47 protein-coding genes and 3 pseudogenes (1 of these 50 only partly in view) are annotated in these 57,650 nt (G+C 64.2%); 24 read left to right on the top strand and 26 right to left on the bottom strand.

The features are described 5' to 3' along the window. The 4 genes from DH08_RS29010 to DH08_RS29025 form a co-directional block, all read left to right on the top strand. A protein-coding gene (locus DH08_RS29010) for an ABC transporter substrate-binding protein (RefSeq protein ID WP_246801034.1) crosses the window boundary here: on the top strand, positions 1 to 261 show its end. Its footprint begins 525 nt before the window's first position; the window shows 261 of its 786 coding nt (coding positions 526-786); the start codon falls outside the window, past its left edge; the stop codon is at positions 259 to 261. Positions 262 to 358: 97 nt separating this feature from the next. Beyond that, on the top strand, positions 359 to 1,888 hold the full coding sequence (locus DH08_RS36995) for an amino acid ABC transporter permease/ATP-binding protein (protein ID WP_192182690.1): 1,530 nt from the start codon (positions 359 to 361) through the stop codon (positions 1,886 to 1,888). A gap of 85 nt (positions 1,889 to 1,973) precedes the next feature. After that, positions 1,974 to 3,098: an NAD(P)/FAD-dependent oxidoreductase gene (locus DH08_RS29020; RefSeq protein ID WP_192182691.1), complete on the top strand. Its 1,125-nt coding sequence runs from the start codon at positions 1,974 to 1,976 to the stop codon at positions 3,096 to 3,098. A gap of 95 nt (positions 3,099 to 3,193) precedes the next feature. Continuing rightward, on the top strand, positions 3,194 to 4,879 hold the full coding sequence (locus tag DH08_RS29025; protein WP_192182692.1) for a tetratricopeptide repeat protein: 1,686 nt from the start codon (positions 3,194 to 3,196) through the stop codon (positions 4,877 to 4,879). A gap of 6 nt (positions 4,880 to 4,885) precedes the next feature. On the opposite strand, the gene DH08_RS29030 is transcribed toward DH08_RS29025, so the two are convergent. Next, the gene (locus tag DH08_RS29030) at positions 4,886 to 5,941 is read right to left on the bottom strand and encodes an ornithine cyclodeaminase (RefSeq protein WP_192182693.1); all 1,056 of its coding nucleotides are present in this window, start codon (positions 5,939 to 5,941) and stop codon (positions 4,886 to 4,888) included. Positions 5,942 to 6,145: 204 nt separating this feature from the next. Beyond that, entirely contained in the window at positions 6,146 to 6,928 is a 783-nt protein-coding gene (locus DH08_RS29035; RefSeq protein ID WP_192182694.1) for a hypothetical protein, read from the bottom strand. A 149-nt stretch (positions 6,929 to 7,077) separates the two neighbouring features. Here DH08_RS29035 and DH08_RS29040 point away from each other — a divergent pair, with 149 nt between their 5' ends. The 6 genes from DH08_RS29040 to DH08_RS29065 are packed head-to-tail and all read left to right on the top strand — an operon-like array spanning position 7,078 to position 13,025. After that, the gene (locus tag DH08_RS29040) at positions 7,078 to 7,710 is read left to right on the top strand and encodes a DUF4129 domain-containing protein (protein WP_345892460.1); all 633 of its coding nucleotides are present in this window, start codon (positions 7,078 to 7,080) and stop codon (positions 7,708 to 7,710) included. Continuing rightward, positions 7,707 to 8,912, top strand: a complete 1,206-nt coding sequence (locus DH08_RS29045) for a DUF4350 domain-containing protein (RefSeq protein WP_192182696.1) — start codon at positions 7,707 to 7,709, stop codon at positions 8,910 to 8,912. Before DH08_RS29040 ends, DH08_RS29045 begins: the two co-directional genes overlap by 4 nt. Then, positions 8,899 to 9,855, top strand: a complete 957-nt coding sequence (locus DH08_RS29050; protein WP_192182697.1) for an AAA family ATPase — start codon at positions 8,899 to 8,901, stop codon at positions 9,853 to 9,855. The genes DH08_RS29045 and DH08_RS29050 overlap by 14 nt, the downstream gene beginning before the upstream one ends. Further along, positions 9,852 to 11,162 (top strand): DUF58 domain-containing protein, encoded by a 1,311-nt coding sequence (locus tag DH08_RS29055; RefSeq protein ID WP_192182698.1) that lies wholly within the window; start codon positions 9,852 to 9,854, stop codon positions 11,160 to 11,162. The genes DH08_RS29050 and DH08_RS29055 overlap by 4 nt, the downstream gene beginning before the upstream one ends. Before the next feature lie 2 nt (positions 11,163 to 11,164). Further along, the gene (locus DH08_RS29060; RefSeq protein ID WP_210328929.1) at positions 11,165 to 12,172 is read left to right on the top strand and encodes a stage II sporulation protein M; all 1,008 of its coding nucleotides are present in this window, start codon (positions 11,165 to 11,167) and stop codon (positions 12,170 to 12,172) included. Further along, the gene (locus tag DH08_RS29065) at positions 12,165 to 13,025 is read left to right on the top strand and encodes an RDD family protein (protein ID WP_192182700.1); all 861 of its coding nucleotides are present in this window, start codon (positions 12,165 to 12,167) and stop codon (positions 13,023 to 13,025) included. The genes DH08_RS29060 and DH08_RS29065 overlap by 8 nt, the downstream gene beginning before the upstream one ends. 429 nt (positions 13,026 to 13,454) lie before the next feature. Here the strand turns inward: DH08_RS29065 and DH08_RS29070 are convergent, their stop codons facing one another. Beyond that, complete coding sequence (locus tag DH08_RS29070; protein WP_192182701.1) at positions 13,455 to 14,141, bottom strand: D-lyxose/D-mannose family sugar isomerase; 687 nt, start codon at positions 14,139 to 14,141, stop codon at positions 13,455 to 13,457. 140 nt (positions 14,142 to 14,281) lie between these two features. Here DH08_RS29070 and DH08_RS29075 point away from each other — a divergent pair, with 140 nt between their 5' ends. Further along, a complete protein-coding gene (locus DH08_RS29075) occupies positions 14,282 to 15,340 on the top strand; it encodes a D-TA family PLP-dependent enzyme (RefSeq protein WP_192182702.1) in 1,059 nt (352 codons plus the stop codon). Positions 15,341 to 15,367: 27 nt separating this feature from the next. On the opposite strand, the gene DH08_RS29080 is transcribed toward DH08_RS29075, so the two are convergent. The 8 genes from DH08_RS29080 to hutI all read right to left on the bottom strand — a co-directional run bounded on the left by DH08_RS29080 (position 15,368) and on the right by hutI (position 33,122). Next, positions 15,368 to 16,120 (bottom strand): heme ABC transporter permease, encoded by a 753-nt coding sequence (locus DH08_RS29080; protein ID WP_192182703.1) that lies wholly within the window; start codon positions 16,118 to 16,120, stop codon positions 15,368 to 15,370. 98 nt (positions 16,121 to 16,218) lie between these two features. Next, positions 16,219 to 17,994 carry a glucan ABC transporter ATP-binding protein/ permease gene (locus DH08_RS29085; RefSeq protein ID WP_192182704.1) on the bottom strand — a complete coding sequence of 592 codons (1,776 nt, stop codon included), beginning with the start codon at positions 17,992 to 17,994 and terminating at the stop codon, positions 16,219 to 16,221. 355 nt (positions 17,995 to 18,349) lie between these two features. Continuing rightward, on the bottom strand, positions 18,350 to 26,908 hold the full coding sequence (locus DH08_RS29090) for a glycoside hydrolase family 94 protein (RefSeq protein ID WP_192182705.1): 8,559 nt from the start codon (positions 26,906 to 26,908) through the stop codon (positions 18,350 to 18,352). A gap of 257 nt (positions 26,909 to 27,165) precedes the next feature. Continuing rightward, the gene (locus tag DH08_RS29095; protein ID WP_192182706.1) at positions 27,166 to 27,753 is read right to left on the bottom strand and encodes a HutD/Ves family protein; all 588 of its coding nucleotides are present in this window, start codon (positions 27,751 to 27,753) and stop codon (positions 27,166 to 27,168) included. Between the two features lie 84 nt (positions 27,754 to 27,837). Next, positions 27,838 to 29,511, bottom strand: coding sequence for a urocanate hydratase (gene hutU, locus DH08_RS29100; RefSeq protein ID WP_192182707.1), 1,674 nt, complete (start codon positions 29,509 to 29,511; stop codon positions 27,838 to 27,840). A gap of 25 nt (positions 29,512 to 29,536) precedes the next feature. Further along, positions 29,537 to 30,352: an N-formylglutamate deformylase gene (gene hutG, locus DH08_RS29105; RefSeq protein WP_192182708.1), complete on the bottom strand. Its 816-nt coding sequence runs from the start codon at positions 30,350 to 30,352 to the stop codon at positions 29,537 to 29,539. Further along, positions 30,349 to 31,890 (bottom strand): histidine ammonia-lyase, encoded by a 1,542-nt coding sequence (gene hutH / locus DH08_RS29110; protein ID WP_192182709.1) that lies wholly within the window; start codon positions 31,888 to 31,890, stop codon positions 30,349 to 30,351. The genes hutG and hutH overlap by 4 nt, the downstream gene beginning before the upstream one ends. Continuing rightward, a complete protein-coding gene (gene hutI / locus DH08_RS29115) occupies positions 31,887 to 33,122 on the bottom strand; it encodes an imidazolonepropionase (RefSeq protein ID WP_192182710.1) in 1,236 nt (411 codons plus the stop codon). The genes hutH and hutI overlap by 4 nt, the downstream gene beginning before the upstream one ends. A gap of 97 nt (positions 33,123 to 33,219) precedes the next feature. Between hutI and DH08_RS29120 the strand changes: the two genes are divergently transcribed. From DH08_RS29120 to DH08_RS36660, 4 genes and pseudogenes are all read left to right on the top strand, one after another. Next, entirely contained in the window at positions 33,220 to 34,572 is a 1,353-nt protein-coding gene (locus DH08_RS29120) for a formimidoylglutamate deiminase (RefSeq protein ID WP_192182711.1), read from the top strand. Beyond that, positions 34,569 to 35,309, top strand: coding sequence for a histidine utilization transcriptional repressor HutC (gene hutC / locus DH08_RS29125; RefSeq protein WP_192182712.1), 741 nt, complete (start codon positions 34,569 to 34,571; stop codon positions 35,307 to 35,309). The genes DH08_RS29120 and hutC overlap by 4 nt, the downstream gene beginning before the upstream one ends. A gap of 174 nt (positions 35,310 to 35,483) precedes the next feature. Further along, positions 35,484 to 36,047, top strand: coding sequence for a hypothetical protein (locus DH08_RS29130; protein ID WP_192182713.1), 564 nt, complete (start codon positions 35,484 to 35,486; stop codon positions 36,045 to 36,047). Positions 36,048 to 36,084: 37 nt separating this feature from the next. Next, positions 36,085 to 36,186: pseudogene (locus DH08_RS36660) on the top strand (histidine utilization repressor); the annotation flags it as partial. A gap of 124 nt (positions 36,187 to 36,310) precedes the next feature. On the opposite strand, the gene DH08_RS29135 reads toward DH08_RS36660, so the two are convergent. After that, a complete protein-coding gene (locus DH08_RS29135; protein WP_192182714.1) occupies positions 36,311 to 36,655 on the bottom strand; it encodes a RidA family protein in 345 nt (114 codons plus the stop codon). Positions 36,656 to 36,890: 235 nt separating this feature from the next. Here DH08_RS29135 and aztA point away from each other — a divergent pair, with 235 nt between their 5' ends. From aztA to DH08_RS29155, 4 genes are all read left to right on the top strand, one after another. Next, positions 36,891 to 37,700: a zinc ABC transporter ATP-binding protein AztA gene (gene aztA, locus DH08_RS29140; RefSeq protein WP_192182715.1), complete on the top strand. Its 810-nt coding sequence runs from the start codon at positions 36,891 to 36,893 to the stop codon at positions 37,698 to 37,700. Continuing rightward, positions 37,700 to 38,575, top strand: coding sequence for a zinc ABC transporter permease AztB (aztB, locus tag DH08_RS29145; RefSeq protein ID WP_192182716.1), 876 nt, complete (start codon positions 37,700 to 37,702; stop codon positions 38,573 to 38,575). The genes aztA and aztB overlap by 1 nt, the downstream gene beginning before the upstream one ends. Positions 38,576 to 38,609: 34 nt before the next feature. Beyond that, positions 38,610 to 39,551, top strand: coding sequence for a zinc ABC transporter substrate-binding protein AztC (gene aztC, locus DH08_RS29150; protein ID WP_192182717.1), 942 nt, complete (start codon positions 38,610 to 38,612; stop codon positions 39,549 to 39,551). Positions 39,552 to 39,674: 123 nt separating this feature from the next. Further along, complete coding sequence (locus DH08_RS29155; RefSeq protein ID WP_192182718.1) at positions 39,675 to 40,013, top strand: protein tyrosine phosphatase family protein; 339 nt, start codon at positions 39,675 to 39,677, stop codon at positions 40,011 to 40,013. Here the strand turns inward: DH08_RS29155 and DH08_RS29160 are convergent. Then, positions 40,010 to 40,477: an Lrp/AsnC ligand binding domain-containing protein gene (locus tag DH08_RS29160; protein ID WP_192182719.1), complete on the bottom strand. Its 468-nt coding sequence runs from the start codon at positions 40,475 to 40,477 to the stop codon at positions 40,010 to 40,012. The genes DH08_RS29155 and DH08_RS29160 overlap by 4 nt on opposite strands. A 137-nt stretch (positions 40,478 to 40,614) precedes the next feature. Between DH08_RS29160 and hppD the strand changes: the two genes are divergently transcribed. Continuing rightward, positions 40,615 to 41,730, top strand: coding sequence for a 4-hydroxyphenylpyruvate dioxygenase (gene hppD, locus DH08_RS29165; RefSeq protein ID WP_192182720.1), 1,116 nt, complete (start codon positions 40,615 to 40,617; stop codon positions 41,728 to 41,730). A gap of 212 nt (positions 41,731 to 41,942) precedes the next feature. Here the strand turns inward: hppD and DH08_RS29170 are convergent, their stop codons facing one another. From DH08_RS29170 to hmgA, 5 genes are read right to left on the bottom strand one after another with little or no spacing between them, the layout of a single operon-like run. Then, a complete protein-coding gene (locus DH08_RS29170; protein ID WP_192182721.1) occupies positions 41,943 to 42,479 on the bottom strand; it encodes a DinB family protein in 537 nt (178 codons plus the stop codon). Next, positions 42,476 to 42,772: a hypothetical protein gene (locus DH08_RS29175; RefSeq protein WP_192182722.1), complete on the bottom strand. Its 297-nt coding sequence runs from the start codon at positions 42,770 to 42,772 to the stop codon at positions 42,476 to 42,478. Before DH08_RS29175 ends, DH08_RS29170 begins: the two co-directional genes overlap by 4 nt. Positions 42,773 to 42,776: 4 nt before the next feature. Then, on the bottom strand, positions 42,777 to 43,790 hold the full coding sequence (locus tag DH08_RS29180) for a fumarylacetoacetate hydrolase family protein (protein ID WP_192182723.1): 1,014 nt from the start codon (positions 43,788 to 43,790) through the stop codon (positions 42,777 to 42,779). Continuing rightward, the gene (locus DH08_RS29185) at positions 43,787 to 44,689 is read right to left on the bottom strand and encodes an MBL fold metallo-hydrolase (RefSeq protein ID WP_192182724.1); all 903 of its coding nucleotides are present in this window, start codon (positions 44,687 to 44,689) and stop codon (positions 43,787 to 43,789) included. The genes DH08_RS29180 and DH08_RS29185 overlap by 4 nt, the downstream gene beginning before the upstream one ends. Next, complete coding sequence (gene hmgA, locus DH08_RS29190; RefSeq protein ID WP_192182725.1) at positions 44,686 to 45,999, bottom strand: homogentisate 1,2-dioxygenase; 1,314 nt, start codon at positions 45,997 to 45,999, stop codon at positions 44,686 to 44,688. The genes DH08_RS29185 and hmgA overlap by 4 nt, the downstream gene beginning before the upstream one ends. A gap of 148 nt (positions 46,000 to 46,147) precedes the next feature. On the opposite strand from hmgA, the gene DH08_RS29195 reads away from it, so the two are divergent. Continuing rightward, positions 46,148 to 46,585 (top strand): MarR family winged helix-turn-helix transcriptional regulator, encoded by a 438-nt coding sequence (locus DH08_RS29195; protein WP_192182726.1) that lies wholly within the window; start codon positions 46,148 to 46,150, stop codon positions 46,583 to 46,585. Between the two features lie 54 nt (positions 46,586 to 46,639). On the opposite strand, the gene tdh is transcribed toward DH08_RS29195, so the two are convergent. Together tdh and DH08_RS29205 are read right to left on the bottom strand one after the other, a co-directional pair. Then, positions 46,640 to 47,674, bottom strand: a complete 1,035-nt coding sequence (gene tdh, locus DH08_RS29200; RefSeq protein ID WP_096456834.1) for an L-threonine 3-dehydrogenase — start codon at positions 47,672 to 47,674, stop codon at positions 46,640 to 46,642. A 45-nt stretch (positions 47,675 to 47,719) separates the two neighbouring features. Next, positions 47,720 to 48,907 (bottom strand): glycine C-acetyltransferase, encoded by a 1,188-nt coding sequence (locus DH08_RS29205; RefSeq protein ID WP_192182727.1) that lies wholly within the window; start codon positions 48,905 to 48,907, stop codon positions 47,720 to 47,722. Positions 48,908 to 49,212: 305 nt separating this feature from the next. Between DH08_RS29205 and DH08_RS29210 the strand changes: the two genes are divergently transcribed. Beyond that, a complete protein-coding gene (locus DH08_RS29210; RefSeq protein ID WP_192182728.1) occupies positions 49,213 to 51,282 on the top strand; it encodes a putative bifunctional diguanylate cyclase/phosphodiesterase in 2,070 nt (689 codons plus the stop codon). Positions 51,283 to 51,327: 45 nt separating this feature from the next. On the opposite strand, the gene DH08_RS29215 is transcribed toward DH08_RS29210, so the two are convergent. Then, positions 51,328 to 51,846, bottom strand: coding sequence for a MarR family winged helix-turn-helix transcriptional regulator (locus DH08_RS29215; protein WP_192182729.1), 519 nt, complete (start codon positions 51,844 to 51,846; stop codon positions 51,328 to 51,330). Between the two features lie 114 nt (positions 51,847 to 51,960). Between DH08_RS29215 and DH08_RS29220 the strand changes: the two genes are divergently transcribed. Then, positions 51,961 to 52,368, top strand: a complete 408-nt coding sequence (locus DH08_RS29220; RefSeq protein ID WP_192182730.1) for a hypothetical protein — start codon at positions 51,961 to 51,963, stop codon at positions 52,366 to 52,368. A 140-nt stretch (positions 52,369 to 52,508) separates the two neighbouring features. Here DH08_RS29220 and DH08_RS29225 read toward each other — a convergent pair whose 3' ends face one another. After that, positions 52,509 to 54,554: an oxidoreductase gene (locus tag DH08_RS29225; protein WP_192182731.1), complete on the bottom strand. Its 2,046-nt coding sequence runs from the start codon at positions 54,552 to 54,554 to the stop codon at positions 52,509 to 52,511. Positions 54,555 to 54,614: 60 nt separating this feature from the next. On the opposite strand from DH08_RS29225, the gene queF reads away from it, so the two are divergent. Further along, positions 54,615 to 55,076, top strand: coding sequence for a preQ(1) synthase (gene queF, locus DH08_RS29230; protein WP_192182732.1), 462 nt, complete (start codon positions 54,615 to 54,617; stop codon positions 55,074 to 55,076). Positions 55,077 to 55,096: 20 nt separating this feature from the next. Here queF and DH08_RS29235 read toward each other — a convergent pair whose 3' ends face one another. The 4 genes and pseudogenes from DH08_RS29235 to DH08_RS36665 form a co-directional block, all read right to left on the bottom strand. Beyond that, positions 55,097 to 55,690 (bottom strand): YqhG/Tai3 family protein, encoded by a 594-nt coding sequence (locus tag DH08_RS29235; protein WP_192182738.1) that lies wholly within the window; start codon positions 55,688 to 55,690, stop codon positions 55,097 to 55,099. 24 nt (positions 55,691 to 55,714) lie between these two features. Continuing rightward, a pseudogene (locus DH08_RS29240) lies at positions 55,715 to 56,170 on the bottom strand (DUF3828 domain-containing protein); the annotation flags it as partial. Between the two features lie 201 nt (positions 56,171 to 56,371). Next, positions 56,372 to 57,481: a mandelate racemase/muconate lactonizing enzyme family protein gene (locus tag DH08_RS29245; RefSeq protein WP_192182733.1), complete on the bottom strand. Its 1,110-nt coding sequence runs from the start codon at positions 57,479 to 57,481 to the stop codon at positions 56,372 to 56,374. Positions 57,482 to 57,578: 97 nt separating this feature from the next. Continuing rightward, positions 57,579 to 57,650, bottom strand: a pseudogene (locus DH08_RS36665) (cobalamin-binding protein); the annotation flags it as partial.

The raw sequence follows: 57,650 nt of genomic DNA on the forward strand, positions 1-57,650 counted from the left end.
GGCACGGTCGATGCGCACTTCCTCGACTATGAGGCGGCGAAACAATATGGCGAGCGCTATCCGGCGTTGAAGGTCGCGATCAACATCCCCTCCTTCGATGCACCGGCCGGCTTTGTTGTCCGCAAGGGCAACGACGCCTTCCGTGAAGCGCTCAACAAGGGCATTCACGAAGCGATGCAGGACGGCACCTGGAGGGATCTCTACCAGAAATGGTTCCCCGGATCGCCGATGCCGGAGCAATATCTTCCCAAGAAGAACTGAGCCGCGTGAGGCCGCCGGCGCGAATGCCGGCGGCCTCAAATAGACATGAGCGATCACACGACCGGTGGCTTTGCCGCCGCGCAAGGCAGGTTGGCAGATGAACTGGCTCGAGAACCTTCAGCGCAGCTTTTTCGACTGGGACGCGATGGCGTCGGTGCTGCCAGCGCTGCTTGCGGTCGGGCTGAAAAACACCCTGATCCTCGCGGCGGCTTCCACCGTGCTCGGCATCCTGCTGGGCATGGTCCTTGCTGTGATGGGCATTTCGCGCTCCGCCTGGCTGCGCATCCCGGCGCGCGTCTACACCGACATCTTTCGCGGGCTGCCCGCCATCCTCACCATCCTGCTGATCGGGCAGGGATTCGCGCGCATCGGCCGGGACATCTTTGGCCCCTCCCCCTACCCGCTCGGCATCCTCGCGCTCAGCCTGATTGCCGGCGCCTATATTGGCGAGATCTTCCGCTCTGGCATACAGAGCGTCGAAACCGGCCAGATGGAAGCGTGCCGCGCGCTCAGCATGAGCTACGGCCAGGGCATGCGGCTGATCGTGATCCCACAGGGCGTGCGCCGCGTGCTCCCCGCTTTGGTCAACCAGTTCATCGGCAACGTCAAGGATTCCAGCCTCGTCTACTTTCTCGGCCTGCTTGCCTCCGAACGCGAGATTTTCCGCATCGGCCAGGACCAGGCAGTGGTCACCGGGAACCTCTCGCCTCTGCTTCTGGCCGGCCTGTTTTATCTTATCATCACCGTGCCGCTGACCCATGTGGTCAACACCATCGACAATCGCCTGCGGCTCGGCAAGCAGAAGCCCGGCGGCGGCGTCAGCGGCCTAGTCGAGGTCGGCGAGTTGGAGAACACGGCAGGCAAAGCCTCGGCGACGACCGGCGCCACGCCTTCGGCCGTCAAGGCCGGCAGCCTGGAGGTTCACGATCTCGACATGGCCTATGGCGAGCTTCAGGTGCTCAAGCAGATCCGGCTCAAGGTCGAGCCGGGGACGGTCACCTGCGTCATCGGTCCGTCGGGCTCCGGAAAATCGACGCTGCTGCGCTGCCTCAACCGGCTGGTCGAGCCGAAGGCGGGCGACGTGCTGCTCGACGGTGAAAGCATCCTGGCGATGAGACCGGAGACGCTGCGCCGGCGCGTCGGCATGGTTTTTCAGCATTTCAATCTGTTCCCGAACCATACGGCACTCGAGAACGTCATGCTCGCCCTGACCAAGATCAAGGGCATGGCGACAGACCAGGCCAGGCGCCAGGCGGAAGCGCGCCTTGCCGAAGTGGGCCTCGCGGCGCGAAAGGACTACCGGCCGAGCCGCCTGTCAGGCGGTCAGCAGCAGCGCGTGGCGATCGCCCGCGCGCTGGCAATGGATCCCGAAGTCATCCTCTTCGACGAGGTGACGAGCGCGCTCGACCCCGAACTCGTCAAGGGCGTTCTCAACCTGATGGCCGATCTCGGCCGCCGCGGCATGACGATGATCGTCGTCACCCATGAGATGGGCTTTGCCCGCAAGGTGGCGGACCAGGTCGCCTTCATGGACGAAGGCCGCATCGTCGAGGTCGGCCCACCGGCGGAGCTATTCGACAGGCCGAAGAGCCCGCGGCTCAGGCAGTTCCTCGCCGAGGTCCTATGAACGATGCCGCCGCGCACGGGCCGGCCGGGCCAAGCGCAGGGCATGACCCCGAAATCCAATCGTCCGACCATCGAAAGCTCCATTCATGACCCACAATCCTGCCCTCAAGATCGCCGTCATCGGCGGCGGCATCTTCGGCATCTCCACGGCCGTCCATCTCGCCCGCCTCGGCATAGAAACGACGATCGTCAATGACGGCCCGGTCGCCAATGGCGCATCGTCGCGCTCGCTCGCCTGGCTCAATTCGGCGCGAAAGCGTTCGGCCACCTACCACAGGCTCCGTATGCAGGGCCTCGACCGCTACAGGACGCTTGCGGCCGGGAATGATTGCGGTGCCTGGCTGCGCTTCGATGGCGGCCTCACCTGGGATGCCGACAACGCTTCCAACCAGATCCCGGAAATCTTCCGTCATGAGCAGGCGATCGGCTATGAGACGCGCCTGCTCGCGCCAGGCGATATCGCCGCCGTCACCCCGGGTGTCGATGCAAAGGCGGTTTCGCGTCAGGGTGCGATCTTCAATGCCGACGAAGGATGGGTCGACCTGCCGTCGCTCATCGGCCTGCTGCTGAAGGAGTTTCGCGAACGAGGCGGCCGTCTCATCACCGATGCCGGCCGTGCGGATGTTACTCTTGCGAACGGTCGCGTCACCGGCGTGAAGACTGCCTCCGGCCAAGTGGTCGAGGCCGATGCTGTCGTTGTTGCGACAGGTGCGGGGGTGCCGGCTATGGCGGCGAAGGTGGGCAAACGCATAGGTGACGGCACGACACGCGCGCTGCTTGTCCTCACCAAGCCGCTGCAGCACCCGCTCAGGGCCGTGCTGAACACGCCGCGCGTCGCCATCCGGCCGACGCCCAACGGCGCCTTCGCGCTCGACTCGGCCTGGTCCGAAGATGAAGTAATCGTGGGCGACGACGGCATGTACGAGGCGAAGCCGTCGACCATTGCAGGATTGCTCGATGAAGCCTCCAAGGTGCTGGAGGGAAACCCGACGCTCGCGCTGGCAAGCTATCACACCGGGCCAAAACCAATCCCCTCCGATGGCGAGCCGGTGATCGGCCAATTGACCGGCATTCCGGGCTATCACGTCGTCTTCAGCCATAGCGGCGCGACGCTTGGCCTCGTCGCGGGAGAATTGCTGGCCGGAGAAATCGTCAGCGGGACGCCAAATTCGCTGCTTGAACCGTTTCGCCCTGGACGGTTTGAAAGCTGAGCGGGAGCAAGCGCTCGCCGAATGCCATTTGCCATGCGCGTGAATTTTGGCACAGATTGCGCCTGACTGACCATCGGCGCGAGAAGCAATCAGGCATGGATCATTTCGACCTCGGCTCTTACCGGCGTCCCATCTCCACCCATTCGGCGGAGACGCAGCGCTGGTTCGATATCGGGCTGAACTGGTGCTACGGCTTCAATCACGAAGAAGGGATAAGATGTTTCGAGAAGGCGCTGGAAACGGACCCTGACTGCGCCTTCGTGCACTGGGGCATCGCTTATGCCGCCGGACCTTTCTACAATCTGACCTGGAAGGAGCATGGCGAGGCCGAGGCGAACAGGGCGACGAAACTGTGCTTCGAGCATGTCCAGCTTGCGCGCGCCAATACCGATCAGGCGAGCACGGTCGAAAGGCGGCTGATCGAGGCGCTGGCCTGCCGGTTCCAGAAGCCGCAGCGTGTTACGCCGGCGGAATTCGAGCAATGGGACGATGCCTATGCCGCGGAGATGCGCCGCGTCTATGCAGACTTCCCTAACGACCATGACGTGATGGCGCTCACCGTCGAGGCGCTGATGATGCGCACCGTGCGGCGGCTGTGGAACCTCAAGACCGGCCAGCCGGCGCCGAATTCGGATGTGCTGGAGGCGTTGGAGGTTTGCGAGCGCTCGATCCGGTTATCGGACGAGGCCGGTGTCGCGCAGCATCCGGCGATCATCCATCTGCACATCCATCTCCTGGAGATGTCGACCCAGCCGGAACGCGGCATGCGTTCCGCCGACCGGCTCGGCACGATGTGTCCGGATGCCGGGCACATGAACCACATGCCGGGCCATATCTATGTACTCTGCGGCGAATACGAGAAGGCAAAGCTCGCCAGCGAAAAGGCGGTACGCGCCAACGACCTCTATCTCGCCTATGCGCAGGAGACTTCCTACTACCTGCTCGGCTGCTGCCACGACCTGCATCTGATGATGTTCACCTGCATGTTCCTCGGCCAGTACCAGCCGGCGCTGTGGGCGGCCGACAAGGTGCGCAGCCTGGTGACGCGCGATGTCGTCAGCATCCCCGACCGGCCGAAGCTGACGCAGACGGTGGAGGGCTACCATGCCATGCGATCGCATGTGCAGGTGCGCTTCGGCCGCTGGCAGGAGATCATCGACGAGGCGATGGTTGGAGAGCCCGAACTCTATGTGCTGACCACGGCCATGCAGCACTACGCCAAGGGCGTCGCGTTTGCGACGCTGCGGGACTTCTCCGCAGCGGAACGGGAGCGCGAGCGCTTCCACCTTCATCTGAGCCGCATACCGCCGGAGCGGCGCTTCCTCAGTAACCCGACCCGCGCCTCGCTCGCCGTCGGCGCTGCCTTGCTCGACGGCGAGCTCGCCTACCATCAGGGCCGTCATGAGGAGGCCTACGTTCACCTTCGGCAAGCGGTCGAGCTCGACGACAATCTCTCCTACACCGAACCCTGGGCATGGATGCACCCGCCGCGCCATGCGCTGGCCGCCCTGCTTCTCGACCAGGGTCACGTTGAAGAGGCCGAGCAGGTTTATCGCGACGATCTCGGCCTCAGCGGCACGGTGCAGCGCTGTGCGCAGCATCCGGACAATGTCTGGGCGCTGCACGGGCTGGTGGAATGCCTGAAGCGCCGCGGCGAGACTGACGAGCTTCCGCTGCTGCAGGCGAGGCTCGCCGCCGCGCTGGCCAGAACGGACGTACCGATCACCTCGTCCTGCCTCTGTCGGACAAGCGTCCAGTCAGGGCACAGTTGCTGCCATTGAGGCACCTCAAGTCACCTTCACCGGTGCCGCCGCTCTCAGCAGCATGCCGAACAGGTCGCGCGGTTCGTCGGGATCGGCCAGCATGTCGAGCTCCTGGTAGAGGCCGGTCGATGCCAGTTGGTCGCGGACATAGCGCAGCGCCGAAAAATCCTCGATGGCGAAGCCGACGGAATCGAACAGGGTGATCTGGCCGGGCTCGCGCCGGCCCTTTGCCACGCCGGTGATGACCTGCCACAGCTCGGTTACCGGATGGTTGGTGGGAAGCTGCTGGATCTCGCCCTCGATGCGGGTCTGCGGCGGGTATTCGACGAAAATGTCTGAGCGCAGCAGGATGTCGCGGTGCAGCTCGGTCTTGCCGGGACAATCGCCACCGACCGCGTTGATGTGGACACCGGAGCCGACCATGTTGTCGGTGAGAATGGTGGCGTACTGCTTGTCGGCGGTGACGGTGGTGATGATCTGAGCGCCCTCGACTGCCTCCTGCGCGGTGGCGCAAGCGACCATATCGAAGCCGAGGCCGGCGAGATTGCGGATGCATTTTTCCGTCGCCGCGCGATCAATGTCGAAGAAGCGCAATCTGCGCACGCCGAGCAGCGCCTTGAAAGCCAGCGCCTGGAATTCGGCCTGGGCGCCATTGCCGATCAGCGCCATGCAATCGGCGCCGGCAGGCGCCAGGTGCTTTGCCGCCAGCGCCGACATCGCCGCCGTGCGCAGCGCCGTCAGTATGGTCATTTCCGACAGCAGCACCGGATAGCCATTGTGGACGTCGGCCAGCATGCCGAAAGCGGTTACCGTCTGGCGGCCTTCGCGCATGTTCTTGGGATGGCCGTTGACATATTTGAAGCCATAGACCTCGCCATCGCTGGTCGGCATCAGTTCGATGACGCCCTCGGCGCTGTGCGAGGCGACGCGCGGCGTCTTGTCGAAGGCCTCCCAGCGGCGGAAGTCGTCCTCGATGTAGGCAGCAAGCTCGGTAAGAAAACGCTCGACGCCGATCTTCAGCACCAGCTTCATCATGTGATCGACGCTGACGAAGGGAACGATGTTGAGATTAGGGATCATGGTCTCGCGTGCTCCCGCCTTTGCCGACGGCAATCAGTCATTGCGCTGAGCATTATACGCCTTCATCACGCAAGCGAGTGCGGGATCGCGCGGCTCAAGCGCCCAATCGCAGCGCTGGTGGCCACGAGCAGGCGCAGCCTTCAGCCACGTTCGGGCTGAAGGCCAATGTGCAGGAGCTTCATGATATGGTGAGAACGCTCCCCGTCAGGAGAAGATCTCCGCCAGTTCATCGACGCTGGTGCCTTCCTTGACCTGGCGCAGCTCGACATAGCTGACCGCGGCGGCGACCGACAGCACCATCGACACCACGCTCTGCACCAGCCCCTCCAGGATGGAAGCGACAGTGCCGTGAAACAGGTAGACAACCACGCCAACCGCCCCCTGGATGACCATGGCGATGATGATCAAAACCAGGAACAGGCCGAACAGCGACCAGCGGCTGCCCTTGGTCAGAGCACGGCTGCGCGACATGGAACCGAACACTCCGAGCCGCTCCTGGATCAGAACCGGCACCGACACCGACCAGCCGAGCCACAGGATGACGCCGGGCACGATCAAGGCGATCATGGCCAGGCCCGACCCCAGAGCAACGAGGAAACCTATCGCCAGGGTCGGCAGCAAAAAGCGGGTGGCGATCTGGAGGCTGTCGCCAAGGGTCGGCCGCTTGCCGTTCAAATCCTCGATGGTGGCCCGCACAAGCGCCGACTGCAGCAGCAGCGCCAGCATGGAGCTTATGAGAACGGCAACAACCGTGATCCAGGGATTGCCAAACGCGAAGGTGGGGTCTGCCGCGGCGCCAGGATCGGTCTGCAAGATCGCTTGCATGCGCGATTCGGTCCAAAGTCGAAAAACAACCGTCGGCACACCTGAAAACAGCAAAGCCAAACCAATGCAAAGACCGATGTTGCGACCGATTACGGCAAATGTGTTGTTGAACACCCTGCCGAACTGAAATTTCTCCGGCCGTTCCATTGTCGTCGAAGTCATGATGCACCCCCCGTGCTCACCGCCGCGTGTAGGTTGGCGGACTCGACAGTAAATTTGCCAAGATTGAACGTCGCCGTCCAGCCCACTTGCAATTCTTATTCTGCATTGCCACTGTCGGTGCGGAACCGCAGGTTGCAGGGGGCGAGCGGGTGGCAAATGCAGGGCTGGGCACAGCGGACGCCGAATGGCTGGCCAAGATGCACAAGCAGCTGCTCTCGGATGATTCGATCCAGTTCGGTCTGCCGGCCCTTGTTCAGCCTGAACCGCCCGAATGGCTGAAGCCGTTGCTGGAGATGCTGGAGCGGCTCGGTCCCTATATGATCTATCTGTTCTGGGCCGCGGTGATATCGGGTGCGGCCATCATCCTTTTGTTGATCGTGCTTGAAGTGAAAGGCATCGCCTGGCGCCTGCCGTGGCGGCGCGCGCGCAAGGAGACCGAGGCGGAAGAGGCATGGCGCCCCGACGCAGGCGCGGCCCAGATCCTGCTGTCGGAAGCGGACGCGCTTGCCGCGCGTGGCGACTATGACGAAGCGGTCCATCTCCTGCTTCGCCGCAGCGTCGCCGACATTGCCGGACGGCTGCCCGACTTCCTGCGGCCGTCGCTGACGTCGCGCGACATTGCCAATGCGCCTTCCCTGCCGGCACGCGCCCGCGGCGCGTTCAGCGAGATCGCGCGGATCGTCGAGGCCGCCCTGTTCGCCCGTCGGCCGGTCGGCGCCGAAGGCTGGCAACAGGCGCGCGGCGCTTATGAGCGATTCGCCTTCCGGGATGCCTGGGCATGAGTGCTTCGGCAGCCGAAGTTCCGTCGCAGGAACCGTTCAGCCGCAGAACGCTGTTCTGGGGTATTTTCGCCAGCCTGCTTGCGGCGGCCGGCTTCTTCCTGCTCTCCACCTATGCCCCCGATTTCCGTACGCCTGGCAATGGCGGGCCAACGCCATTGTCCAAGGGCGGCTCCGGCTATGCCGGCCTGGTGGAATGGCTGAAATTAACCGGCGAGCCACCTTCGATGGCGCGCAACGAGGACGACCTTGCCAGCGACAAATTGCTGATCGTCACCATCTCGCCCGCGAGCGACCCGGAGGCGCTCACCCGGATACTCGATCTGCGCAAAGACCTCAGCACGCTCTTCGTGCTGCCGAAATGGCAGACGTTCCCGCTGCCGGAGCACGAAGGCTGGGAGACGAAAGTCGGGCGGCTGCCCGACACGGTCGTGAATGAATGGCTCGGCCGCATCACCAAGGCAAAGCTCGGCGTCGGCCAAAGCACGGTCGAGAAACTCGACATCGAAGACAGGCTGGTAGCCGCGCCCGAGGATATGCAGTGGGTGGCCGAGGAGCATCCGCTGATCGCGGCGGGCAACGGCAAGGCTGTTCTCACCGAACTCGCCGACAAGCCTTTCTACATCCTGACCGACCCCGACCTGATCAACAACGCTGCGCTCAAGGACCCCGACAAGGCAGCGGCGGCGCGCGACATGATCGCCTTTCTGACACCCGATGAGGGCGAGGTCATGTTCGACCTCACCCTTCACGGCGCGGGGCGCAAATACGATCTCGCCAAGCTCCTAGTCGAGCCGCCGTTCCTGGCGCTGACGCTGACCATCCTCGCCGCTTCGGCGCTGGCCTTCCTGCACGGCCTTGGCCGTTTCGGGCCACCGCGTGCCGAGGAGCGCGCTATCGCCTTCGGCAAGCGGGCGCTGGTCGACACCACGGCGATGCTGCTCAGGCGCGCCGGTCGGCTGGAGGAGCTGGGCGACCGCTATGGCGCCCTGGCGCGGGCGCGCGCCGCGGCACTGCTCGGCGCGCCGCACGGCCTGCAGGGCGAAGCGCTCGACCACTGGCTGGATTCCCGCGACAAGGATGAAGCCGGCGGCTTTACTGTGCGCCTGCAGGCCGCAAACAATGCCAGGACCCTGGCGCAAATGCATGAGGCGGCCGAGCGGCTGCACGACTGGACGGCAAGGAGGCTCAGTGAACGTCGATGATGTGAAGACCCTGGCGAATGCGATCAGGGAAGAGGTGGCGAAGGCGATTACGGGCCAGCATGACACGGTCGACCTGATGCTGACCGCCTTGTTCGCCGGCGGGCATATCCTGCTCGAAGGCCCGCCGGGCACCGCCAAGACGATGACGGCGCGCTGCTTCGCGCAGGCGCTCGGCGTCGCCTATGGGCGCATCCAGTTCACACCCGACCTGATGCCCGGCGATATCGTCGGATCGAACATCTACAATTTCCAGACCGGGCAATTCACGCTGACGCGCGGCCCGATCTTCTGCGACCTGCTGCTTGCCGACGAGATCAACCGCACGCCGCCGAAGACGCAGGCAGCGCTGCTGGAAGCCATGCAGGAACACGCCGTGACCTTCGACGGCACCACGCATTCGCTCGGCCAGAACTTCATGGTGGTGGCGACGCAAAACCCGATCGAGCATCAGGGCGTCTATCCGCTACCCGAAGCCCAGCTCGACCGCTTCCTGTTCAAGCACCGGCTGAGCTACCCCGACGCGCAGGAGGAACGCGCCATCATCATCCACCATGGCGGCGGTTCCGCCTCGCATGACATCAAGCAATACGGCATCGAGGCGCAGACCGACCGCAAGACGCTGGAGAAGGCGCTTGCCACCGTCGGCGATGTCACGCTCGTCGACGACGTCGTCGGCTACATTGCCTCGCTGGTGCGCGCCACACGCCAAAGCCCGGAACTGGAAGTCGGCGCCAGCCCACGCGCCGGCGCAATGCTCGCCCGCGCGGCGCGCGCCAGGGCGGCGCTCGACGGCCGCGCCTATGTCATCCCCGACGACGTCAAGGCGCTCGCCGTGCCGGCTCTGCGCCACCGCGTCATTCTCTCGCCGGCGGCGCAGATCGACGGGCGGCTGGTGGAGCAGATCGTCTCCGACCTCGTCGACCAAACGGAAGCGCCGCGTTGATCTATCCCAGCGGCAGAGCGATCTGGGCAGCGGCGGCAGGGGCCATCCCTGCCTTTCTGGTGGCGCTGGCATTGCCGTCGCTCTGGTATCTCGGCTTGCTGTGGATCTGCCTGCTGCTTGCCTTCCTGGCGGTGGATGCGGCCGCCGGGCGCGGACGGGCATCGCTCAGCGCCAGTCTCGACGCGCCGCCGCAGATCGGCGTCGGAGGTCGCTTCAACCTGCAGATCGCCGCTCGCTTTGCCGGCCGGCCGCGACCACTGCAGGCGCGGGTCGGGCACGATACACGGCTGGCGCCGGTCGCCGGCAGTGGCGGCGCGCTGGCTCCGACCAGGGACGGCGGAACGCTCGACCTGCAGTTCGAGGCATTGCGGCGCGGCATTGCCAGCTTCGACCGCCTGTGGCTGCGCTGGCGTGGACCGTTCGGGCTGGTCTGGAACCAGGTCGTGCTGCCGATGGACAAGAAGGTGGCGGTGCTGCCCGACGTCAGCAGTGCCCGCGACGAGGCGATCACGCTTCTGCAGCGATCGGCACTGGCCGACGGCCATGCGCAAAGGCGAGCCGGCCAGGGTCGCGAGTTCGAGTCGCTGAAGGATTATCAGCCCGGCATGGGCCGGCGGATGATCGACTGGAAGCGCAGCGCTCGCCATGGCAAGCTTTTGGCGCGCGAATTCCGGGTCGAGGAGAACAACAACATCGTGCTCGCCATCGACAGCGGGCGCCTGATGTGCGAGCCGGTCGACGGCGTGCCGAAGGTCGACCGTGCGGTGACGGCCGCACTTTTGTCGGCCTTCATCGCGCTGAAGGGCGGCGACATGGTCAGCCTGTTCTCGTTCGATGCGCGGCCGCGTGTCACCAGCGGTTCGGTGCGCGGCTCTGCCAGCTTCGCGATGATCCAGAAGCGGGCAGCCGAGATCGACTATTCCAGCGAGGAGACCAATTTCACGCTGGCGCTGACCACGCTGTCGGCCAAGCTCGACCGGCGCTCGCTGGTCATCGTCTTCACTGATTTCGTCGACCCGATCAGCGCCGAACTGATGCTGCGCACCGTCGGCCGGCTGACCGAACGGCATCTGGTGCTGTTCATGATGATGAAGGATGTCGAGTTGGAGACGCTGGCCGACATGTCGCCCGCCTCCCCCGAAGACGTCGCGCGCGCCGTCACCGCCGGCAACCTGCTCAGGGAGCGGCAAGTGGTGATCGGCCGTCTCAGGTTGCTCGGCGCGCATGTCATCGAGGCCAGCCATCAGCGGCTGGGCCCGGCGCTGGTCGAGCGCTACCTGCAGCTGAAGCAGGAGGATCTGTTGTGACGATGCAAGCCGGCACGAACGCGGTACGCCAGTCGCTGGCCAGCTTCCGCCAGGAGCGCGAGGCCGACTGGAAGGCTTTCGAGGCGCTGCTGGCCCGCGTCGAAAAACGGGCGCCCCGCGCGCTGTCGGAAGAAGAATTGCTGTCGCTGCCCCTGCTCTACCGGTCGGCGCTGTCTTCGCTGTCGGTGGCGCGCGCGACATCGCTCGACAATGCCCTGGTCTCCTATCTCGAATCGCTCTGCCTGCGCGGCTATTTCTACCTCTATGGCGCGCGCCGCGGCCTGCGGCAGCGCATCGGCGATTTCTTCCTGCATGACTGGCCGCATGCCATACGCGACCTGTGGCGCGAGACGCTGGTGTCCGTCGGGCTGACTGCGGTAGGCGCCGGCGCCGGCTATTGGCTGGTGGCGTCCGACAAGGGCTGGTACGACGCCATCATCGCGCCTGGCCTTGCCGGCGGGCGCAATCCGGATTCGTCGGCAGAGATGCTGCGCAGCGTGCTTTATGACGGCGCCAGCAGCGAATTCCTGTCGAGCTTCGCCGCCTATCTTTTCACCCACAATACCCAGGTGGCGATCCTGGCCTTCGCGCTTGGCTTCGCCTTTGCCGTGCCCAGCGTGCTGCTCATCCTGATGAACGGCTGCATGCTCGGCGCGCTGTTCCAGGTCTATGCAGCCAAAGGGCTGGGCTTCGAACTCGGCGGCTGGCTCTCCATCCATGGCACCACCGAGATGTTCGCTATCGCGCTGGCGGGTGCCGCCGGCATGCGGATCGGCACGCGCATCGCCTTTCCCGGCGAACTGCCCCGCATGGCGGCCGCCGCCCAGGCCGGGCGGGTGGCCGCGACGGCCATGGTCGGCGTCGTGGTTATGCTTTTGTTTGCCGGCCTGCTCGAAGGCATCGGCCGGCAGACGATCACCAGCGATGGCGTGCGCTATGCCATAGGCGGCGGCATGCTGGCGCTTTGGAGCGCCTATTTCTACCTATTCCGGCTGGTGCGGCATGGCTAGGCGCGCTGCCTTTGTAGCGGCACGACCGTTGATCACGCCGGAGGGTGTCGATCTCAGGATCAGGCTTGCCGACGCCGGCACGCGAGCTTCCGCCTTCCTGCTCGATGTCGTGATCATCTCGACCGCGGCGGTGGTCATCACCATCGTCGCGCTGTTCGGGTTGAGAGGCCTTGGCGCCCACGAACTGCAGCCGCTCTTCATCGTCTGGATCATCCTGATCTTCCTGCTGCGCAATGCCTATTTCATCGCCTTCGAGGCCGGCCGGCGCGCCGCGACGCCCGGCAAGCGTATCGTCGGCATACGGGTCGCCTCGCGCAGCGGCGCGGGTCTCACGATCGATCAGGTGATAGCGCGCAATCTGATGCGCGAGATCGAGATCTTCCTGCCGCTGTCCATCCTCGCCGGGCGCGGCGGCACGGGCGTCGCCGACACGCTGACGACGATCTTCGGGCTGGTGTGGGCGCTGATGTTCGCGCTCTTCCCGCTTTTCAACCGCGACCGCCTGCGCATCGGCGACCTGTTGGCCGGCACCTGGGTGGTCGAGGCGCCGAAGCTCGCGTTGGTCGAGGATCTGTCCGCCAGACAGGATCCGGTCGCCAAAGCGTTCCATTTCAGCCAAGCCCAGCTCGACGCCTATGGCATCGCCGAACTGCACAAGCTGGAAGAGGTGCTGCGCCGCGACGATTATTTCGCACTCAGGGCCGTGGCCGAGACGATCGGGCGCAAGATCGGCGCCGCACCACAGGCGCCGGATTCAAGGGCCTTCCTCACCGCCTACTACGGCGAGCTCAGGGCGCATCTGGAACGCAAGCTGCTGCTTGGCAACCGCAAGGCGGACAAGCATGCACGGTAGACGCATTTTTGCTACAGTTACGACGTTAAAAACAAAAACAAGCAGATTAAGGCAATGCCCATTGTTTGCATGAATCGAACTATCAGCGCCTGTCTTTCAATTAACTTTTCCCTAAAACCTCTCTCGTGGTCGTCGTACTTCAAATAACCATAAAACACAACCAAAGACAATACGAATAAACAAATACCCCTCATAGAATAACTTTTACGAAAGTATCCTTCTCCGTATACGACTATCCATCCACCAATTCCGTTGATAACTAGAATTGAAATAACAAACACAGATATCATCAAAAAGATATATAACGCCTTTAGGCTAATTTGCGGACCGCTCCTTACATTCATCATTACCGGTTCACCATATGCTCGCCATCTCTCGAAAACTCACATGCTGACAGAAGCTCGGTTCCAGTCAGTGCAGCCCTCTCGCCTACCCCACCCACTTCTCGTAGTCGGACACCAGCAGATGCACCGGCGCGACATCCTCGTCGATGTTGGAAAAACGGCCGATCGGCTCGCGGAAGACGTTGTCGGTGAGGTCGTCGTTGACGGTCGAGACCTCGCCGATCAGCACGTCCTTGCCTTCGGCCCAGAAGGCGTGCCAGACGCCCGGCATTAGTGTAACGCTCTGGCCCGGATCGAGCTTCAGCAGCCCGCCGGCCGGCAATCTGTGGATGGTTCCGTCGACAGGCACCGACACTTCGGCCTTCGGATCGATGCCGCCGTCGCGATCGTGCATGAACAGTTCCAGCACCAGCTTGCCACCGCCGCGGTTGATGATGTCCTCGGCCTTGATGTTGTGGCGATGCATCGGCGACAGCTGGTCCTTGCGCGAGATCATGATCTTCTCGGCATAGAGCATGCCCATGCCCTTTTTCATGTCCGCGTAGACGCCGTTACGCACGGTGAACAGGAACAGGCCGAGTTCGTCGAACTTCTCCTGGCCGTAGTCGGTGATGTCCCAACCGAGGCGCGAGGTGAAAATGGCCGCGGAATCAGCCTTGCGCGCCTTCATCTCTTCTGGGCTCCAGTAGGCGAAGGGCGGCATGATGTAACCGAACGAGCGGATGAAGGCGTCGGCGTCGCGGATGATGTCGTTGATGGTGGAGCGTTTCATGGTCGTGATCCCTTCTTCAGGCGGCGCCTACAGCGCATAGCCGAACACCGATCCGGTGTCGACGCAAACTCTATACTGGCCTCATGACATCCGGACCGATCAGGGTCATAAGTCCAGGCAAATCCCAAGGTGACAATCCCATGCGCAGCATAGACGACCTCGATACGCCGGCGATCCTGATCGATGCCGCCCGCGCCGAAGCCAACATCGCAAGGGCGCAGGCGCATGCCGACCGCCATGGGCTGAAGCTCAGGCCGCACGTCAAGACCCACAAGCTGCCCTACTGGGCGAAGAAGCAGGTTGCGGCCGGCGCGGTCGGCATCACCTGCCAGAAGATCGGCGAGGCCGAGGTCATGGCCGATGCTGGGCTGACCGATATTTTTCTCCCTTACAATATCCTTGGCCGGGCGAAGCTGGAACGGCTGAAGGCACTGCACGGCCGCGTAACCCTATCGGTGACGGCGGATAGCATGGACACGCTGATGGGACTTGCCGACACTTTCACCGATGCCGGCCATCCCCTGCCGGTGCTGGTCGAATGCGACACCGGCATGGGCCGCTGCGGTGTGCAATCGGCCGACGAAGCGGTGGCGCTGGCGCGCGAGATCGACAAGGCCAGAGGCCTTCGCTTCGGCGGGCTGATGACCTATCCGGCGGCAGGCCGCGCGGCGCAGGCCGAGGCGTGGCTCGTGGATGCCAAACAAGCGCTGGCGGCAGCGGGCCTCGAATGCCAGCGCATCTCCAGCGGCGGCACGCCCGATATGTGGCGCTCGGGCGAGGACAGCGTCGTCACCGAGTACCGTCCCGGCACCTACATCTACCTCGACCGCTACCAGGTCGCCAAAGGCGTCGGCAGCCTCGACGGTTGTGCGCTGACGGTGCTGTCGACGGTGGTCAGCCACCCGACGCCGGCGCGGGCCATCCTCGATGCCGGCAGCAAGGCGCTGTCCAGCGACACGCTGGGGCTGGTGGATTTCGGCGAGCTGCTGGGCATTCCGGGCGCCAGGGTCACCGGCTTGAGCGAAGAGCATGGCAATGTCACGCTTTCGGATGGCGCCAAGCTTCGCATCGGCGAGCGCGTGCGCGTCGTGCCCGACCATTGCTGCGTCGTCACCAATCTGTTCGACCAGGTGCATCTGATCGACGGCGACAAAGTGCTGGAAACGCTGCCGGTGGCTGCGCGCGGCCGGATGGGGTGAGGAGCGGTAGCTGATCTTCGACTGAGGTCAGTTAGCCTGCCGCGCCGCCACACGCCGCATCGAAATCACGCGGCGCCGGCGGATTTCCGTGCGCATGGCCATCAGATGCAGGGCGAAGAACAGCACGGTGAAGCCGAGCGCCATCGCCAGCAGCGGCCGCAACATCGAGGGATCGATGGCCGAGCCGCCCATGCGGAACACCGAAGCCGGCTGGTGCAGCGTGTTCCACCAGTCGACCGAGAATTTGATGATCGGGATGTTGATAAAGCCGACCAGCGTGATGATGGCAGCGGCCCAGGCGGCGCGGCTTGCGTCATCGAGTGCCCGGGTCAGTGCGATGATGCCGAGATACATCAGGAACAGCACGAAGACCGAGGTTAGTCGCGCGTCCCACACCCACCAGGTGCCCCACATCGGCTTGCCCCAGATCGAACCGGTGATCAGCGCAAGTGCCGTAAAGACGGCGCCGATCGGTGCCGCCGATTTCAGCGCCACGTCGGCCAGCGGATGGCGCCAGACCAGCGTGCCCAACGCCGAGATCGCCATCAGCGTGTAGCACATCATGGCGAGCCAGGCGAAAGGCACGTGGATGTACATGATCCGCACGGTGATGCCCTGCTGGAAATCCTCAGGTGCTGCGAAGCTCATATAGAGGCCGGCAGCGAGCAGGATGGCGGCGACCGAAGCCAGCCACGGCACGAGCCTGTCGGCCAACCCGACGAAGCGTGTCGGATTGGCAATATCCATCCAGCCGGTGCGGCGTGAGGTGGTGTCGCTCATGCGGCCCTACATAGACCGGCGGGGTGATCGCAGCAATCGATCATCGATGTCGCAGGTCGAAGATTGCGGGCCCCGGGCAAAACCCGGGACCAGGCAATTCAGGCGGCCTCGCCCTGCTGCACGGTGCGGCTGAGGCGGCGGACCTCTTCGTCGTTGAGCAGGCCGCCGGCGCGCAGCAGGCTGGCGAAGCGGCCGTTGCGCAGCGACAGTTCGGCAAAGCCGCCGAACTCGACCACCCTGCCCTTGTCCATGAACACGACCAGGTCAGCGTCGCGGACCGTGGTCAGGCGGTGGGCGATGATGAAGGTGGTGCGATCGCGGCGCAACTCGTCGATCGCTTCCTTGACACGGTCCTCGGTCTCGACGTCGAGCGCGCTGGTGGCCTCGTCGAGGACCAGGATCGGCGCATCCTTGAGCACGGCGCGGGCGATGGCGATGCGCTGGCGCTCGCCGCCCGAAAGCTGGCCGCCGCGCTCGCCGACGACGGTGTCATAGCCGGAGCTCTTCGACAGGATGAAATCCTGCGCGGCGGCGGCATTGGCGGCGGCGTGGACCTCGTCATAGGTCGCCTCGGCGCGGCCGACGCGGATGTTGTCCTCGATCGAGCGGTTGAGCAGGCCGGCGTCCTGGAACACGGTGGCTATCGAATGGCGCAGCGACTTGCGGGTCACCGAGCGGGTATCGATGCCGTCGATCAGGATGCGGCCGCTGGACGGCGTGAAGACGCGCTGCAGCAGGTTGATGAGCGTCGTCTTGCCGGCGCCCGTCGGGCCGACGATGGCGACCGTCTGGCCTGCCTGGACTTCGAACGACACGTCGTCGACACCCTGGCCGGAATTGGCGAACTCAAAGCCGACATGTTCGAAACGGACGTGACCGGTGACGTTGACGAGGTCGCGCAGACCGTCGGGCTCGGCGGTTTCGGCGGCCGAGTCCTCGAGGCGGTAGAAGTCCTCGAGCTTGGCGCGGGCCTCGGAGATCTGGTTGGCGAAGGCCGACATCTGGTCGAGACGGGCGATCAGCAGCGTGGCGAAGCCGGTAAAGGCGATGACGTCACCGATGCGCAGCTGGCCATGGGTGACCAGATAGGCGCCGATCAGCAGCACGATCATCATCGAGATGGTCGACGACAGGCGATGCAGCGCGTTGGCGATCGCCCACCAATCGAGCACCGGGTTCTGCGCATCGAGCAGGTTCTTGACGTAACGCTTCAGCGCCTCGGTCTCATGGCCGATGCGGTTGTAGCTCTGCAGCACGGCGACGTTGCTGACGGAGTCGGTCACATGCGCGAACACGGTGTGGTAGTGCCGCTCGACCGCTGCCTGGCCTGCCTTGGTGCGGCGCATGACCAGCCGGCCGATGCCGACATAGAGGGCGCCGAGCGCAAGCAACACCATCGACATGCGAACGTCCATGCTGAGCGCGGTCGGGATCAGCAGCGCCAGGGCGACGACCGTCGACAGATGCTGGCGCATGAATTCGAGCCACAGGCTGAACAGGGTCTCTACCGCGCGCAGCAGCGTGTGGAGCGAATTGGAGGTGCCGCGCTGGTGATGCCAGGCGAGCGGCATCGTGATCACGCGCTCGAACGACTGGCACAGAACTTCGCTGCGCCGCTTATGAGCGAAACGGTCGGCGCCGCGCGCCACCAGCACGAAGGCGACGATGTTGAACGCACCGAGGCCGGCCCACAGTCCCAGCGTCGAGAACACCGAGCCATGCTCGGAGATGGCATCGATCACTCGTCCGAACATGATCGGCTCGAGGATGGCGATAACGGCGAGCGCAACGTTCGCGCCGCAGATCAGCGCAACGCGCTTTCTGTCGGCCGCGAGATAACCCAGCGCTCTCCAGTAGATTTGCAGAAGGGACACTTCAGCTACTCCGCCAAAAACATTATTGTGCACCGCACCATTTCTTGACACGTACCGGTTAACGTGTCGCAAAACAATGCCCGTCTACCTCTTCCGTTCCCAATTCGCGAACAAAAGATGACGACGCTGCGAAATCTGTCGTGATCACCTAACGGTTTGAGATAAAAGGTGAAATGTCAGCCTTGCGGCAAAATCATGGCAGCGCCGAAGCGCTGCCACATTTTTAATCACCGGAAGCTTGCGTAGCTGAACCTAATAGGCCGAACCGCCCATTCGCCAAGGTCATGCGCAAATAAAGACTTCAGAGTACTGCCCGCCCCGAAGGACGTGCAGATAGTGCTTCAAGCCTTTGATTTCACGCAGGTATCCTGACAACCACATCGACCTTGTCGCCGGCTTTCGGCTCAAAGGACGAGGATTTTGTCTTGGTTCCATTGACCTCGAGCGAGATGGATTTGGCCTTTTTGTCGCGGATGACACGAACCTTGACCTCGGCCTCCAGCATCTTGAGCGTCGCCGCATAGCCGTCCCAATGGCCGGGGAGTTTCGGCCGGAACGTGATCTGCTTGCCGCGCCGCTCGATGCCCAGAATGCCTTCGACCGCAGCCCGGTAAAGCCAGCCGGCCGACCCGGTGTACCAGGTCCAGCCGCCACGACCGCCCTTGCCTTCCCCGGCATAGATGTCGGCCGCCACGACATAGGGCTCGACCCGATAATGCTCGGCGGCAGCCTCGTCGGCGGAATGGTTGACCGGGTTCAGCATCGAGAAGCATCGGTAGGCGTCGTCGGTGCGGCCCATCTCGGCCAGCGCGATGACGAACCATGTCGCCGCGTGGGTGTACTGGCCGCCGTTCTCGCGTACGCCCGGCGGGTAGCTCTTGATGTAGCCCGGGTCCTTGTCGGTCCTGGAGAAGGGCGGCGTGAACAGCTTGACGATCTTGAGTTCGTCGTCGACGAGCATCTTTGTCGCCTGCTGCATGGCGGTGGTCGAGCGTGCCGGATCGCCCTCACCCGACAGCACGCTCCACGACTGAGCGATGGAGTCGATCTTGCACTCTGCGGAGTTGTGCGAGCCGAGCGGGCTGCCGTCGTCGAAGCTGCCGCGGCGATACCATTGGCCGTCCCAGGCCGTGCTTTCCAGCGCCCGCTTCAGCGCGTCGGCGTGCTTTGTCCAGGTTTGCGCGCGCTTGGTGTCGCCCTGCATCTTGGCGACGGGGGCGAAGTCGCCCAGCGTCTTCAAGAGGAACCAGCCCAGCCAGACGCTCTCACCCTTGCCGCCTTCGCCGACGCGGTTCATGCCGTCGTTCCAGTCGCCGCCGAGGATCAGCGGCAAGCCGGCGGGGCTGCTGCGCTTGATGGCAAGATCGAGCGCCCGCGCGCAATGGTCGTAGAGCGAGGCATGCGTCTTGGAAATCTCCGGCGTGAAGAAGGCATCGTGCTCGCCTTCGCCGAGCTCCTGCCCGTCGATGAACGGCAACTGCTCCTTCAGGATGCCGGCATCGCCGGTCACATCGATGTAGCGGCTGGTGGCGTGGGCGAGCCAGACCACGTCGTCCGAGATCATGGTGCGCACACCGGCGTCGGTGCGCGGCAGCCACCAATGCTGCACGTCACCCTCGGGGAACTGCCGGCGCGCCGCGTTGAGGATCTGGTCGCGCGCCAGTTTCGGGTCATGAACCAAGAGCGCCATCGTGTCCTGCAGCTGGTCGCGGAAGCCGAAGGCGCCGCTCGCCTGGTAGAAGGCGGAGCGGGCACGGATGCGGCAGGCGAGGCTCTGGTAGGGCAGCCAGTGGTTGACCATGGCGTCGAGCGCCTTGTCGGGCGTTTCGACCTGGATGGTATCGAGGAAGCCGCGCCAGACGCGCTCATTGTCGGCCAGACGCTGGTCGAAATCCTTGCCGCGATGGGTCTGCACCAGCGCGCTCGCCTCTTCGACAGAGGCCGCGTCGCCGAGCAGCCAGAAAAGCGTCACGTCGCCGCCGGCGGGGATGTCTACGTCACTGGCGATCGCGGCACAGGGATCATCACCGGCTTCGACGCGGTCGGACAGGTTAGCGCCGGCCAGCACCGCCTGCGGATACTCGCTGCTGCCGTGCCGGCCGATGAACTCGCCACGGTCCGCCGTCACCGAATGCACCGGGCCGCCGGCGGCCAGGAAGGCCACCCGCTCGCTGAAATCGAGCCCATAGGGATTTTTCGCCAGCAGCGCGCCGGTCGCGGCATCCCGCGACGGGACGATGGTCGCCGCTGTGCGCGAGCGATGGCTGCCAAGCACCCATTCGGCATAGGCATAGATGCGCAGCCGCGCCGACACCGAGCCGGAATTCTGGATGCGCAGCCGGGTGATCTTCACCGGATCGTCCGGGTCCACCACATGCGTCAGGTCCATCGACAGCGGCCCGCGCTTAGAGCGGAAGGTCGAAAAACCCTGCCCGTGCCATGTTTCGTAGGTCAAGGCGGGATCGCGCAGCACGGCGGCCGTCGGCGAGAATGCCTTGCCGCTGGCGTGGTCGTAAATGTAGATGCCCTCGCTCGGCCGGTTCGAGACAGGATCGTTCGACCATGGCGTCAGCTGGTAGTCGCGGCTGTTGCGGCTCCAGGTGAAGGCCGCGCCCTCGGCCGAGACATGGAAGCCAAACGAAGGGTTGGAGATGACGTTGATCCAGGGCTGCGGCGTCGTGCGGTGGCCGGTCAAACGGGTGACGTAGTGGCGGCCGTCGCCGTCGAAGCCGCCAAAACCGTTCCAGAGGCTCAAGCCGCTGCCGTCGGCGCTGCTTTCTGCCGAGGAGCGCGTCATGAAGGCCGGTGCCGGCAGCGATGGCTCGCGAGGGCCCGCCGCGCCCGGCGCCGGCTGCAGGGCGTCACGCGCCTGCAGCGCCGCCGCCTCGGCGCGCTCGATCTGGTCGAAGATGGTGCCGTTGCGCGTGTGCAGCACGACGCGGGCAACCGCGAGCAAGGTCTTATAGGTGGCCTCGTCCATCAGGTCGCGGCGCACGGCGAAGATGTGCTGGCGCGGTCCGAGCTCCTTGCCGCGCAGGCGGGCGTTTTCGCACAGCGTCTCGACCGCCCTTTGCAGGTCCTGCACGTAGGAGGACGCCTGCTCGTTGACGACGACGAAGTCGATCATCATGCCGCGGGCGCGCATGTATTCCTGGAAGCGCAGCGCCTGGGCGACGATCTCGAGGTCGGCGACGTCGCCGATGCGGACCAGGAAGATCGGGAAGTCGCCGGAGATGCTGGTCGGCCACAGGCTCGACTGCTTGCCGAGACCCGACGCGATGGATTCGGCCGGCAGGCGCAGGAACGGATCGGGATAGACCAGATAGCGCGCCAGCTTCTGCACATTGGCGGCGTCGGTCAGGCTGAGGCCGAGATGGCGGGTCTGCACCTGGCTGCGGGTCCAGGCGAGCATCGCCTGGCGGGCGAAGCTTTCCGGATGGTCGAGCCGGGCGATGGCTTCGTCGAGCTCGGCGCGGTTGGCGCCGACGACGGTCCAGAAGGTCAGCGATATCTTCTTGTTGGCGGGTACGCGCACCTGCCGGCGAAGGGCTGCGACCGGATCCAGCGTGAAGCCGGAATGGCCGCCGAGCTTGGCGCCGGGATCGAAGGCAGCCGCATCGACGATGGTGCGGCCGCGGCCGATGAAGGCACGCCGGTCGGTCTCGGCCTCGGCATCGCGCGCCGGCCCCGAAGGATCGGTGACGAAATGCGCCATGGTGAGGTCGGGTTCGTTCTTCTCGCGCTTGCGCCTGGTGGCGAAGATGGCGCCCTTGTTGGGCGCGATCTCGGTCTCGAGGAACATTTTCGAGAAGGCCGGATGCGCGTAATCCGAGGCTTCGTTGCCCAGCACCAGTTCGGCGAACGAGGTCACCTCGATATGCCGGTCGACGGCGCCGTCATTGTAGAGCGTGACGCGACGGCCTTCGCCATTGCCTTCCGAGATGACGATGCATTCGACCTCCGAACGCAGCGATCCCACGGATTTGATGAAGCTCGCCTTGTCGTCGGAAAACAGCGTCTGAACGCGCTCGCTCTCCGCCCGCCTCGGCTCTGACGTCGCCGACCACCAGTCGCCGGTGCCGGCATCGCGCAGGAAAACGTAGGATCCGAGCCGGTCCTCGGTCGGGTCCGGCTGCCAGCGGGTGACGGCAAGCTCGCCGAAGCGGCTGTAGCCCGAGCCGGTGGCGGTGACCATCACCGAATAGCGGCCGTTGGACATGACGTTGGTCGAGCGCAGCGCCCGCGCCGGATCGAGGATGATACGCGTGTCCGGGCTTTCGGTCTCGGTCTCGTCCTTCGAGCGCTCGTCGGCCTCGGTCCTGACGGTGGCGGTCGGGATGTCGCGCGGCGCCCTCTCCTGCAGCAGGAGCTCGGCCGACTCGATCACCGGGTCGCTGTGGAAACGGTCGCGCAGACGGCCTTCGAAGATGGCGTCGGCGACGGCGGCGATCGACATGCCCGAATGGTGGGCCATGTAGTTCAGCACGACGGCGTGGTCGGCGCCTTCGGGCACGCGCTGCGGCGTGAAATCGACGGCGTCGTAAAAGCCGTGCCGGCCAAGCGCGCCGATGGCCTTCAGCCTGGCCAGGTTCTGCACGGATTCGCGCGGCGTGAACTGCGCCGCCAGGATCGTCGCGTAAGGCGCGATCACCGTGTTCTGGCCGAGGCCGCGCTTCAGGCCGAGCCCCGGCACGCCGAAATTCGTGTACTGGTAGGTCAGCTCGCGGTCGCGGGCGTTGTAGGCGGCTTCCGAGATGCCCCACGGCACGTTCTTCGAGCGGGCATACTGGATCTGGCGTTTGATGATCAGCTTGCTGGTCTGGTTGAGGATACTGCCCTGCGGCTCCTTCATCACCAGCGGCGGCATCAGATACTCGAACATCGAGCCCGACCAGGACATCAGCGAGCCCTGGAAACCGATCTCGACGATCGGCCGGCCAAGGCGGAACCAGTGCTCGGTCGGCAGGTCACCCTTGGCGATGGCGAACAGGCTGGTCAGCCGCGCCTCGGAGGCGAGAAGGTCATAGCAGCTTTCGTCGAGCTGGTGTTCCTCGACCCGGTAGCCGATCGACAGGAGCTTGCGCTCCTGCCGCATCAGGAAGGAAAAATCCATCTCGAAGGCGTAGCGGCGCGTACGCTCGCGCAACGCCAGGAGCCTGGCGCGCAAGGTTTCGACGGCGTTCTCGTCATTATGCGAGTCGTGGACATGCGCCTCGCAGGTGGCCTCCAGCCGTGCCGCCCAATCGGCGATGACATCGCTGCGCGGCGACGCGGCTTCTGTGTGGATGGCGACAGCAAGCTTGCGGATCTCGCCGGCGAGCACGGCAAGGTTGATGGTGCGGATCGACGCCATCTCGGGCTGTGCCTTGATGGTCATCACCGCGCGCCGCATGCCGTCGAGGCGGTCGGCGAGCCGCTGGCGCAGCGGCCTGAGCTGGCGGCGGTCGTCGGGCAATTCCTCGAGGCTCTCGTCGAGGATGGTCACGGTGTCGAGGATGCCCTCGAAATCGCCCTGCAGATGTACCGAAGGCGCTTCCGCCCATTCGGCGCAGGCCGCCGCCACCGCCACCAGATGGCCGGCGAGGTTGCCGCTGTCGACGGCCGAGATGTAGAGCGGATAGAGCGGCTTCAGCGTGGTGGTGTCGTACCAGTTGTAGAGATGGCCGCGATCCCGCGGCATGCTCTCGATGGTGGCCATCGTCGCATCGATGCGGGTGATGGCGTCGGACAGGCTGATCCAGCCGAAATCGCGCGCCGAGACTACCGACAAGAGGTAGACGCCGATATTGGTCGGCGAGGTGCGCGGCGCCACCACCGGCGCCGGGCTCTCCTGGAAATTGTCCGGCGGCAGATTGTGGTGCTCGGCGGTGACGAAAGTCTCGAAGTAGTGCCAGGTGCGTCGCGCCACGGTGCGCAGCGCATGGATGTCGGCGGCCGAGATGCGCAGCCGGTCCTCGGTCTCGGCCGAGCGGCTGATCCAGCAGGCGACCGCCGGCGAGCCGATCCAGAAAATCGCGAAGAAGAAGGCGACGAAGGCGCCGGTGGAATCGGCGAGTACTGGAATGGCGAGGCCGACGACGCCGATGATCACAGCGCCATACATCATGCCGTAATAGGCGCCGAGATCACTGCCGCCGCTTTTGTGCGCCTGCGAGGCGGTGCGCCATTCGAGCAGGTTCTGCCGGCTGACGAACAGACGGTAGACCGTACGCACGATCGCATCGCCCATCATCCAGGCGTTATGGGCCATCAACAGGATCTTGAGCGCCACGAGGGCCGTGCCGAAGACGGTATCGCGCGCCAGCGCCGAGAAGTGGCCGCGCGGCGTCTGGTCGCCGCTCTTCGGCAGGATGCCGTTGACGATGTCGAAGGTCGGCGCCATGAACAGGCTGAGGATCAAAAGCGCCTGCCATTGCGCGGCCTGCGTGAAGGGCAGCAGCGCCCAGCCGGCGATCGCCGCCATCACCCAGAAGATCGGCGTCAGCGAGCGGCGCAGATTGTCGACCATCTTCCAGCGCGACAGCGCCGGCACGCCTGAGCGCGGATTGAAGATGAAGCTGAGCAGCTGCCAGTCGCCACGCGCCCAGCGGTGATGGCGGGAAGCATCGACCGAATAGCGCGTCGGATAATCCTCGACCAACTCGACATCGGTAACCAGCGCCGAGCGCGCCAGAGCGCCTTCGAGCAGATCGTGGCTGAGGATGGTGTTCTCCTCGATGCGGCCCTTCAGCGCCGCCTCGAAGGCATCGACATGATAGAGGCCCTTGCCGGTGAAGGAGCCATCGCCGAAGACGTCCTGGTAGACGTCCGAAACGGCAAAGACGTAAGGGTCGAGGCCGCGATTGGCGGAGAAAATCCGCTGGAAGAACGAGGCGTCGTCGCCGCTGGTCAAGGAGGCAGTGATGCGCGGCTGCAGGATGGTGTAGCCGGCGGTGACACGACGCTTGGCCGCATCGAAATGCGGCCGGTTGAGCGGATGGCTGAGTTTGCCGGCCAAGGTGGCGACGGCATCGCGCGTGGTGCGCGTATCGGCGTCCAGCGTCATCACATGGACGACGTTTTCCGGCAACGACACATCGAGCGGCAGGAAGGTGGTGTCACTGTCGCCGCGCAGCAAAAGGTTCAGCTCGTGCAGCTTGCCGCGCTTGCGCTCCCAGCCCATCCAGCAGCCTTGCGCGGCGTTGTAAAGCCGGCGCCGGTGCAGCACATAAAAACGCGGCGCCCCTTCCGACGGATAGCGGGCGTTGAGCCGGGCGATCTCGTCGCGGGCATATTGCAGGATCTCGATATCGGCGGCGTCGATCTCGGTCTTGCTATCCGGCCAGTCCGAAAGCAGCGCGAAGCGGATCTCGTCGGCCGTGTTGGCGAGGTGATGCACCTCGATGTTGCGGATGTTTTCCTCGACATCGTCGCGCGAGCCGATCAGCGAGGGCACCACGACCAGGGTGCGCGCCTCGGCCGGCACGCCGCCGTGCTTGTAGTCGTAACCGACGAGCCGCGTCGGCTTCAGGAACAGCGACACGACGGTGTTGAAGAAGGCGAGCGCGCCCTCGCTGGCGGGCACGGCGAACAGCGCCAGCATCAGCACGATGGACGGCACCGAAAGGCCGAGATGGGCGAGCGCGTTGCCCGCGAGCGCCAGAAGCAGGACGGTCAGCGCAAACACCGGCACGACGACACCCAGCCAGCCGGTGCTGGCGAAGGTCCGCTTGACCGTGACGCTGACGGTCGGCCGGTAGCCGATCGCCTTTTCCAGCTCCAGCCGGCGCGGACCGACGAGGAAGAAGCCGACATCCGTATGCGCTACACTCTCGATGGCGTCAGCGCCGGATACATGACCGGCAAGCTCGATCGCCTTCTCGGCGACGCGGTATTCAGAAAGCTCGGAGCGGCGCGCCAGCTCCTCGATCGCGGTGCGGTACTGGTCGCGCGAGAAGAAGTCGAGCGCGGCGAAATCGGTGCGCTCGCGCAGCAGCGTGTCGATGCGGCTAACGCCCTCGAACCACACCGTCCAGTCGACGTCGTTGATCAGACGCAGGCCGCGGATGATGTTGCCGGTGGTGACATTGCCGCTGGACAGCGTGTGGTGCTCCGAGATGATGATTTCCTCGGCGTCGGAGCCGGTCTTCTCGAGCTCGCCCTCCAGCCATTCCAGCGCCCGGCCGGCATTCTGCGAACCGTCGCGCAGACGATAGAGCAACTGGGTGGCGAAGGTGGTGTCCTGCGCATGGGTGACGTAATGCGACAGGATCGCCTGGCGGTCGGCATTGTCGTCGGTCGCCAGCACGCGGTCGGCGACTTCGTTGGCGATCTGGCGCATCTGCCGCGTGCGGTTGACGCGCACGGCGATACGGCGAAGGTTTTCGATCAGGACAAAGCGCAGCAGCGACGGCAGCGCCCAGAGCTCGCCGATCTTCAGCGGCTCTACCGACTGGAAGCCCTCGACGATCGACTTGAACAGGGTCGCGGAGACCGAGCTGTCGGAATGCGCGACATAGGTCCAGGCCACCGCCAAAGCGCGCGGCACGCTGGTACCGTCGGACAGTTTCAGGGTCGGCAACTGGCGATAGAAGCGGCGCGGCAGATCGCGCTTGACCTGGAAGATCGTCTCCTCGACCAGATAGTTGTTGTCGAGCAGCCATTGCGCCGCCGGCGTGATGGTTTCGCCCTTGGCCTGCGCGGCATTGGTCGAGCGGTAGACTTCGAGAATCCGTTTCGCGCTGTCGCGGATACGGGCCTGGAATTCGAACGGCGTCAGCCCGAACAGATCTCCGACTTCACCCTCGGCGAGGCCGCTGCCCAACGCACGCAGGCGGTCCTCGGGGAGGAAATTGGAGCGGATCGGCTCTTCCGTGATGGCCGGAAAGGCGGCGCTCGTCTTTTCGATCTTGGCGGGGTTCGTCTGTATGTTCATTGAAAATTCCGTATAGCGGGCGCGATGCGGCGTCCCCGCCACGGCAATGTCCCTAAAACCGATTCAAATGCAATTGGTTGCATGGCGACATTGCCGAAATGTTGTTTCCGCGCACGACAGGGCGCCGTCTCTCGACAACTTCCGGATGAGCGCCCCTCGCACCCATTCGGATTTGATCGGATTCAGGCTTTTTCGTGGTACGGGCAACAGCTTACGCGATATTTCGCCGGCAGCGCGATCATGTTTGGAGACAGGCGTTAACCGTTTCCGGGAACACGGCCGATGCGGGCGACGAACATAGCCACGGTCCCGGCGGGCTCCAGGCGAAGCCTTGAGGCACCCTGCCCCAGCAGAACCGCATCCAGCGGACCCAGGCGCGCCGGCGTGGCGCCGTGCACCGCGAGTTCGCCATCGAGGCAGAGGACGAGCGTCGCATCATCAGCCGGCGGAACGTCAGTCGGGGCCGAAATCAGCAGCCGCTCGACAGCGTGGGTCATGCGGGCGCGGCGGGTCATGACATTTAGATCGGTGATCGGCCCGGCGATCAGCTCGGCTCCGGTTGCCACATCTGCCGGGAAGGAAAACGGGGCGGAGGCGCTGGTCAGTTTCTGCGGAGCCCAGCCGGCGATATCGAGGGTGATGCCCTCGCCTCCCAGCACGGCCAAGGTGCGGTCGACGCCGGCAAAGCTTGAAAACGTCCCGCCGGCCTCGACGCGTGCCATGGAGACGCGCCAGTCGAAATCATCGAGCCCGGCGCCCTCAGGCGAGACGGCGATTTCGGTCGTCGTGCCGCCGCCGTTCTTCCACGGCATGACGCGGTAGTCGGCGGCACGGAGGATGCGCATGCTTAGCCCTCCGCTAGGCTACGGGCGTTCGAAACTCGAAAAGCCGATTCCGCGGCCTTTCGCCTGCCTGCGGCCGGACGTTTCTCACCCCAAAATGCCCGGCAGGTTGAGCTGGTGCTGCTTGGCGCAGTCAACAGCGATGTCGTAGCCGGCATCGGCGTGGCGCATGACACCGGTCGCCGGGTCGTTCCACAACACCCGCTCCAGCCGTTTGGCCGCTTCACGCGTGCCGTCGGCGACGATGACCATGCCTGAATGCTGCGAGAAGCCCATGCCGACGCCGCCGCCATGGTGCAGCGACACCCAGGTGGCGCCCGACGCGGTGTTGAGCAGCGCGTTGAGCAGCGGCCAGTCGGAGACGGCGTCGGAGCCGTCCTTCATCGCTTCGGTCTCGCGGTTGGGCGAAGCGACCGAGCCGGAATCGAGATGGTCGCGGCCGATGACGACAGGCGCCTTGAGCTCGCCCTTGGCGACCATCTCGTTGAAGGCAAGGCCGAGCCGGTGACGGTCACCTAAGCCGACCCAGCAGATGCGCGCCGGCAGCCCTTGAAAGGCGATGCGCTCGCGCGCCATGTCCAGCCAGTTGTGCAGATGGTTGTTGCCGGGAGTGAGTTCGCGCACCTTGGCGTCGGTCTTGTATATGTCCTCGGGATCGCCCGACAGCGCCGCCCAGCGGAACGGGCCGATGCCGCGGCAAAACAACGGGCGGATATAGGCCGGCACGAAACCGGGGAAGGCAAAGGCGTTCTCAAAGCCTTCATCCTTGGCGACCTGGCGGATGTTGTTGCCATAGTCGAGCGTCGGCACGCCGGCGTTCCAGAAGGCAACCATCGCTTCGACATGCTCGCGCATCGACGCGCGGGCGGCCTTCTCGACCGCCTTCGGATCGGACGTGCGCTTCTCGCGCCATTCGGCCAGCGTCCAGCCCTTGGGCAAATAGCCGTTCAGCGGGTCATGCGCCGAGGTCTGGTCGGTGACCATGTCGGGGCGCACGCCGCGCCGCACCAGTTCCGGCACAATTTCGGCGGTGTTGCCGACGAGGCCGACCGACTTCGCCTCTCCGGCCTTGGTCCAGCGCTCGATCTTTTCCAGCGCCTCGTCCAGCGTGTCGGCGCGCTCGTCGACGTAGCGGGTGCGCAGCCGGAAATCGATACGGTCGGGATCGCATTCGACGGCCAGGCAGCAGGCGCCGGCCATGACGGCCGCCAGCGGCTGGGCGCCGCCCATGCCGCCAAGGCCGCCGGTCAGGATCCACTTGCCCTTGAGATTGCCGCCATAGTGCTGGCGGCCGGCCTCGACGAAGGTCTCGTAGGTGCCCTGCACGATGCCTTGCGTGCCGATATAGATCCACGAGCCGGCCGTCATCTGGCCGTACATCATCAGGCCCTTCTTATCGAGCTCGTTGAATTTCTCCCAGGTCGCCCAATGCGGCACCAGATTGGAGTTGGCGATCAGCACGCGCGGCGCATCCGGATGGGTGCGAAACACCCCGACCGGCTTGCCGGACTGGACCAGCAGCGTCTCGTCCTCCCCGAGCGTCTTCAGCGACGCGACGATGCGGTCGAAATCGTTCCAGGTGCGCGCGGCGCGGCCGATGCCGCCATAGACGACCAGTTCGTTGGGGTTTTCGGCAACGTCGGGATCGAGATTGTTCATCAGCATGCGCAGCGGCGCCTCGGTCAGCCAGGTGCGGGCGTTGAGCTCGGCGCCGCGCGGGCTGCGGACTTCGCGGATGTTGTGGTGAGGATCGGTCATCATTGTCCCTTTCGAGTAAGGCGGCGCGTCAGCGCCCGGCCCAGTCAATCGCGGTTTCGAGGATTTTTTTCAGCGTGGCGCGGATCGGCGCTGCGAATTCGGCGTCGTAGGGCACCGGCCAATTGTCCGGCGCGCCCTTGCCCTCAGGCTCGCGCATGTAGCCACGGTTGGAGAGTTCCATCTGCAGCGCATGCACGTTGTCTTGCGGCTGGCCAAAATGGCGCGTGATCCAGCCGCCCTTGAAGCGGCCGTTGACGACAAAGGTCTCGCCGGTCTCGGCCATGATCTGGCCGACCATCGCCTGCAACGCAGGATCGGCGCTCTTGCCATCGTTGGTGCCGAGGTTGAACACCGGCAGCGTGCCCTCGAACAGGCGCGGCAGCACCGAGCGGATCGAATGGCAGTCATAGAGCACGATCTTGCCGTGCAGGCCGCGCAGCCGGTCGATCTCGGCCCGCAAGGCGGCATGATAGGGCATGAAGTATTTTTCGCGGCGCTCATCGATCTCCGACGGTCCCGGCTCTTCGCCTTCGCGGTAGAGCGGATCACCATCGAAACTCTCGGTCGGGCAAAGGCCAGTCGTCGCCTGGCCCGGGTAGAGCGATGCGCCGGACGGGTCGCGGTTGACGTCGATGACGGTGCGCGAGATCGCCGTATGGACGATCGTCGCGCCGAGGCCGGCAGCAAAATCATAGAGATTGTCGATCCACCAGTCGCAGTCGCGGCGGCCGAGCCAAGGCGAGACCAAACGGTTCTCGAGGCCGGCGAGATCGATGCCGGTGTGCGGGATCGATACCAGCAGCGGGGCGGTGCCGCGCGTTACGGTGAGCCAGTCGGCCATCATGCCGCTCCCGAAATCGCAGGCAGCGCCACCGCACCCGCCGCCTTCACCGCAGCACCACTGCGCACCATGGCGATGGCCTTTTCCATGTCGGGGTGGAAGTGGCGGTCATTGTCGAGATGCGGCACTTCCGCCCTGACCAGCTTGCGGACAGCTTCGAGCGCTGTGCTCGACGGCAGCGGTGCGTGGAAGTCGCAGCCTTGCGCGGCTGCCAGCAACTCGATGCCGATGACGGCAGTCGCGTTCTCGACCATGCCGATCAGCCGGCGCGCGCCGTGTGCTGCCATCGAGACATGGTCTTCCTGGTTGGCCGAGGTCGGGATGGAATCGACGCTGGCCGGATAGGCCTTCTGCTTGTTCTCGGAAACGAGCGCCGCGGCGGTCACCTGCGGGATCATGAAGCCGGAGTTCAGTCCGGGCTTCGGCGTGAGAAAAGCCGGCATGCCGGACAGCGCCGGGTCGACCAGCATGGCGATGCGCCGCTCCGACAGCGAGCCGATCTCGCAGACGGCGAGCGCGATCATGTCGGCGGCGAAGGCCACCGGCTCGGCGTGGAAGTTGCCGCCGGAAAGCGCGGTATCGTCCTCGGCGAAGATCAGCGGATTGTCGGTGACGCCATTGGCCTCGGTGCCGAGCGTATCGGCGGCCTGACGCAGCACGGCGAGTGCGGCACCCATCACCTGTGGCTGGCAGCGCAGGCAGTACGGGTCCTGCACGCGCTCGTCGCCGACGCGGTGCGATTCCCGGATGGCGCTGCCGGCCATCAGATTGCGCAACGCGTCCGCCGTCTCGATCTGGCCGCGATGCTTTCTCAAGAGATGGATGCGCGGATCGAAGGGCGCGTCGGAGCCCTTGGCGGCATCGGTCGACAGCGCGCCGGCGACCAGCGCCGACTGGTAGAGGACCTCGGCCTCGAACAGGGCGGCCAGCGCATAGGCGGTCGAGAACTGCGTGCCGTTGAGCAGCGCCAGCCCTTCCTTGGCGCCCAATGTCACCGGCTCCAGCCCGTGCGAGACGAAGGCGACCTTGGCAGGGAAGCGGCCATGCGGGGTAAAGCATTCGCCGACGCCGATCATCACCGCGGTCATGTGCGACAGCGGCGCGAGATCGCCGGAAGCGCCGACCGAGCCTTGCGCCGGCACCACCGGGATGACGTCGTTGGCAAGCATCGCTTCCAGCAGTTCGATGGTCTGCGGCCGTACGCCGGAAGCGCCCTGCGCCAGGCTGGCGAGCTTCAGCGCCATCATCAGCCTGGTGACAGCGACCGGCATCGGCTCGCCGACACCCGCGGCATGCGACAGCACGATGTTGCGCTGGAGGGTCTCGAGGTCGGCGGCGGGAATGCGGACGCTCGCCAATTTGCCGAAGCCGGTGTTGATGCCATAGACCGGCTCACCCTTGGCGACGATCCTGGCCACCGCCTCGGCGCTGGCCTTGATCTTTGGCCGGCAGGCATCGTCCAGCCTCAGTGCGGCGCCGCGATAGATGGCGCGCCAGTCGGCAAGCGTCGCATTGCCGGGCTTCAAAACGAGTTCGGTCATTGTCCTCTCCAGATGCGGGCATGCAGCGGGTTGAAGCCCATACGGTAGACGAGTTCGGCCGGGCGCTCGATGTCCCAGATCGCGAGATCGGCGGATTTGCCGGCCTCCAAGGTGCCGGTCTTTTCCAGCAGCCCGAGCGCGCGAGCCGCTTCGCGGGTGACTCCCGCAAGGCATTCCTCGACCGTCAGGCCGAACAAGGTCGCCGCCATGTTCATGGTCAAGAGCAGCGAGGTCAGCGGCGAGGTGCCGGGATTGCAGTCGGTCGCGACCGCCATTTTGACGCCGTGCTGGCGGAACAGGGCGACCGGCGGCTTCTTGGTCTCACGGATGAAATAGTAGGCGCCGGGCAGGATCGTCGCCACGGTCCCGGCCTTGGCCATTGCGGCCGCGCCGGCCTCGTCGGTGTATTCAAGATGGTCGGCCGACAGCGCGCCATAGCGGGCGGCGAGTTCGGCGCCATGCAGGTTGGACAGCTGGTCGGCGTGGAGTTTTACGGGCAAGCCGAGCGCCCTGGCCTTGTCGAACACGCGAGACATCTGCTCCGGCGAGAAGGCGATGCCTTCACAGAATCCGTCGACCGCGTCGGCGAGACCTTCGGCGGCAACGGCCGGCAGGATCTCCTTGGCGACCACATCGATGAAAGCGTCCTTGTCGCCCTTGGCTTCGGGCGGCAATGCGTGGGCGGCGAGGCATGTGGTGCGGACCGTCACCGGGCGTTCGCTGCCCAACTGTCGCGCGGCGCGCAGCGACTTTGTCTCATTGTCGAGATCGAGACCATAGCCAGACTTGATTTCCACGGTGGTGACGCCTTCCGCCATCAGTGCATCGAGGCGCGGCAGCGTCTGGGCGACCAGTTCGTCCTCGCTGGCGGCACGCAGGGATTTGACCGAGGAGACAATGCCGCCGCCGGCTTTGGCGACTTCTTCATAGGTGGCGCCGGCCAGACGCATCTCGAATTCGTTGGCGCGGTTGCCGGCATAGACAAGATGCGTGTGGCAGTCGATCAGGCCGGGCGTGATCCAGCGGCCCTCACAGTCGACGCTCTCGGCGCCTTGAACGAGGCCCGACGGCATCTCAGCTTCCGGGCCGGCATAGGCGATCAGGCCATCGCGCGCGGCGATCGCGCCCTTTTCGACGATGCCAAGTCCGGACGTGTTTTCGGACAAGGTCGCCAGGCGCGCATTGCGCCAAAGGTGAAGGCCCCCTGCCCGGCTTTTCATTTGTGCCGCCATCATCTTTTCCGTTTTCAATGGATGGCTATTATGTATATACATATTGAAACGCACTGCAAGTGCTATCGTGAATGGAAAGCGGGATTCGGAGAAAAACGTGACGGCGATCTTTGCGGAACAGGCGCTGCTGCCCGACGGCTGGCATGGCAATGTCAGGATATTACTGGCTGACGGCCGCATCGTGACAGTCGATCCAGGTGCATCGCCGCAAGCCGGCGACGAGCGCCATGCCATCGTGGTTCCCGGCATGCCGAACCTGCACAGCCACGCTTTCCAGCGCGGCATGGCGGGTCTCGCCGAATTGCGCGGCCCTTCCGCCGACAGTTTCTGGAGTTGGCGCGAGGTGATGTATCGCTTCGCGCTGTCAATGACGCCCGACCAGGTCGAGGCGGTCGCGGCGCAGCTCTATGTCGAGATGCTGGAGGCCGGCTTTTCGCGCGTCGGCGAATTTCATTATCTGCACCACGACTGCGACGGAAAACCCTATGCCAACATCGCCGAGATGGCGGAGCGGATCGCGGCGGCGGCCGGCGAGACAGGGATCGGGTTGACGCTGCTGCCAGTGTTTTACGCGCATTCCTCCTTCGGCGGCGCGGCGCCCAATGAAGGCCAGCGGCGATTCATCAATGATGTGGAGAAGTTCTCACGCTTGCTTGAGAAAAGCCGGGAGTGTGTTCGCGCTTTGAATCAAGCCGTCGTCGGCGTCGCCCCGCACAGTCTGCGCGCCGCGACGCCGGATGAACTCGCCTCGGTCGCCGCGATGGCGCCGGACGGGCCAGTTCACATCCACGTTGCCGAGCAGGTGAAAGAGATTGAGGACTGCATCGCCTGGTCCGGCGCGCGCCCGGTCGAATGGCTGCTCGCCAATGCCGGGGTGGACCAGCGCTGGTGCCTGATCCATGCCACCCACATGACCGAGGCCGAGACAGTCGGCATGGCAAAAAGCGGCGCTGTCGCTGGGCTATGCCCGATCACCGAGGCCAATCTCGGCGACGGCACCTTTGCCGCGCCGCTGTTCAGAGAACATGGCGGACGCTTCGGCGTCGGCTCCGATTCCAATGTGCTGATCGGCCTGCCGGACGAACTCAGGCAGCTCGAATATTCGCAGCGCCTCGCCCACCGCGCCCGCAATGTGCTGGCGGTCGCCGGCGGCTCGACCGGGCGCGCCTTGTTCGATGCAGCGCTCGACGGCGGCAGCGCCGCACTCGGCGCCGGGCCGTCGCAGATCGCCGCCGGGGCCGCCGCCGATTTCGTCTCGCTCGATGCGGATCATCCATCGCTGGCCGGAAAGGCCGGGGACGCGATCCTGGACGCCTGGATCTTTGCCAACGGCACCAAGGTCGACTGCGTGTGGGTGCATGGCGCAAAACTGGTTAGCGACGGCAGGCATGCAAAACGCGAGGCGATTGCCGCGCGGTTTCGCAATGTGATGACGGCGCTTTCGGCATGAGCCTGATCGAGACGGCAGCGGCGGAAAGCGGCGGCTCGCTGCACCAGCGCATCCTGTCCGACATCAGCGAAAAAATCCTCTCAGGTGCCTGGGCGCCCGGCCACCGCATCCCGTTCGAGCACGAATTGACGGCGGAATATAATTGCTCGCGCATGACGGTGAACAAGGCGCTGTCACAGCTGGCCAAGGCCGGACTGATCGAGCGCCGCCGCCGCTCGGGCAGCTTCGTGCGCCGGCCGCAATCGCAAGCTGCGGTGCTGGAAATCCACGACATCCGAATCGAGGTCGAAGCGCTCGGCCTGCTTTATCGTTATGAAAGGCTGGCGCGGCTGAAGCGGCGCAGCAGCGCCGAGGACCGCGCCCTGCTTGAGCTAACCGCCGCAGGGCCTGTGCTGGCGCTGGAGTGCCTGCATTTCGCCGGACAGCGGCCGTTCGCACACGAACAACGGCTGATCAATCTGACCGCCGTCGCGGAGGCTGGCGAGGAAGAATTTCTTGAAATCGCACCCGGCCCCTGGCTGATCGGCCGCGTGCCGTGGAGCGAAGCCGAGCATCGCATCCGCGCCATTGCCGCCGACCAGCACATTGCCGATGCCCTCGACATCGAGCCCGGCGCGCCGTGCCTGGTGGTCGAACGGCGGACATGGAGCGCCGAGCATCCAGTGACCCATGTCCGCTTCACCTATGCGGCCGAGAGCCACACGCTGGTGGCAAGGTTTAAGCCGTCGCAGGGGTAGGGTTCTTCAGCGTCGAAAATTGGCGAAAGCCGAGGCGACATCCGATCTCCCGCTTGTAGGAGATGTCCGCCAGGACAGGGAGGGCTGCATCGCCAGTTATTTGTCCGTCGGCAGGCGACCTGGCGCATGCGCTCGTCCTCGTGCAGAATGTCGGTAAGTGTAGGGTATTGCGGCATGACACGGAACGCATTCATCTCCAATTGCCTGCCTGCGGCAATCCTGCTGACGCTCCTCGCTGTACCGGCGGAAGCGGCGCAGATCGTAGAGCCCAAACATGGTGTTGGGCTCGCCTACGATGAGGCCCAATGGTCTGCCAAGCTTGATGACGATCAGAACATCAATTTGACCTGCAAGACTGCGGCGTGCGGCGGAGCAGGCGCTCAGTGCATCGCAACGCCGCAACTCGCTAAGCAGGGGTCAACGCCGCAGGCCCTCCTTGGCTATTTTGGAACTGACATCACACGTCTCGTACTTGGGGAATTCACGAAGCAAGGCTTCGACCCGAAGCTGGTTGAAGAGCTGGCAATTCATAGAGTGGGCGAAAGGACAGCCGGGCTATCTTCGTTCCGTACGGAAGACGCCGGTAAGTTGATGCGCATCTGGATCGCCCAGGTAATCGTGCCATTCGGCGCGGAGGTGCTGGTGTGCGTATGTCCCGAGGATCGATATGCAGCCGCCAACGCACAATGGCTTTCTTTGATCGGAGCGATGGCCGTCCCCGAGGACCAATCCAAGTGATGGGTAATCGTTACCTTTAAGAGCCATTTGGCGATAACTCGAGCGCCGCACCAGGAGCGCCGAGCATCCTGTCACCCTTGACCGCTATCCGGCCGAGAGCCACACGCTGGTGGCGCGGTTCAGGCCGTCGCAGGGGTAGCGCCTCTTTACCCTCCCCCTTGTGGGGAGGGTCGCTGCGGAGCAGCGGGGCGGGGGGTGCGGCGCCTCCCCCACTCGGACCTTCGGTCCGACCTCCGCACAAGGGGGAGGTAGAGCGCCGCGCTTCAAATCGCAGCGGTAATAATCATCTCGACCAGATATTCCGGGCCGGCGAGCTTGGCCTCGCCGGTGGCGCGGGCCGGCGTGTGGCCTTTCGGCACCCACTTGTCCCATTCCGCATTCATCTCAGCGAAGGTGCCCATGTCGTCCAGCCAGATGATCGCCTGCAGGATCTTGGTCTTGTCGGTGCCGGCCTTGGCCAGCAATTCGTCGACGGTCGCCAGAATGTCGCGGGTCTGCGAGGCAACGTTGCCGCCGGGCTCGCCGACCTGGCCGGCCAGATAGACGGTGTTGCCGTGGATGACGATCTGGGTCATGCGCGGGCCTACATCGATGCGACGAATGCTCATGGGATGTTTCCTTCCTTTTGTGGGTCGCGCCTCTTTAGAGTTGCGGCTTGCTTCGGGCAAGGCCGCCGGGGCGAATCCTTCTTGAGCCAAGGCGGTGGGCGCGCGGCCAGCCGTACACGGCGAGTTGACCTGGGCGCCGCAATTCCGCCGGATTGGCTTGTTGACTAATGTAATAACATCACATATCGACTTGACCGCCTGCAGCAGCGCGGATTTCCGCGCCACGGATCGTTTGATGACAAATGCCTGCCTGACCTTCCGCGACCTGACGCTCGGCTATGGCAGCCACCCGGCGATCCACCATCTCGACGGTACCATCCGCAAGGGCTCGCTGACCGCCGTCGTCGGCGCCAATGGTTCGGGCAAGTCGACGTTGATGAAGGGCATTGTCGGAGTTCTCAAGCCGATGGCCGGCAGCGTGATCCGCGCGCCCGGCGTGCGTGCCGCCTATCTGCCGCAGCAATCGGAGCTCGACCGCTCCTTTCCGGCGCGGGTCGTCGATCTGGTTTCACTGGGCCTCTGGCCAAAGCGCGGCATGCTTGGCCGCTATACAAAAGAGGATCGCGAATCCGTCAGCCAGGCGCTGATGGCTGTCGGCCTCGGCGGGTTCGAAAAGCGTCCGATCGACACGCTGTCGGGCGGTCAGTTGCAGCGCACGCTGTTTGCCCGGGTGCTGCTGCAGGACGCCGACCTCATCCTGCTCGACGAGCCGTTCAACGCCGTCGATGCCAAGACGGTGGGCGACCTGGTCCAGCTTATCAAACGCTGGCATGGCGAGGAACGCACCATCATGGTCGTCGTCCACGACCTCGATCTGGTGCGGCAGAATTTCCCCGAAACGCTGCTGCTTGCTCGCCAGCCGGTGGCCTGGGGCGAGACCAAGGAAACGCTGCAGCCGGAGAACCTGTTGCGCGCCCGCCGCTTCCACGAAGCCTGGGAAGAGAATGCGCCGTGGTGCGAGCCGGAAGGCCATGATCACGGGCATGTCCACGGGCACGATCACGCCCATGACCACCATCATGGCGCCGGGCCGAGGGCGGCCTGATGGACGCGCTCTACGGCTTCTTCATCGCGCCCTTTGCCGATTTCGGCTTCATGCAGCGGGCCCTGATCGGTTCGCTGATGCTGTCGCTTGGCGCCTGCCCGGTCGGCGTCTTCCTGATGCTCAGGCGCATGAGCCTGTCAGGTGACGCCATGGCGCATGCCATCCTGCCCGGTGCCGCCGCCGGCTTCCTGTTCTATGGGCTGGAAATCCTGCCGATGACCATTGGCGGGCTGATCGCCGGCATCATCGTGGCGCTCGGCGCCGGTGCCGTCTCGCGCTTCACGATCCAGCGCGAGGACGCCTCGATGGCGGCCTTCTATCTCATCTCGCTCGCCATCGGCGTGCTGATGGTGTCGATCCGCGGCTCCAGCGTCGACCTCATGCATGTGCTGTTTGGCACCGTGCTGGCGCTCAACAATGAGGCGCTGGCGCTGATCGGCGGCATCGTCGCGGTGACGTTGGTCAGCCTCGCCATCTTCTGGCGGGCGCTGGTCGCGGAATGCCTCGATCCGCTGTTCCTGCGCTCGGTCAGCCGTCTCGGCAGCCCTGTGCATTTCATCTTTCTCGGCCTCGTCGTGCTCAACCTCGTCGGCGGCTTCCAGGCGCTGGGCACGCTGCTGTCGGTCGGGCTGATGATGCTGCCGGCGGCCGCCGCCCGCTTCTGGACCGTGCGCGTCGAGCCGATGTGCGTGTTGGCGGTGCTGATCGGCTTCGCCTCCTGCATTGCCGGGCTGCTGCTCTCCTATCACGCGTCGCTGCCGTCAGGTCCGGCCATCATCCTGTCCGCCGGCGTCGTCTACTTCGCCTCGATCCTGTTCGGCACGCGCGGCGTGTTGCGCGCCCGCATCGTGCATCACCGCCACCGAACCGCCTGATCCTCACCCCCCGCCCTACAAGGAGATCTTCCCAATGCTGAAATCGATCCGCGCCGCCCTGACGATGAGCGTTATAACATTAACCGCCTTTGGAGCCTCCTCGGCCTTCGCGGCGCCGCTCAAGGTGGTCGCCAGCTTCACGGTCATTGCCGATTTCGCGAAAAATGTCGGCGGCGACCGGGTCAACATCACTACCATCGTCGGCCCGGATGGCGATGCGCATGTCTACGAGCCGAGCCCGGCCGATGCAGTGGCGATGGCCGGCGCCGATGTGGTGCTGGTCAACGGGCTGCATTTCGAAGGCTTTTTGCAGCGCCTGGTCGACGCCAGCGCCACCAAGGCGACGATCGCTGTGCTGACCAAGGGTGTGACGCCGATCGATTTCAAGCCTGAGTTCGCCGATGCCGACGCTGCCGAAGGCGCCGGCACGGGTGGCGGCAAGACGGTCACCGACCCGCATGCCTTCCAGTCGATCGCCAACGCAAAGATCTATGTGAAGAACATCGCCGATGCCTTCTGCGCCGCCGATTCGGCGGGCTGCGTCAGCTACCAGAGCAACGCCGCCGCCTACACCAAGAAACTCGAAGCGGTCGAAGGCGAAGTGAAGACCGCGATCCAGTCCATCCCGGAAGAAAAACGCGTCGTCATCACCTCGCATGACGCCTTCGGCTATTTCGAACACGAATACGGCCTGACCTTCCTGGCGCCGCAGGGCGTGTCGACCGACTCCGAGCCTTCGGCCGCCGACGTCGCCAAGCTGGTCAATCAGGTCAAGCAGGATAAGGCGGCGGCGATCTTCGTCGAGAACATCACCAATCCGCGCCTGATCGAGCAGATCGCCAGCGAGACCGGCATCAAGGTGGGCGGCACGCTCTACTCCGACGCGCTGTCGCAGCCCGACGGCCCGGCCTCGACCTATATCGACATGATGCACAACAACATCGCCCAGATCAAAGGCGCCATCCTCGGCAGTTGAGCAAGGCCGGTTGGATTCCTCGCCGGAAATGTCTATGTGCGCAGGGAGATTTCTTCCCTGCGCGGATTGCCGGTCCGACCGGGGAGTGGCAAGACTGCCGCCAAATCGGATTGCGAGGTCACCATGGAATACCGCCAGATCAGCGAAGACTATTCGGTCGCGGGGCAGATCCAGCCCGAAGACGTCGCCGCCATCAAGGAAGCCGGCTTCAAGAGCGTCATTTGCAACCGGCCCGACAATGAGCAGCCCGGCCAGCCCTCGGCCGACAGCGTCAAGGCAGCCGCCGAAGCGGCAGGACTCGCTTTCCGCTTCGTCCCGGTCATCAGCGGCCAGATCACCATGGAGAATGTCGAGGACCAGGCCAAAGCGCTCGACGAGCTCGAAGGCCCGGTGTTCGCCTATTGCCGCTCCGGCGCGCGCTGCACCAATCTTTATGGGCTGATCCAGCAGCAGAAGGTTTAGATCGGCAGCGCGCCGGTTTCCTTCAGTGTCTCCAGCACGATCGCCGTCTTCACGTGCTGCACGGATTCGTGCGGCAAGAGCACGTCGTTGACGAATTCCGACAGCGACTTCAGATCCGGCGTCACCACCTTCAAGATGTAGTCCATCTCGCCGGTCAGCGCGTGCGCCTCCTGCACTTCCGGCAGCCGCGCCAGCAATTCGCCGAAGCGCCTGGCATTGTCGCGGTTGTGGGTGGCCAAGGTCACCGAGATGACGTTGACCAGCGAAAAGCCGAGCCGGTCGCGATCGAGCACGGCGCGGTAGCCCCTGATGTAGCCGTCCTCTTCCAGCCGCTGACGGCGGCGCGAGCATTGCGACGGCGACAGGTTCACCCGGTCCGACAAGTCGCTGTTGGTCAGCCGCGCGTCGGCCTGCAACAGCGCCAGTATCTTGCGGTCAAATTGATCAATGCGCACATCATCCACGGACGTTCTCCTCTCTGTGCACGTTTCACGCATCAGATGAACATTTCAAGCGTTTAAATGCAAGCTCTGTGCGGTTGGTTGGCGCTATAATGGGCAAGGATGGCCAAGAGCGGCCAGAACAGCTTTCGGAGACTGCCATGGGCCCCTTCCCGCACGACGCACCGCCCGCCAAGATCAGCAAGACCAATCCCGCCGGCACCGACGGCTTCGAGTTCGTCGAATTCGCGCATCCTGAGCCGGAGAAGCTCGCCGAGCTTTTCACCCGCATGGGCTATGTCGCGGTTGCCAAACACCGCAGCAAGGACATCACCGTCTGGCGCCAGGGCGACATCAACTACATCGTCAATGCCGAGCCCGGTTCGCATGCGATGAAATTCGTCGACAAGCACGGCCCCTGCGCCGCCTCGATGGCGTGGCGGGTGGTCGATGCCAGGCACGCTTTCGACCATGCCGTGGCCAAGGGCGCCACGCCCTACGAAGGCAAGGACAAGGCGCTGGACGTGCCGGCCATCGTCGGCATCGGCGGCTCGCTGCTCTATTTCATCGACAGCTATGGCAAGAGGGGCTCGGCCTATGACGCCGAGTTCGAATGGTTGGGCGAGCGCGACCCGCGGCCGCAAGGCGTCGGCTTCTATTATCTCGACCACCTCACCCACAATGTCTATCGCGGCCAGATGGACAAATGGTGGGATTTCTACCGCGAGTTGTTCGGCTTCAAGCAGATCCATTTCTTCGACATTGACGGCAAGATCACCGGCCTTGTCAGCCGGGCCATCACCTCGCCCTGCGGCAAGATCCGCATCCCGCTGAACGAGTCCAAGGACGAGACCAGCCAGATCGCCGAATATCTGAAGAAATACAATGGCGAAGGCATCCAGCACATCGCGGTGGGCACCGACGAGATCTACGGCGCCACCGACAGACTGGCGGCAAACGGGCTGAAGTTCATGCCGGGACCGCCGGAAACCTATTACGACATGTCGCAGACCCGTGTGAACGGTCATGACGAGCCGATCGAGCGGATGAAGAAGCACGGCATCCTGATCGACGGCGAAGGTGTGGTCGACGGCGGCATGACCAAGATCCTGCTGCAGATCTTTTCGAAGACCGTGATCGGCCCGATCTTCTTCGAGTTCATCCAAAGGAAGGGCGACGAAGGCTTTGGCGAGGGCAATTTCCGTGCGCTGTTCGAATCGATCGAGCAGGATCAGATCAAGCGCGGCGTGATCAAGGTGGACGGCAAGGCGGCGTAACGGTCAAATTGCCGACGTCCAGCTGCCCCTCACCTGCCTGCCGGCATCCTCTCCCCGTAAACGGGGCGAGGGACGCTATCGCCGATGCTTTCGCCAATTGTCAGCATTGCAGAAAATGGCGTCGGGTTGCGGCCAGCCACTTTCTCCCCGTTTACGGGGAGAAATGCCCGGCAGGGCAATGAGGGGCGGCGCCAATATCGGGGATTGGTCGATCACAATCCCAACCGCTCTACCTCTTCTTTCCTCAGCTTCACATCATAATCGAGCAGAAACTCGTCGAGTTGTGGCGGCGCGACCGAGGTGCCCGAAAGCATGGCGTGCACCTGGCCGCGGTGATGGATGTCGTGCAGGAAGACGTGGGCGAGGATGTCGCCGATCTTTTCCGGAATCATGCCGTCCTCCCGCCGGTCGGTGATGACGCGGCGGTCGAGATCGGCCTCTGACAGGGCGTCGCAGAAAGCGATGAGCCTTCGGTCGGCCGCGACCTGGGCGGCAAACAGCGCCTGAGGCTTGTCGAACGGCACGTAATCGTCATGGGCGGCAGCGCCGACACCACCCTGCTCCAGGAAATCGAGATAGAGATAATCGACCGCAAGGATGTGGTTGAGCGTCGCCTTGATCGAGGGGAAGAAGCTGGTGCGTTCGGCTTCGAATTCGCCAGGCTTGAGCTGCAGCACGGCACGGTAGAGCCGGTCGTTCGACCAGAGATTGTTGCCTGCCATGCGGCGCAGATATTCCAGCAGGGTCACGAATTCATCCGCCTGACTAGACCAAGAGCCGCCCACATCAGCACGAAACCGGCGAGAACGATCAGCAGCAGCCGATTCATGCGCCGCCGCATGGCCTGCGTTTCCTCGTCGCGCGCGACGTTGATGTTGGTGACGGTGTGGAACATCATCGCATTGCGCGGAAAGCCGCTGCGGTTGGTGAGGTCAGGCGAGCGCGCCTCGATGCGATAGCTCAGCCGGATCGCCTGGATGAAGATCGCCAGCATCACAAGCGCCCAGACGCCGCACAGAAGATAGAATGCCCCGCCCGTCACTCCCTCACCTCTCGTATTTCTCGACCTTCTGCTCGATGGCGCCGAAGATCGAACTTCCCGCCTTGTTCTTCATCTCGATGCGCACCGTGTCGCCGAAGCGCAGAAAAGGCGTTTTGGGTTCGCCTGATACAATGGTCTCGATCATGCGCAGTTCGGCGATGCAGGAATAGCCGGCGCCACCTGCCGACACGGGTTTGCCCGGACCACCGTCGAGTTTGTTGGAGACGGTGCCGGAGCCGATGATCGTGCCGGCGGCGAGCGGTCTTGTCTTGGCGGCATGGACGATCAGTGCCGGAAAATCGAAGGTCATGTCGATGCCGGCGTTCGCCCGGCCGAACGGTTTGCAATTGAGGTCGGCGAGCAGCGGCAGGCTGATCTTGCCGCCATCCCAGGCATCGCCCAATTCGTCCGGCGTCACAGCGACCGGCGAAAAGGCAGAGGACGGTTTTGACTGGAAGAAGCCGAACCCCTTGGCGAGTTCGGGGCCTGTGAGGCCACGCAGCGTCACGTCGTTGACCAGCATTAGCAGCCGGATCGCGGCTTTCGCCTCGTCGAGGCCTGCACCCATCGGCACGTCGTCGACGATGACAGCGACCTCCGCCTCCATGTCGATGCCGAATTCCTCATCCGCCATGCGGATCGGATCGCGCGGCGGAACGAAGCTGTCCGAGCCGCCCTGGTAGATCAGCGGATCGGTCCAGAAGCTCGCCGGCATCTCGACGCCGCGCGCCTTCCGCACCAGCTCGACATGGTTCACATAGGCCGAACCGTCGGCCCATTGATAGGCGCGCGGCAGCGGCGAATGGGCGTCATGCTCGTGAAACCGGGCAGAAGGCACCGCATTGTTCTCCAGTGATTCCGCCATGGCGGCGAGATGCGGCGCGATGCGGCTCCAGTCGTCGAGCGCGGCCTGCAGGGTGCGCACCAGAAACGAGGCCTCGGTAAAGCGCGTCAGGTCACGCGAGACGACGACAAGTTTCCCGTCGCGCGTCCCGTCCTTCAATGTGGCAAGCTTCATGCGGTTTCCTCTCCTACTGCGGCTTCGGCGCAGCTTAAGCCCACAACAAGGCCGTCACGGGCAATCGTCAAGTCGCCAGACCAAGTTTTCCTGACGGCGGCGATCCAATCGGCTTCGCCGATCTCGGGATCGTCGGCCGGGATGAGGTGGTTCAGCACCAGTCTTTTGACACCGGCGTCGGTGGCGATGCGGCCGGCATCGGTCGCGAAACTGTGGCTGGCGAGCAGATGTTCACGCAGCCGCGCGCCATTGCCGGTCTTGGCGACCAGCCTCTCGATGCCTTGTTCCAGCATCGCTTCGTGGACGAGGATGTCGGCTCCCCTAGCGAAACCGGCCAGCGGCGGAAAGAACGCCGTGTCGGCCGAGAAGACGACGCTTTTCCCGCCTTGCTCGAAGCGCAGCGCAAAACAGTCGGTCACCGGCGGATGGTCGACGCGCAGCGCCGTCACCTTCAGTCCGTAGTCCTCGATAACCTTGCCCTCGCCGAACTCGACGACCGAAACCAGCTCGCGGATATCCGGCCGGCCTTCGTCGGCGATGCGGATCTCGATGTCGAATTCCATCGCCTGACAAAAGCGCCTCCAGTAATGGCCGGTGCCGGGTGGTCCGAAGACGCTGACCGGGCTCGCCAGACCGGCCGTCCAGGCGGTATGGATGAGCGGCCCGAGTTCCAGCACGTGGTCGGAATGGAGATGGGTGATGAAGATGAGGTCGAGCGCCTTCAGGCCGACTCCTGCGTCAACAAACGCCCGCGTCACGCCCAGCCCACAGTCGACGACGATGGTGCGGCGGCCGAGCTCGAGCAGCGACGAACTCGGCCAAGGCCCGCCTAGCCGTACCGCCGGTCCGCCCTTGGAACCCAGAAGCACCAACCGATCGCGTACCCGGTCGACGCTCAAGACCAGTCGCCCTCGGGCGTGCCATTGAAACGCTTCTTCAGATCGGCCCAGCAGTCGATGTAATTGTCCTGCCGGGTTTCCAGCTCCGCGCCGTAGCGGGTCAGCATTTGCGGGAATCGGGTCTCGAACATGAAGGCCATGGTGTTGTCGAGCTTGACCGGTTTCAGCTCCGTGCGCGAGGCCTTTTCGAAGCCAGGGGCGTCGGGCCCGTGGGCCAGCATCAGATTGTGCAGGCTGATGCCGCCAGGGACAAAGCCTTCCTCCTTGGCGTCGTACTGGCCGTGGATCAGGCCCATGAACTCGCTCATGATGTTGCGGTGGTACCAGGGCGGCCGGAACGTGTCTTCTGCCACCAGCCAGCGCGGCGGGAAGATGACGAAGTCGATGTTGGCGGTGCCCTCCTCGCCGCTGGGCGCCGTCAGCACGGTGAAGATCGACGGATCGGGATGGTCGAACAACAGCGCACCGACCGGCGAAAACGTCGCAAGATCATATTTGTAGGGTGCGTAGTTGCCGTGCCACGCCACGACGTCCAGCGGCGAATGGCCGATCTCGGTGACATGGAAATTGCCGCACCATTTGACGATCAGCCGGCAGGGCGTCTCCTTCTCCTCGAACCAGGCGCAAGGCGTCTTGAAATCGCGCGGATTGGCGAGGCAATTGGCGCCGATCGGGCCGCGGTCGGGCATCGTCAGCTTGGCGCCGTAGTTCTCGCAGACATAGCCGCGCACTTCCTTGTCGCTCAGCTCGACCTTGAACACCAGACCGCGCGGCAGAACGGCGATCTCGCCCGGCCTGAGCTCGATGACGCCCATTTCGGTGACGAAGCGCAGCGCGCCCACCTGCGGCACAATCAGCAACTCGCCGTCGGCGTTGAAGAAATGGTCGTCGACCATCGAGCGGTTGGCAACATAGACATGCGCTGCCATGCCGGTCTGCCCAAGCACATCGCCGGCCGTGGTCATGCTGCGTATGCCCTGAATGAAATCGGTCGGCTCCTTCGGCATCGGCACCGGGTTCCAGCGGTACTGGCCGAGCGCCAGTTCGTGGTCGCCGACATTGGGCGCGGTCTTCCACAGCGGATAGCTGGCCGGTTTGAAGCGCCCGGTGTGCCTGACGCTCGGCCGGATGCGGTAGAGCCAGGAGCGCTCGTTGGTGCCGCGCGGCGCGGTGAAGGGCGAGCCCGACAGTTGCTCCGCGTAGAGGCCATAAGCCGGCCGCTGCGGGGAATTCCGCCCCTGCGGCAGCGAGCCGGGCAAGGTTTCGGTTTCAAAATCGTTGCCGAAGCCCGGCATATAGGAAAAGGCCATCGCTTCCTCCTCAAGCATGATCCCCGGATTGCCATTTCCACCCAGCGATGGCGTCTGGCGGTCCGCGGGTTGACCAAACTGGTTTCATTTGTAACCATCTAAAATGTAACTATCAATGCCGCGATGGCGTTGCGAGGACTAAGCAACCATGGACATCCTCGAACTGGAAAGCTTCCTGCCCTACCGGCTCTACCGGCTTGCCGATGCGGTCAGCCACGAATTCTCGAAGATCTACAAGGACCGCCACGGCCTGACCCGGCCCGAATGGCGCACGCTGGCCGGGCTCGGCCAGCACGGCACGATGACGGCAAAGGCACTTGGCGAACAGTCGGCAATGCACAAGACCAAGGTTTCGCGCGCCGTCGCCGAACTCGAGCTGCGTCGCTGGCTGACGCGCACGCCCGACGAGAACGACCGTCGCGTCGAGCATCTGGCGCTGACCAGAGCGGGTCTTGCCGCCTATCGCGAGATGCTGCCGCTGGCGAAGGCGTTTGAAAGGGAATTGCTGGCGAGGCTGGGCGCGGAAGGGCGGTCGGCGATTGTCCGCGGAGTGGCGGCGCTGGAGGCGGCGTTGGCCGACGGCTAGGTCAGCAAACAGAATTGTTGATACGCCGGCGGGACAGCGTCTCTTATTCCGCCTTCACCAATCCATCACCACCTTGCCGGAACTGCCGCTGCGCATGGCATCGAACCCTGTCTGGAAATCGTCGATGCCGATACGATGGGTGATCAGCCCGGAGACGTCGAGCGGGCCCTGCACCAAAGCGATCATCTTGTACCAAGTCTCGAACATCTCGCGCCCATAAATGCCCTTGAGATGCAGCATCTTGAAGATGACCTTGTTCCAGTCGATCTCGAAGCCGGTCGGCGCGATGCCCAAAATGGCGATCTTGCCGCCATTGTTCATGGTGTCGATCATGTCGCGGAAGGCGGGAGCCGCTCCCGACATTTCGAGGCCGACGTCAAAGCCCTCGGTCATGCCGAGCGCCGGCATGACGTCGCGCAGCTTTTCCTTCGAGGCATCGACGACATGCTGGACGCCGAGTTTTTTGGCCAGCGCCAGCCGTACCGGGTTGATGTCGGTGATGACGACTTTCCTGGCACCAACGCATTGCGCCACCAGCGCGCCCATGATGCCGATCGGGCCGGCGCCGGTGACCAGCACGTCCTCGCCGACCAGGTCGAACGACAATGCCGTGTGGACCGCATTGCCCAAAGGATCGAAGATCGCGGCGATCTCGTCCGGCACGTCGTCGGGAATCGGCACGACATTGTGCTGCGGGATCGCCAGGTATTCGCCGAAGGCGCCGGGGCGGTTGACGCCAACGCCGAGCGTGTTGCGGCACAGATGCCCTCGCCCCGCCCGGCAGTTGCGGCAATGGCCGCAGACGATATGACCTTCGCCCGATACGCGCTGGCCGACCTTGTATTCGGTGACCGCCGCACCGAAATCGGCGACCGTGCCGACGAATTCATGGCCGGTCACCATCGGCACCGGCACGGTCTTTTGCGCCCACTGGTCCCAATTGTAGATGTGGACGTCGGTGCCGCAGATAGCGGTTTTCCTGACCTTGATCAGCACGTCGTTGGGGCCGATCTCCGGCACCGGCACCTCTTCCATCCAGATGCCCGGCTCGGCCTTGGCCTTCACCAGCGCCTTCATCATGTTCGACATTCTTTTGTCCCTTGAATCCCTTGATCCGGAATCGCTTTTGGCGGCTCAGGAGATGACACCCAGCTCCTTGCCGACCGTCCCGAACGCCGCCACCGCGCGGTCGATATCGGTCCTGGAATGGGCGGCCGACATCTGCGTGCGGATGCGTGCCTGGCCCTTCGGCACCACCGGGAACGAAAAGCCGATGACATAGATGCCGCGCTTCAGCATGCGTGCCGCCATCTCCTGCGCCAATGCGGCATCGCCGAGCATAACCGGGATGATTGGATGGTCGGCGCCGGCCAGCGTGAAGCCGAGCTTGCCCATCTCGGAGCGGAACCGCGCGGCGTTGTCGTAGAGGCGCCGGCGCAGCGCATCTCCGTTGCGTACCATCTCGAACACCCGGATCGAAGCGCCGGCGATCGCCGGCATCAGCGTGTTGGAGAACAGATAGGGCCGCGAGCGCTGGCGCAGCAAGTCGACCACCTGCCTCTTGCCCGATGTATAGCCGCCGGAGGCGCCGCCCAGCGCCTTGCCGAGCGTGCCGGTGATGATGTCCACCCTGCCCTCGACGCCGCAATGCTCGGCCGAGCCGCGGCCGTTCTTGCCGACGAAACCAACCGCATGGCTGTCGTCGACCATGACCATGGCGTCGTACTTGTCGGCGAGGTCGCAGACGCCTTTCAGGTTGGCGATGATGCCGTCCATGGAAAACACGCCGTCGGTGGCGATCAGCCGGAAGCGGCAATCCTTCGCCTCCTTCAATCGCGCCTCCAGTTCGGCCATGTCGTTGTTGGCGTAGCGGAAGCGCTTTGCCTTCGAGAGCCGCACACCGTCGATGATCGAGGCGTGGTTGAGCGCATCGGAGATGATCGCATCCTCTTCGCCGAGCAGGGTCTCGAACAGGCCGCCATTGGCGTCGAAGCAGGAACCGTAGAGGATGGTGTCATCCATGCCGAGGAAGGCGGAAATTGTGGCTTCGAGCTCCTTGTGCTCCTCCTGCGTCCCGCAGATGAAGCGCACCGAGGCCATGCCGTAGCCATAGCGGTCGAGCGCCCGCTTGGCCGCCCCGCGCAATTCGGGACTGTCGGCGAGCCCGAGATAGTTGTTGGCGCAGAAATTCAGCACCTTTTCGCCGCCAACCTCGATCTCGGCCGACTGCGTCGAGGCAATCACCCGCTCGGATTTGTAGAGGCCGGCCGACTTCAGGCCTTCAAGCTCGTTGTCGATGTGGGAAAGGAATGCCGCGCTCATGGTCAGGCCCTGTTGAGATCGATCGGACTGTCGCCCCGCGCGGCTGAAAAATCCATCGCAAAAGCGACGGCTTCGGTGGCGCCGCGAACGCGCGGCCGCGATCCTTCGTGACAATCAAGCGACGATGAACTCAAATGCAGGGCTGCGGCTAAAGAACATGATAACCATCTTGGCAGCTTTCCATCCCTGCCCTTGCGGCCAGCGTCATCATTTCCGGACCTGTTAACCCTTTCAAGCCAATGGTCTTCTCGCCAGCTATTCACGGCAGGAATCCGTCGACCGTCGACCGGAGGGGTCACCTAGAAATGTCGCAGCAGCCAGTGCATAGCGTGTCGCGCAAGCTGATACTGCTGATCAAGAGCGGCTATTGGCTGGCGCTGCTGATCATCGCCACCATGGTGATGGCCTCCTTCATCCTGCTGCAGCAGATGATGGCGGCCCAGCAGCTCAACGACGCACTGCTCAACATCGTCAGCACGCAGAAGGCCCTGTCGCAGCGCATCGTCTTCCTTGCCGGTGCAACGGGCGCTGCTACGCGCGACAAGCAACCGGCCCTGGTTGCCGCGCTGAAGCAGGCGACCGCCGAGTTCGAGACGAATTACGACCTCCTGCTCGACCAGACGGGCGCCGATCCGACGTCGCCGGCACGGCTCGATCCGAAATCGATCGAGAATGTGCTGTTCGCCAAACCCTTCCACCTCGACTATTTCTCGGTCGGGCTGATCGCCAACGGCGAACGCCTGATCTCATCCTTCGAATCGAAGCTGGCAATCGGCGGCGAGAGCTACAAGGGCGGTGCCGAGCGCGTCAATCTCGACGCCTCCGTCGCCAATGCCACGCTGTCGGGCTATGCGGCACTTGGCCAGCGCATCAGCGCCTATGCCAACGAGCGCTCGGGACAGCTGCTCGATCTCCACCGCACCCTGTTCTTCGCCACCATCGGCGTCATCGTGCTGGTGGCGCTGTTCATCTTCCGGCCGATGTCGAACGCCATCCTGCGCAAGACGCGTGAGCTGGTCGACGCGCGCAACTCGATGGCCTTCATCGCCGTGCATGACGGGCTGACTGGCCTGCACAACCGCACTTTTCTCACCGACCATTTCGACACGCTGATCAAGGGCGCGCATCGCCGGCGCGAGCGGCTGGCCGTGATCCAGCTCGACCTCGACCGCTTCAAGCAGATCAACGACACGCTCGGCCACGCCGCCGGCGACTATGTGCTGGTGGTCACCGCGCAGCGTATGCGCGATTCCTGCCGGGCATCGGATCTGTGCGCGCGCCTCGGCGGCGACGAGTTCGTGATGATCCTCAACGGTGCCGGCAGCACCGAGGACATCCATATGCTGGGCAGGCGCATCCTGGAGCAGATCAACGAGCCGATCGTCTTCCAGGGCACGACGATCCTGCCGGGCGCCAGCGGCGGCATTGCCGTCTATCCCGTCGACGCCGACAATGCCGAGGACCTTCTGGTCCATGCCGATCTGGCGCTTTACTCCGCCAAGAAGCTCGGCGGCGGCAACTTCTCGTTCTTCTCCGAGGAGCTCAGGCGCGAACTCGACTACCGCAAGCAGCTCGAGCACGACATCCGCACGGCCATCGCCGATAAGGCCTTCGAGGTCTATTTCCAGCCTCAGGTGTCGCTGACCAACGGCACGATCAGCGGCATCGAGGCGTTGGTGCGCTGGAAGCACGCCGATCGTGGCATGATCTCGCCGGGTGAATTCATTCCGGTCGCCGAGAAATGCGGCTTCATGCCCGAGATCGGCCGCATCGTCATTGGCAAGGCAATCAACGAAGCGGCCGAATGGGACCGCGCCGGCATCGCCTTCGGGCGGCTCGCCGTCAACGTCTCTGGCACCGAGTTGCGCGAGCCGGACTTCGACAAGTTCCTGTTCGACACGCTGGAGAAGGCCGGCCTGGCGCCGCAGAAGCTGTCGCTGGAAATCGTCGAATCCGTCATCCTCGACGACGAGAAGACGGGCATCGCCGCGAAGCTCAGGCACATCCGCGCCGCAGGCGTGCATCTAGAACTCGACGATTTCGGCACCGGCTATGCCTCGCTCAGCCACGTCAACCCGAACGAGATCGACCGGCTGAAGATCGACCGCCGCTTCGTCCAGAACATCAACGAGAATGGCGACAACTCCAAGATCGTGCGCGCCATCACCGAGCTGGCGCGCGGCCTCGGCATCTCGATCGTCGCCGAGGGCGCGGAGACCGAAGCCGAGCTCGACTCGCTGATGGCGATCGGCTGCGACCAGGTGCAGGGCTATTCCATCGCCTTCCCGATGCCGCAGGACAAGGCGCGCGAATGGCTGATGGCGCGCAGCCCGAAGAAGGCCAAGCTGAAGGTGCTTCAGGGCAGCCTCGCTTAAGGCGAGTCGATATTCAGGCAATGCCGGCCATAATGGTTGAGCAGTTCATAATTTGACGTTGCGAGCCGGTTTTCGGGAACGAGGCAGGATATCGTTCTTGTCACCCGGAAAATCCGTTAGCAGTCGCCCGAAGCTCGGCGCTTCGACATTTGCCCTGAGCGCCGCCAGTACCTCGGCAAACTCCGCCAGCCTGTCGTCCGGCAATCCCACTCTCAGTTGCTTGTCGAAGGCGAGTGCTGCGGTGCGCAATGTCTCGAACAGCACTTCGCCGGCCGCGGTCAGCGCCACCTGGTGAACCCGGCGGTTCTTCGGATCGCGCCGGCGCGTCAGCAATCCTTGCGTTTCCATGGCGTTGAGATGGTGGGTCAGCGTCGCACCCTGGATGCCGATCATGCCGGCAAGTTCGCGCTGGTTGGCAAGTTCGCGCGACTTGACCGACAGCAGAGTGACCCAGACCGGCAGCGTGCCGCCGGCCTTGACAAGCGCCGCGTCAAACGCCTGCGCCACCAGCTTTGCGGTACGGGCGAGGTTCATTCCGACGGGCGGACGGTCAAAAGGCGTCATGATTCGACACTAATGCATCAAACGCATCGGCGAAACTCGACTCATGCATTGACATCAAACCATTCGACATCTAACTTTTTTGTCAAACGGCGGGGCAAAAGAGGAAATGCGGTCATGCAATATATCTTCATTGCCGTCCTCGGCCTTCACGTCATGGCCGGCGTGTTCTGGGCGGGCACCACCATCGCTGTCGGCCGTGACCCGGAGATTCGGGCGGAGCGGTTCTTCCGGCCGCAAATGGGCGCGGCCGGCCTGGCTTTTCTCACCGGCATATTGCTTTGGTACTTCTTCCACGAGGGCGTTTTCGGCTCGATGGAAAAGGTGCTGGCGCTGGGCATCGTGACCGCCCTGATTGCCGCCGGCGTGCAGGGCGCGTTGGTGGGCTCCGCCAGCAGGCAGCTTGCCGGCGCCGACCAGGCAACGGAAAGCCAGTTGCGTGCGAAGATGACAAGGGGCGAGCGCATTGCCGGGGGGCTGCTTGTCATCACCGTGCTCTGCATGGCCACCGCCAGGATGTTTTGAGCAACGGCGCAAGCACTGTCTACATATCGTACAGTGCCCGGCGCCAAGCCGGCACCGTGCGCGGCGCGCACCGGGCCAACGCGGCAGGTGGCTCTCCCTGCGAAGGTCCGGCGCGCGTCACCAACCGTCCGTACTGCTCGTCAGATCCGCAAGCCGAACCTAATGCCGTCATAGATGGCGGCGTGAATGTTGCGCGAGGCCACCGCATCGCCGATGCGAAACAGCACGAAACCGCCTTCGGGATTGCGCCTGGGGAAGATGTCGCCGCCACTGACCAGCCGCTCGTAGTCGACCGCGCCGCCATTCCGCGACAGCGGCTTCAGCGAGAGGTAGAGGTCGTCGAGGGGTGCCGTGCCATGCTCGACCACCACCTGGTCGACCCGCCGCTCGCCGCGCCAGCCATCGGCAAAATCCGAAGCCAGTTCGGCGACCAATTGGTTGCCCTCGCGCCGCACCGACCGCAGCCTGGTGTTGATGGTGATCGTGACGCCTTTTTCCTGGAAGGCACGCATATAAGGCACATGGTTCATGCCGCCCATCTCGGGAGCGAAGAAGCGCTCCGGCGAAACCAGCTCCAGCTTCGAACCGGCAGTCGCGATCAGTTCGGCCGCGCCCATGCCCTGATGGCCGCCATTGTCATCATAGAGCAGCACGTTCTCGGCCGGCTTGACGGCGCCCGCCATGATGTCCCAGCTCGAGGTGACGAGATTATCGCCCGCCGTCAGCGGCGGGTTCTGCGGCAGGCCGCCGGTGGCGACCACCACCACATCGGGCGACAGCGCCAGCACGTCGTCCTTCTCGGCCCAATTGTCGTAGCGGATCTCGACACCGAGCCGGTCGAGTTCGGCCAATCGCCAGTCGATAATGCCGATCAGTTCCTTGCGGCGCGGGTTCTGCGTCGCCAGCCGCACCTGCCCGCCGGCCTGGCTGGAGGCTTCGAGCACTGTCACCTTATGGCCGCGCTCAGCGGCGACGCGCGCCGCCTCCAGCCCACCGGCGCCAGCGCCGACCACGACCACCTTGCGCTTAGGCCCCTCCGTCCTGGGGATGATATGCGGGATCTCGGCCTCGCGGCCGGTTGCCGCATTGTGGATGCACAGCGCCTCGCCGCCCTCATAGATGCGGTCGAGGCAATAGGTGGCGCCGACGCAGGGGCGGATCTCGTGTTCGCGGCCCTCCATGACCTTCTTGATGATATGTGGATCGGCGATGTGGGCGCGGGTCATGCCGACCATGTCGAGCTTGCCGGTGGCGATGGCGTGGCGCGCCGTGGCGACGTCGGAAATGCGTGCCGCGTGGAAGGTCGGGAACTTCGTCGCCGCCCTCACCTCGCCGGCGAAATCGAGATGCGGCGAAGAACGCATGCCGGTCACCGGAATGACCTTGGTCAGCGCCGCATCGGTCTCGATCGAGCCGCGGATGATGTTCAAGAAATCGACGATGCCGGATGCGGCCAGCCGCCTGGCGATCTCGACGCCCTCGTCCTTCGACAGACCTTTTTCGAAATCCTCGTCGGCAACCATGCGGATGCCGACAACGAAATTTTCGCCAACCGCCACGCGCACCGCGTCGAGCACCATGCGAGTGAAGCGCAAGCGGTTGTCGAGCGAACCGCCGAACTCATCATCGCGCTGGTTGGTGGCCGGCGACCAGAAGCCGTCGATCAGATGGCCGTAGGCCTCGAACTCGATGCCGTCGAGGCCGGCGGCCTGGCAGCGCTGGGCGGCCGACGCATAGTCGGCGACGATGCGCTCGATATCCCAGTCCTCGATGGTCTTCGGGAAGGCGCGATGCGCCGGCTCGCGCACTGGCGAGGCCGACAGCACCGGCAGCCAGTCGGCCTTGTTCCAGCCTGTGCGGCGGCCGAGATGGGTGATCTGGATCATCACCTTGCAATCATGCTCGTGGCAGGCATCCGCCAGTTCCTTGAGCCAGGGCACGATGCGGTCGTCATAGACATGCAGATTGCCGAAGGCAGCCGGGCTGTCGCGCGAGACGATCGCCGAACCGGCGGTCATGGTCAGCGCCATGCCGCCCTTGGCCTTTTCGGCATGGTAGAGCCGGTAGCGCTCCTTCGGCATGCCGTCCTCCGAATAGGCAGGCTCATGGCTGGTCGACATGACCCGGTTCTTCAGCGTCAGGTGCTTGAGCTGGTAGGGCTGGAGAAGCGGATCGTTGCTGGTCATCGTCTTCCTACTGATTCATTTTGTGCTAATGAGCGGCGAAAAATGAAAAGAGACCCACCCATGATCGACACCAAAACCCTCACCCAGCTCGGCGCGCACGTCGAGACGCCACAGAGCCCCGAGGCAGCGGTCCTGGAAACCGTGCCGTTTGCGCGCGGCGACGGCCCGCCGGCCATCGTGCGCTTCGTCTGCCCGGAATTCACCTCGCTCTGTCCGGTCACCGGACAGCCGGATTTCGCCCATATCGTCATCGACTACGCACCCGATACGCTGCTGGTCGAATCGAAATCGCTCAAGCTGTTCATGACTTCGTTTCGCAACCACGGCGCCTTCCATGAAGAATGCACCGTCATGATCGGCCGCCGCATTGTGGCCGCGACCAAGCCCCTGTGGTTGCGCATTGGCGGCTATTGGTATCCGCGCGGCGGCATTCCGATCGACGTGTTCTGGCAAACCGGCGCGCCGCCGGAGGGCAGTTGGCTGCCTGACACCGGTGTCGCGCCCTATCGCGGGCGGGGATGACGAGATCACGCTAACAATACTCATTCGCACTGATATTGGCTGAGCGCCCATTCGCCGGTCACCGACAGAAGGTCAGTTATCTTCCAGGCGCCGCCGACCTTCTTCAGCTTCCATTCGAGCCGGTGCTGGTGACCTTCGACGACAAAGGCGACGACCACCTTGGCCTCGTCGCCATTGACGGCCTCGATGGTCCGCAGGCTCTTGTCGACGGCGAGCTTGTCGTAGTCGGCATTGTCGAGCGCCATGTTGGGGTCGAGGCACTCGCCCTGCCCCGAGGCGCGCAGCGCATCGCTCTTGTCGAGAACGGTTTTCGCCGGATCGATGAAGTTCTTGCGCTGAGCCGGATCAAGCTCCAGCCCGAGATGCTCGTAGAAGGGTTTCACCACCGCCGTCGGCGATCCCGGCAAAACGGGCGCGGGCGGCGGCGGTTCGGCCGACTTGGTTCCCGGCGCGGGCGTTCCTTCCGGCGGCGGCGATGTGTCATCCGCCGGCGCGTTGTCGCCGGACGAGGCCTTTGGCGGCGCGCCGAACAGGCCTTGCGCCGAGGCGCCGCCGTTCAGCCCCGCGGCCAGCATCGATAGGGTCGACAGCGCGACGACAAGACGACGGAGCACAGCGTCACTCCGCCGAGGGGCCGGCAAGCATTCCAAGGCACTCAGGGTCCAGTTGTTGGTTTTGGATGTGATGTCGGCGACCTTCCATTTGCCGTCCACCTTCTTCAACGACCACACCATTTCGCGTTTGGAATCATCGCCTTCCGGGAAAAGGCTGAACGTCGCCGTTACCTCGGCCGTATCGCCATCGACCGTTTCGGCAAGCTTCAGCGTCTTCGTCACCGTCTTCTGGTCAAAATCCTGCGCGTCGAGACCGGGATCGAAGTCGATGCAGGAGACCTCGTCGGGCTTCTCCTTCTGCGCCTTGTCGTTGAGCTCGAACAGCTTGGTCACCGGATCGGTGAAGCGGTCGCGATATTTGGCGTCCGCCTCGAATTTCACCGGTGCGTAGAAGAACTTCACGGCATTGGAAGCCGGCCCAGCGAGTGCTGCGGCAGGCAAGGCAATCGACATGGCAGCGGCCAGCACTATCGGTCTCATGCAGGATCTCCGGATGTTCGGCGGCGTGGTGGCAAGATCACCACCACGCATCCTGCATATCGGCTTTTTTGCGGCTCATGAAGCCCCGCAGCGCCAGCCTCAGGCGCCCCACCAGACGTTCTGGAAGTTCGCAAAAGCGCTTCCGCGGCTAATTGCCGACGATACTGGCCAGATACAATCGCTGCGAACATCACAGGATCCTCAGCCTCCGAAAGTCGCGACAGGCGCTTTGAGTTGGGAGCGCTCGGGCTTGACACCGAGCCCTGGCATCTGCGGGACACGGATATGCCCGTTTTCGATGACGATGGGGTTTGCGGGATCGGTATGCCCTTCGATGTATTCCTGCGCGATCCAGGCGCCCTCAAGAAGTCTCGGCTCGGCGGTAGCGGCAAGGTGCACGCATGCCGCGGCGATGACGTCCCCGCCCCATGTATCGTCACAGCTGTGCGGAAGAGATCGTATTGCACACAGATCGCGGACCGTGACCATCTTGGTAAGGCCGCCAAGGCGGGTGACCTTCAATCCGAACCCGTCCGCGATACCTGAAGAAATTGCCCGCAGGACGGCATTCAAATCCTCGGTATTCTCATCCAGGTAGACCGGATGGGTAACGCGTCCCTTGAGGCTCGCGACTTCCTCCATGGTGTTGCAAGGCTGTTCAAACACGAACGGGATTGCCTGGCAAAGCCGGTCGATCTGCAGCGCGGCCGCGGCGGTGAGGCCACGATTTGCGTCGACGGCTATCCGGGCCCTGAAGCCAACCGCTTCCCAGACCTTGTGCACGGTGGCGACGTCTTGCTCGAGATCCCGTCCGCCTATCTTGATCTGAAGCCGTGGGTAGCCGGCCTTGACCTTGTCGACGGCAATGCGCGCAGTCTCATCCGGTGCACCGACAATAGTCGAGTAGTAAGAGGGCACACGATCGGTGAGCGCACCGCCCAGAAGTGTTGAAACCGGAACGCCCAGCCGCTGGCCGGCGAGGTCGAGGAGAGCGATATCCAAGGCTGCCTTGGCATAGTTGTGACCGTTCAACCGCTCATCCATTCTTGCCGCGAGGCGGCGCACGGACGTGGTGTCTTCGCCGACGAGTCCAGGCGCTATTTCGGCAATCGCCGCTCTCGCACCCAAAGCATGTTGGGGCTGATAAACAGGGCCGACCGGGCAGGTCTCGCCCCAGCCTGACAGTCCGTCCTCGGTGGTCACTTCAACGAGTGTGCTGTCCAGATCCTGCACGGTGTCGCTGGCCATCCGGTAGGCACCGCCTTTGACAGGCAGAAGCACCTGATAGACTCTAATCGACTCGATACGCATCGGACCTAGCTTCCTTCGAGCCAAGCGATTCTGGCCATCTTGCCATTCCAGTGCATGACGGCGCTCTCGGTCACAAACCTGGATCGCACTGCTGTGCTCAAACGCGCACATTGTGCTTGCGCTTCATGAAGTCCTTGGCGGTCTCGACCGCCACCGCCGCGTCGCGGCA

The sequence above is a fragment of the Mesorhizobium amorphae genome (assembly GCF_014843845.1).
Lineage (GTDB): Bacteria > Pseudomonadota > Alphaproteobacteria > Rhizobiales > Rhizobiaceae > Mesorhizobium > Mesorhizobium amorphae_A.

Excerpts from the sequence above, each read along its gene's own strand:
- DH08_RS36995 (WP_192182690.1), top strand. The coding sequence starts at position 359 with ATGAACTGGCTCGAGAACCTTCAGCGCAGCTTTTTCGACTGGGACGCG.
- DH08_RS29020 (WP_192182691.1), top strand. The coding sequence starts at position 1,974 with ATGACCCACAATCCTGCCCTCAAGATCGCCGTCATCGGCGGCGGCATC.
- DH08_RS29025 (WP_192182692.1), top strand. The coding sequence starts at position 3,194 with ATGGATCATTTCGACCTCGGCTCTTACCGGCGTCCCATCTCCACCCAT.
- DH08_RS29030 (WP_192182693.1), bottom strand. The coding sequence starts at position 5,941 with ATGATCCCTAATCTCAACATCGTTCCCTTCGTCAGCGTCGATCACATG.
- DH08_RS29035 (WP_192182694.1), bottom strand. The coding sequence starts at position 6,928 with ATGACTTCGACGACAATGGAACGGCCGGAGAAATTTCAGTTCGGCAGG.
- DH08_RS29045 (WP_192182696.1), top strand. The coding sequence starts at position 7,707 with ATGAGTGCTTCGGCAGCCGAAGTTCCGTCGCAGGAACCGTTCAGCCGC.
- DH08_RS29060 (WP_210328929.1), top strand. The coding sequence starts at position 11,165 with ATGCAAGCCGGCACGAACGCGGTACGCCAGTCGCTGGCCAGCTTCCGC.
- DH08_RS29065 (WP_192182700.1), top strand. The coding sequence starts at position 12,165 with ATGGCTAGGCGCGCTGCCTTTGTAGCGGCACGACCGTTGATCACGCCG.
- DH08_RS29070 (WP_192182701.1), bottom strand. The coding sequence starts at position 14,141 with ATGAAACGCTCCACCATCAACGACATCATCCGCGACGCCGACGCCTTC.
- DH08_RS29075 (WP_192182702.1), top strand. The coding sequence starts at position 14,282 with ATGCGCAGCATAGACGACCTCGATACGCCGGCGATCCTGATCGATGCC.
- DH08_RS29080 (WP_192182703.1), bottom strand. The coding sequence starts at position 16,120 with ATGAGCGACACCACCTCACGCCGCACCGGCTGGATGGATATTGCCAAT.
- DH08_RS29090 (WP_192182705.1), bottom strand. The coding sequence starts at position 26,908 with ATGAACATACAGACGAACCCCGCCAAGATCGAAAAGACGAGCGCCGCC.
- DH08_RS29095 (WP_192182706.1), bottom strand. The coding sequence starts at position 27,753 with ATGCGCATCCTCCGTGCCGCCGACTACCGCGTCATGCCGTGGAAGAAC.
- hutU (WP_192182707.1), bottom strand. The coding sequence starts at position 29,511 with ATGATGACCGATCCTCACCACAACATCCGCGAAGTCCGCAGCCCGCGC.
- hutG (WP_192182708.1), bottom strand. The coding sequence starts at position 30,352 with ATGATGGCCGACTGGCTCACCGTAACGCGCGGCACCGCCCCGCTGCTG.
- hutH (WP_192182709.1), bottom strand. The coding sequence starts at position 31,890 with ATGACCGAACTCGTTTTGAAGCCCGGCAATGCGACGCTTGCCGACTGG.
- hutI (WP_192182710.1), bottom strand. The coding sequence starts at position 33,122 with ATGGCGGCACAAATGAAAAGCCGGGCAGGGGGCCTTCACCTTTGGCGC.
- hutC (WP_192182712.1), top strand. The coding sequence starts at position 34,569 with ATGAGCCTGATCGAGACGGCAGCGGCGGAAAGCGGCGGCTCGCTGCAC.
- DH08_RS29130 (WP_192182713.1), top strand. The coding sequence starts at position 35,484 with ATGACACGGAACGCATTCATCTCCAATTGCCTGCCTGCGGCAATCCTG.
- DH08_RS29135 (WP_192182714.1), bottom strand. The coding sequence starts at position 36,655 with ATGAGCATTCGTCGCATCGATGTAGGCCCGCGCATGACCCAGATCGTC.
- aztA (WP_192182715.1), top strand. The coding sequence starts at position 36,891 with ATGACAAATGCCTGCCTGACCTTCCGCGACCTGACGCTCGGCTATGGC.
- aztB (WP_192182716.1), top strand. The coding sequence starts at position 37,700 with ATGGACGCGCTCTACGGCTTCTTCATCGCGCCCTTTGCCGATTTCGGC.
- aztC (WP_192182717.1), top strand. The coding sequence starts at position 38,610 with ATGCTGAAATCGATCCGCGCCGCCCTGACGATGAGCGTTATAACATTA.
- DH08_RS29155 (WP_192182718.1), top strand. The coding sequence starts at position 39,675 with ATGGAATACCGCCAGATCAGCGAAGACTATTCGGTCGCGGGGCAGATC.
- hppD (WP_192182720.1), top strand. The coding sequence starts at position 40,615 with ATGGGCCCCTTCCCGCACGACGCACCGCCCGCCAAGATCAGCAAGACC.
- DH08_RS29180 (WP_192182723.1), bottom strand. The coding sequence starts at position 43,790 with ATGAAGCTTGCCACATTGAAGGACGGGACGCGCGACGGGAAACTTGTC.
- hmgA (WP_192182725.1), bottom strand. The coding sequence starts at position 45,999 with ATGGCCTTTTCCTATATGCCGGGCTTCGGCAACGATTTTGAAACCGAA.
- DH08_RS29195 (WP_192182726.1), top strand. The coding sequence starts at position 46,148 with ATGGACATCCTCGAACTGGAAAGCTTCCTGCCCTACCGGCTCTACCGG.
- tdh (WP_096456834.1), bottom strand. The coding sequence starts at position 47,674 with ATGTCGAACATGATGAAGGCGCTGGTGAAGGCCAAGGCCGAGCCGGGC.
- DH08_RS29205 (WP_192182727.1), bottom strand. The coding sequence starts at position 48,907 with ATGAGCGCGGCATTCCTTTCCCACATCGACAACGAGCTTGAAGGCCTG.
- DH08_RS29210 (WP_192182728.1), top strand. The coding sequence starts at position 49,213 with ATGTCGCAGCAGCCAGTGCATAGCGTGTCGCGCAAGCTGATACTGCTG.
- DH08_RS29215 (WP_192182729.1), bottom strand. The coding sequence starts at position 51,846 with ATGACGCCTTTTGACCGTCCGCCCGTCGGAATGAACCTCGCCCGTACC.
- DH08_RS29220 (WP_192182730.1), top strand. The coding sequence starts at position 51,961 with ATGCAATATATCTTCATTGCCGTCCTCGGCCTTCACGTCATGGCCGGC.
- DH08_RS29225 (WP_192182731.1), bottom strand. The coding sequence starts at position 54,554 with ATGACCAGCAACGATCCGCTTCTCCAGCCCTACCAGCTCAAGCACCTG.
- queF (WP_192182732.1), top strand. The coding sequence starts at position 54,615 with ATGATCGACACCAAAACCCTCACCCAGCTCGGCGCGCACGTCGAGACG.
- DH08_RS29245 (WP_192182733.1), bottom strand. The coding sequence starts at position 57,481 with ATGCGTATCGAGTCGATTAGAGTCTATCAGGTGCTTCTGCCTGTCAAA.